The 57,671-nt window shown below is 40.9% G+C and carries 61 protein-coding genes and 1 tRNA gene (1 of these 62 only partly in view); 25 read left to right on the top strand and 37 right to left on the bottom strand.

Annotation, left to right across the window (positions count from 1 at the left end; all coding sequences use genetic code 11):
* The 8 genes from B6K83_RS05480 to B6K83_RS05515 form a co-directional block, all read left to right on the top strand.
* A protein-coding gene (locus tag B6K83_RS05480; protein ID WP_085283965.1) for a glycosyltransferase family 4 protein crosses the window boundary here: on the top strand, positions 1-1,035 show its 3' portion. Its footprint begins 69 nt before the window's first position; 1,035 of the gene's 1,104 nt are visible here — the last part of the coding sequence; its start codon lies beyond the left edge, outside the window; it ends in the stop codon at positions 1,033-1,035.
* A 31-nt stretch (positions 1,036-1,066) separates the two neighbouring features.
* Positions 1,067-2,062: a glycosyltransferase family 2 protein gene (locus B6K83_RS05485; protein ID WP_085283966.1), complete on the top strand. Its 996-nt coding sequence runs from the start codon at positions 1,067-1,069 to the stop codon at positions 2,060-2,062.
* A gap of 94 nt (positions 2,063-2,156) precedes the next feature.
* The gene (locus tag B6K83_RS05490; protein ID WP_085283967.1) at positions 2,157-3,185 is read left to right on the top strand and encodes an acyltransferase family protein; all 1,029 of its coding nucleotides are present in this window, start codon (positions 2,157-2,159) and stop codon (positions 3,183-3,185) included.
* A gap of 273 nt (positions 3,186-3,458) precedes the next feature.
* Positions 3,459-4,271: a GNAT family N-acetyltransferase gene (locus tag B6K83_RS05495; RefSeq protein WP_158088321.1), complete on the top strand. Its 813-nt coding sequence runs from the start codon at positions 3,459-3,461 to the stop codon at positions 4,269-4,271.
* 87 nt (positions 4,272-4,358) lie between these two features.
* The gene (locus B6K83_RS05500) at positions 4,359-5,693 is read left to right on the top strand and encodes an O-antigen ligase family protein (RefSeq protein WP_085283969.1); all 1,335 of its coding nucleotides are present in this window, start codon (positions 4,359-4,361) and stop codon (positions 5,691-5,693) included.
* 24 nt (positions 5,694-5,717) lie between these two features.
* Complete coding sequence (locus B6K83_RS05505) at positions 5,718-6,137, top strand: adenylyltransferase/cytidyltransferase family protein (protein WP_085283970.1); 420 nt, start codon at positions 5,718-5,720, stop codon at positions 6,135-6,137.
* Positions 6,138-6,173: 36 nt separating this feature from the next.
* Positions 6,174-8,093 carry an asparagine synthase (glutamine-hydrolyzing) gene (gene asnB / locus B6K83_RS05510; RefSeq protein WP_085283971.1) on the top strand — a complete coding sequence of 640 codons (1,920 nt, stop codon included), beginning with the start codon at positions 6,174-6,176 and terminating at the stop codon, positions 8,091-8,093.
* A gap of 21 nt (positions 8,094-8,114) precedes the next feature.
* A complete protein-coding gene (locus B6K83_RS05515; protein WP_085283972.1) occupies positions 8,115-9,224 on the top strand; it encodes an acyltransferase family protein in 1,110 nt (369 codons plus the stop codon).
* Positions 9,225-9,270: 46 nt separating this feature from the next.
* Here the strand turns inward: B6K83_RS05515 and B6K83_RS05520 are convergent, their stop codons facing one another.
* Genes B6K83_RS05520 through B6K83_RS05530 form a run of 3 tightly spaced genes read right to left on the bottom strand, consistent with a single transcriptional unit; the run spans position 9,271 to position 12,860 of the window.
* Positions 9,271-10,455 carry a CDP-glycerol glycerophosphotransferase family protein gene (locus B6K83_RS05520; protein WP_085283973.1) on the bottom strand — a complete coding sequence of 395 codons (1,185 nt, stop codon included), beginning with the start codon at positions 10,453-10,455 and terminating at the stop codon, positions 9,271-9,273.
* Positions 10,448-11,905 (bottom strand): lipopolysaccharide biosynthesis protein, encoded by a 1,458-nt coding sequence (locus B6K83_RS05525; protein WP_085283974.1) that lies wholly within the window; start codon positions 11,903-11,905, stop codon positions 10,448-10,450. The genes B6K83_RS05520 and B6K83_RS05525 overlap by 8 nt, the downstream gene beginning before the upstream one ends.
* A gap of 22 nt (positions 11,906-11,927) precedes the next feature.
* Entirely contained in the window at positions 11,928-12,860 is a 933-nt protein-coding gene (locus B6K83_RS05530) for a glycosyltransferase family 2 protein (RefSeq protein WP_158088322.1), read from the bottom strand.
* A gap of 201 nt (positions 12,861-13,061) precedes the next feature.
* Between B6K83_RS05530 and B6K83_RS05535 the strand changes: the two genes are divergently transcribed.
* From B6K83_RS05535 to B6K83_RS05570, 8 genes are read left to right on the top strand one after another with little or no spacing between them, the layout of a single operon-like run.
* Positions 13,062-14,402, top strand: coding sequence for a phenylacetate--CoA ligase family protein (locus B6K83_RS05535; RefSeq protein ID WP_085284140.1), 1,341 nt, complete (start codon positions 13,062-13,064; stop codon positions 14,400-14,402).
* Positions 14,392-15,549, top strand: a complete 1,158-nt coding sequence (locus tag B6K83_RS05540; protein ID WP_085283976.1) for a glycosyltransferase — start codon at positions 14,392-14,394, stop codon at positions 15,547-15,549. The genes B6K83_RS05535 and B6K83_RS05540 overlap by 11 nt, the downstream gene beginning before the upstream one ends.
* A 49-nt stretch (positions 15,550-15,598) precedes the next feature.
* The gene (locus B6K83_RS05545) at positions 15,599-16,240 is read left to right on the top strand and encodes a polysaccharide deacetylase family protein (protein ID WP_085283977.1); all 642 of its coding nucleotides are present in this window, start codon (positions 15,599-15,601) and stop codon (positions 16,238-16,240) included.
* Positions 16,237-17,427 carry a glycosyltransferase family 4 protein gene (locus B6K83_RS05550; protein ID WP_085283978.1) on the top strand — a complete coding sequence of 397 codons (1,191 nt, stop codon included), beginning with the start codon at positions 16,237-16,239 and terminating at the stop codon, positions 17,425-17,427. The genes B6K83_RS05545 and B6K83_RS05550 overlap by 4 nt, the downstream gene beginning before the upstream one ends.
* Before the next feature lie 2 nt (positions 17,428-17,429).
* Positions 17,430-17,954: a serine O-acetyltransferase gene (locus tag B6K83_RS05555; protein WP_085283979.1), complete on the top strand. Its 525-nt coding sequence runs from the start codon at positions 17,430-17,432 to the stop codon at positions 17,952-17,954.
* Positions 17,954-19,126, top strand: coding sequence for a glycosyltransferase family 2 protein (locus tag B6K83_RS05560; protein ID WP_085283980.1), 1,173 nt, complete (start codon positions 17,954-17,956; stop codon positions 19,124-19,126). Before B6K83_RS05555 ends, B6K83_RS05560 begins: the two co-directional genes overlap by 1 nt.
* Entirely contained in the window at positions 19,126-20,286 is a 1,161-nt protein-coding gene (locus B6K83_RS05565) for a hypothetical protein (protein ID WP_233143804.1), read from the top strand. The genes B6K83_RS05560 and B6K83_RS05565 overlap by 1 nt, the downstream gene beginning before the upstream one ends.
* Positions 20,287-20,289: 3 nt before the next feature.
* On the top strand, positions 20,290-21,276 hold the full coding sequence (locus tag B6K83_RS05570; protein ID WP_085283982.1) for a polysaccharide deacetylase family protein: 987 nt from the start codon (positions 20,290-20,292) through the stop codon (positions 21,274-21,276).
* A gap of 140 nt (positions 21,277-21,416) precedes the next feature.
* On the opposite strand, the gene B6K83_RS05575 is transcribed toward B6K83_RS05570, so the two are convergent.
* The gene (locus B6K83_RS05575) at positions 21,417-22,826 is read right to left on the bottom strand and encodes a TIGR03013 family XrtA/PEP-CTERM system glycosyltransferase (RefSeq protein WP_085283983.1); all 1,410 of its coding nucleotides are present in this window, start codon (positions 22,824-22,826) and stop codon (positions 21,417-21,419) included.
* A gap of 226 nt (positions 22,827-23,052) precedes the next feature.
* Here B6K83_RS05575 and B6K83_RS05580 point away from each other — a divergent pair, with 226 nt between their 5' ends.
* From B6K83_RS05580 to B6K83_RS05600, 5 genes are read left to right on the top strand one after another with little or no spacing between them, the layout of a single operon-like run.
* Positions 23,053-23,688: an XrtA/PEP-CTERM system exopolysaccharide export protein gene (locus B6K83_RS05580; protein ID WP_085283984.1), complete on the top strand. Its 636-nt coding sequence runs from the start codon at positions 23,053-23,055 to the stop codon at positions 23,686-23,688.
* A gap of 37 nt (positions 23,689-23,725) precedes the next feature.
* Positions 23,726-25,318, top strand: coding sequence for an XrtA system polysaccharide chain length determinant (locus B6K83_RS05585; protein ID WP_085283985.1), 1,593 nt, complete (start codon positions 23,726-23,728; stop codon positions 25,316-25,318).
* Positions 25,319-25,321: 3 nt separating this feature from the next.
* A complete protein-coding gene (locus B6K83_RS05590; protein WP_085283986.1) occupies positions 25,322-26,185 on the top strand; it encodes an XrtA-associated tyrosine autokinase in 864 nt (287 codons plus the stop codon).
* A complete protein-coding gene (locus B6K83_RS05595) occupies positions 26,148-27,770 on the top strand; it encodes a TIGR03016 family PEP-CTERM system-associated outer membrane protein (protein WP_085283987.1) in 1,623 nt (540 codons plus the stop codon). The genes B6K83_RS05590 and B6K83_RS05595 overlap by 38 nt, the downstream gene beginning before the upstream one ends.
* 4 nt (positions 27,771-27,774) lie before the next feature.
* Positions 27,775-28,809, top strand: a complete 1,035-nt coding sequence (locus B6K83_RS05600; RefSeq protein ID WP_085283988.1) for an XrtA/PEP-CTERM system-associated ATPase — start codon at positions 27,775-27,777, stop codon at positions 28,807-28,809.
* Between the two features lie 124 nt (positions 28,810-28,933).
* On the opposite strand, the gene prsR is transcribed toward B6K83_RS05600, so the two are convergent.
* From prsR to B6K83_RS05620, 4 genes are read right to left on the bottom strand one after another with little or no spacing between them, the layout of a single operon-like run.
* Positions 28,934-30,283: a PEP-CTERM-box response regulator transcription factor gene (gene prsR / locus B6K83_RS05605; protein ID WP_085283989.1), complete on the bottom strand. Its 1,350-nt coding sequence runs from the start codon at positions 30,281-30,283 to the stop codon at positions 28,934-28,936.
* A gap of 13 nt (positions 30,284-30,296) precedes the next feature.
* On the bottom strand, positions 30,297-32,354 hold the full coding sequence (prsK, locus tag B6K83_RS05610) for an XrtA/PEP-CTERM system histidine kinase PrsK (RefSeq protein WP_085283990.1): 2,058 nt from the start codon (positions 32,352-32,354) through the stop codon (positions 30,297-30,299).
* A 5-nt stretch (positions 32,355-32,359) separates the two neighbouring features.
* Positions 32,360-35,404, bottom strand: a complete 3,045-nt coding sequence (locus B6K83_RS05615; RefSeq protein ID WP_085283991.1) for an efflux RND transporter permease subunit — start codon at positions 35,402-35,404, stop codon at positions 32,360-32,362.
* Positions 35,405-35,409: 5 nt separating this feature from the next.
* A complete protein-coding gene (locus tag B6K83_RS05620) occupies positions 35,410-36,399 on the bottom strand; it encodes an efflux RND transporter periplasmic adaptor subunit (protein WP_085283992.1) in 990 nt (329 codons plus the stop codon).
* A gap of 419 nt (positions 36,400-36,818) precedes the next feature.
* Here B6K83_RS05620 and B6K83_RS05625 point away from each other — a divergent pair.
* Positions 36,819-36,895: transfer RNA gene (locus B6K83_RS05625), tRNA-Arg, on the top strand.
* A gap of 157 nt (positions 36,896-37,052) precedes the next feature.
* A complete protein-coding gene (locus B6K83_RS05630) occupies positions 37,053-37,463 on the top strand; it encodes an OsmC family protein (RefSeq protein WP_085283993.1) in 411 nt (136 codons plus the stop codon).
* A 79-nt stretch (positions 37,464-37,542) separates the two neighbouring features.
* Here the strand turns inward: B6K83_RS05630 and B6K83_RS05635 are convergent, their stop codons facing one another.
* The 29 genes from B6K83_RS05635 to rpsJ all read right to left on the bottom strand — a co-directional run bounded on the left by B6K83_RS05635 (position 37,543) and on the right by rpsJ (position 52,571).
* Positions 37,543-38,442 carry a phosphoribulokinase gene (locus B6K83_RS05635; protein WP_085283994.1) on the bottom strand — a complete coding sequence of 300 codons (900 nt, stop codon included), beginning with the start codon at positions 38,440-38,442 and terminating at the stop codon, positions 37,543-37,545.
* Between the two features lie 152 nt (positions 38,443-38,594).
* The gene (rplQ, locus tag B6K83_RS05640) at positions 38,595-39,002 is read right to left on the bottom strand and encodes a 50S ribosomal protein L17 (protein ID WP_085283995.1); all 408 of its coding nucleotides are present in this window, start codon (positions 39,000-39,002) and stop codon (positions 38,595-38,597) included.
* Between the two features lie 41 nt (positions 39,003-39,043).
* Complete coding sequence (locus tag B6K83_RS05645; RefSeq protein ID WP_085283996.1) at positions 39,044-40,033, bottom strand: DNA-directed RNA polymerase subunit alpha; 990 nt, start codon at positions 40,031-40,033, stop codon at positions 39,044-39,046.
* A 24-nt stretch (positions 40,034-40,057) separates the two neighbouring features.
* Positions 40,058-40,678, bottom strand: a complete 621-nt coding sequence (gene rpsD / locus B6K83_RS05650; RefSeq protein ID WP_085283997.1) for a 30S ribosomal protein S4 — start codon at positions 40,676-40,678, stop codon at positions 40,058-40,060.
* A 32-nt stretch (positions 40,679-40,710) separates the two neighbouring features.
* Positions 40,711-41,100, bottom strand: coding sequence for a 30S ribosomal protein S11 (rpsK, locus tag B6K83_RS05655; protein ID WP_076420861.1), 390 nt, complete (start codon positions 41,098-41,100; stop codon positions 40,711-40,713).
* A 13-nt stretch (positions 41,101-41,113) separates the two neighbouring features.
* The gene (rpsM, locus tag B6K83_RS05660; RefSeq protein ID WP_085283998.1) at positions 41,114-41,470 is read right to left on the bottom strand and encodes a 30S ribosomal protein S13; all 357 of its coding nucleotides are present in this window, start codon (positions 41,468-41,470) and stop codon (positions 41,114-41,116) included.
* 132 nt (positions 41,471-41,602) lie between these two features.
* Positions 41,603-41,716, bottom strand: a complete 114-nt coding sequence (gene rpmJ / locus B6K83_RS05665) for a 50S ribosomal protein L36 (RefSeq protein WP_077287462.1) — start codon at positions 41,714-41,716, stop codon at positions 41,603-41,605.
* 28 nt (positions 41,717-41,744) lie between these two features.
* Positions 41,745-43,070, bottom strand: a complete 1,326-nt coding sequence (gene secY, locus B6K83_RS05670; protein WP_085283999.1) for a preprotein translocase subunit SecY — start codon at positions 43,068-43,070, stop codon at positions 41,745-41,747.
* 6 nt (positions 43,071-43,076) lie between these two features.
* Positions 43,077-43,511 carry a 50S ribosomal protein L15 gene (gene rplO, locus B6K83_RS05675; RefSeq protein ID WP_085284000.1) on the bottom strand — a complete coding sequence of 145 codons (435 nt, stop codon included), beginning with the start codon at positions 43,509-43,511 and terminating at the stop codon, positions 43,077-43,079.
* Between the two features lie 2 nt (positions 43,512-43,513).
* On the bottom strand, positions 43,514-43,693 hold the full coding sequence (gene rpmD, locus B6K83_RS05680) for a 50S ribosomal protein L30 (RefSeq protein ID WP_081151057.1): 180 nt from the start codon (positions 43,691-43,693) through the stop codon (positions 43,514-43,516).
* 6 nt (positions 43,694-43,699) lie between these two features.
* Complete coding sequence (gene rpsE / locus B6K83_RS05685; protein ID WP_085284001.1) at positions 43,700-44,209, bottom strand: 30S ribosomal protein S5; 510 nt, start codon at positions 44,207-44,209, stop codon at positions 43,700-43,702.
* 9 nt (positions 44,210-44,218) lie between these two features.
* Positions 44,219-44,572 (bottom strand): 50S ribosomal protein L18, encoded by a 354-nt coding sequence (rplR, locus tag B6K83_RS05690; protein ID WP_085284002.1) that lies wholly within the window; start codon positions 44,570-44,572, stop codon positions 44,219-44,221.
* A 9-nt stretch (positions 44,573-44,581) separates the two neighbouring features.
* Complete coding sequence (gene rplF / locus B6K83_RS05695) at positions 44,582-45,115, bottom strand: 50S ribosomal protein L6 (protein WP_085284003.1); 534 nt, start codon at positions 45,113-45,115, stop codon at positions 44,582-44,584.
* A gap of 12 nt (positions 45,116-45,127) precedes the next feature.
* Positions 45,128-45,517 (bottom strand): 30S ribosomal protein S8, encoded by a 390-nt coding sequence (gene rpsH / locus B6K83_RS05700; RefSeq protein ID WP_092251449.1) that lies wholly within the window; start codon positions 45,515-45,517, stop codon positions 45,128-45,130.
* 19 nt (positions 45,518-45,536) lie between these two features.
* Entirely contained in the window at positions 45,537-45,842 is a 306-nt protein-coding gene (gene rpsN / locus B6K83_RS05705; protein WP_085284005.1) for a 30S ribosomal protein S14, read from the bottom strand.
* 4 nt (positions 45,843-45,846) lie between these two features.
* Complete coding sequence (rplE, locus tag B6K83_RS05710) at positions 45,847-46,392, bottom strand: 50S ribosomal protein L5 (protein ID WP_085284006.1); 546 nt, start codon at positions 46,390-46,392, stop codon at positions 45,847-45,849.
* 12 nt (positions 46,393-46,404) lie between these two features.
* Complete coding sequence (gene rplX / locus B6K83_RS05715) at positions 46,405-46,719, bottom strand: 50S ribosomal protein L24 (protein WP_085284007.1); 315 nt, start codon at positions 46,717-46,719, stop codon at positions 46,405-46,407.
* 12 nt (positions 46,720-46,731) lie between these two features.
* Positions 46,732-47,100, bottom strand: a complete 369-nt coding sequence (rplN, locus tag B6K83_RS05720; RefSeq protein ID WP_070375069.1) for a 50S ribosomal protein L14 — start codon at positions 47,098-47,100, stop codon at positions 46,732-46,734.
* A 528-nt stretch (positions 47,101-47,628) separates the two neighbouring features.
* Entirely contained in the window at positions 47,629-47,880 is a 252-nt protein-coding gene (gene rpsQ, locus B6K83_RS05725) for a 30S ribosomal protein S17 (RefSeq protein WP_085284008.1), read from the bottom strand.
* Positions 47,880-48,071, bottom strand: coding sequence for a 50S ribosomal protein L29 (gene rpmC / locus B6K83_RS05730; protein WP_085284009.1), 192 nt, complete (start codon positions 48,069-48,071; stop codon positions 47,880-47,882). Before rpmC ends, rpsQ begins: the two co-directional genes overlap by 1 nt.
* Positions 48,071-48,484 carry a 50S ribosomal protein L16 gene (gene rplP, locus B6K83_RS05735; protein WP_085284010.1) on the bottom strand — a complete coding sequence of 138 codons (414 nt, stop codon included), beginning with the start codon at positions 48,482-48,484 and terminating at the stop codon, positions 48,071-48,073. The genes rpmC and rplP overlap by 1 nt, the downstream gene beginning before the upstream one ends.
* 11 nt (positions 48,485-48,495) lie before the next feature.
* Positions 48,496-49,194, bottom strand: coding sequence for a 30S ribosomal protein S3 (gene rpsC / locus B6K83_RS05740; protein WP_085284011.1), 699 nt, complete (start codon positions 49,192-49,194; stop codon positions 48,496-48,498).
* 11 nt (positions 49,195-49,205) lie between these two features.
* Positions 49,206-49,538 carry a 50S ribosomal protein L22 gene (rplV, locus tag B6K83_RS05745; RefSeq protein ID WP_085284012.1) on the bottom strand — a complete coding sequence of 111 codons (333 nt, stop codon included), beginning with the start codon at positions 49,536-49,538 and terminating at the stop codon, positions 49,206-49,208.
* 10 nt (positions 49,539-49,548) lie between these two features.
* The gene (rpsS, locus tag B6K83_RS05750; protein ID WP_077287496.1) at positions 49,549-49,824 is read right to left on the bottom strand and encodes a 30S ribosomal protein S19; all 276 of its coding nucleotides are present in this window, start codon (positions 49,822-49,824) and stop codon (positions 49,549-49,551) included.
* 25 nt (positions 49,825-49,849) lie between these two features.
* Positions 49,850-50,674, bottom strand: coding sequence for a 50S ribosomal protein L2 (gene rplB / locus B6K83_RS05755; protein WP_085284013.1), 825 nt, complete (start codon positions 50,672-50,674; stop codon positions 49,850-49,852).
* Positions 50,675-50,686: 12 nt separating this feature from the next.
* On the bottom strand, positions 50,687-50,989 hold the full coding sequence (rplW, locus tag B6K83_RS05760; protein WP_085284014.1) for a 50S ribosomal protein L23: 303 nt from the start codon (positions 50,987-50,989) through the stop codon (positions 50,687-50,689).
* Positions 50,986-51,591 carry a 50S ribosomal protein L4 gene (rplD, locus tag B6K83_RS05765; protein ID WP_085284015.1) on the bottom strand — a complete coding sequence of 202 codons (606 nt, stop codon included), beginning with the start codon at positions 51,589-51,591 and terminating at the stop codon, positions 50,986-50,988. The genes rplW and rplD overlap by 4 nt, the downstream gene beginning before the upstream one ends.
* Before the next feature lie 16 nt (positions 51,592-51,607).
* Complete coding sequence (rplC, locus tag B6K83_RS05770) at positions 51,608-52,246, bottom strand: 50S ribosomal protein L3 (protein WP_085284016.1); 639 nt, start codon at positions 52,244-52,246, stop codon at positions 51,608-51,610.
* 13 nt (positions 52,247-52,259) lie between these two features.
* A complete protein-coding gene (gene rpsJ, locus B6K83_RS05775) occupies positions 52,260-52,571 on the bottom strand; it encodes a 30S ribosomal protein S10 (RefSeq protein WP_070375080.1) in 312 nt (103 codons plus the stop codon).
* A 766-nt stretch (positions 52,572-53,337) separates the two neighbouring features.
* Between rpsJ and fusA the strand changes: the two genes are divergently transcribed.
* Both fusA and B6K83_RS05785 read left to right on the top strand, forming a co-directional pair.
* Entirely contained in the window at positions 53,338-55,431 is a 2,094-nt protein-coding gene (gene fusA, locus B6K83_RS05780) for an elongation factor G (protein ID WP_085284017.1), read from the top strand.
* Positions 55,432-55,649: 218 nt separating this feature from the next.
* The gene (locus tag B6K83_RS05785; protein ID WP_085284018.1) at positions 55,650-57,653 is read left to right on the top strand and encodes a methyl-accepting chemotaxis protein; all 2,004 of its coding nucleotides are present in this window, start codon (positions 55,650-55,652) and stop codon (positions 57,651-57,653) included.
* Positions 57,654-57,671: the final 18 nt, after the last annotated feature.

Raw genomic sequence — 57,671 nt, forward strand, 5'->3', positions numbered from 1 at the left:
CGATTCACAGCTACAGTTGCTGGATTGCGGCAAAATAACCATTGCGTTACAGCTGCGTGCTTATCTTGCCCTGAGCCTTGGGTAAAGATACCTAATTTAGAAGTTATAGATGGTGAAAGTACCTCCCGCTGGCAGCTCATTAGCCAATTAAGACGCGTCATTATTAGGGATGACATCCAAGTGATTCATGCTCACTGCGAGCTTAGTCAACTCTACGCCGGCATCGCTGGCTTTACCTGTGGTGTGCCCACAATTGGTACCTTTCACCGTTCAGATTTAAAAAAATATCAACCAAGTAAAGTCAACACCTTAATCAAGTGGCTACTATCACATTACATTGCGGTATCACATGATAGACTATCTTTATTAACGCACAACTTAGCGCTACCGAGTAAAAAATGTCACGTTGTACATGGCGGCGCAATAGTTAAAAAGCCGCCAACTAAAGCCACGGCTGCCAAGGCCAGAGACAATTTAAATATTCCAAATCAACAACTCGTGTTATTAAGTGTTGGGCACTTAGGCACAATAAAAGGTCATCAAGACACTATTGCTGCACTTGTACCCTTAACTAAAGAATATAAAAATTTACACTTATATATTGCCGGCGACGGTAGTAGTATGGAAAAAAAAACCTTAAACACACTAGTTAAAAAGTTAACACTTGAGCAGCATGTAACTTTTCTCGGGCAAATCAATAACGTTGAACAATGGTTTGAGGCCTGCGATATTTTTGTGCAACCACCGATAGAAGAAGCCTTTGGTTTAGTGTTTGCTGAAGCCGGCGCAAAAGCCAAGCCTGTTGTCGCCACCAACGTAGGTGGCATAAAAGAAATCATTATTGATGGAGAAACTGGGCTATTAGTCGCGCCAGCAGCACCAGAAGAATTAAGCCTAGCGCTGAGAAAACTAGCGTCGTCTGCCGATGAAAGAAAACGTTTGGGTGAAAATGGCTATCAACGCATATCAACTCAATTCTCAATTAATAGCATGATTAATAAGTATCTCACTATTTTTAACACAGTTATTAATTAACTTTTATTTACATAGAGCAATGGGTAACACAATGGATGAAGTTAAACTTACGGTCGTTATTACACCACGCGATAGATATTCTGGCGTTATAGAGTGTATAGAGAATTTATATCAGCTAACACCACAGCCTTTTTATTTAAAAGTATTAGATCTTGCTTACCCCAAGGCTATCAAAAAACAGCTTGAGTCTCTCATTGCCAGTAAAGATAACGCTGAAATAATCGAAATGGGCTTAATTATTCCCATGGAAGCTATGCGCAAAGTTCGCGATAAAATTACCACACCATACACCATGTTTTTAGATAACGACTCCAATGTTACAGAAAACTGGGCTGAGCCTTTACTTGCCGTGGCAGAAAAAGAGCAGGCCGCCATAGTTAACCCATTAACCCTAGAAAAAGAGGGGGTTGATAAAGGTGCTGAACTTAGAAACCACCTTTATACCAATGAAATACGCATAGTAGACGTCAACGGCACCGACTACTTGATAGAAGACAAGCATTATCGACGCGCCCTACCCCAAGAAATTCCACAAGAAGTACGTGCTTCTGAAATGTTTGAGCTACATGGTGTGTTGTTTGAAACCAAATTTTTGCAGAAAATTGAAATACCACAAATGGTAATTCGCGAACATATAGACATTGCTATGCAAGCAAAAAAAATGGCGAGAAAAATTCTCACTCAACCAAAATCGGTCGTGGTATTTGATAATTTAGGCACCCGAATGGAGTTAGACGATATGAGGTTTTTCTTTTACCGTTGGAGAAAAAAGCTCACTTGGCAGTCATCTCGCTTATTTGAGCAACGATGGGGTTATAACTTTTATGCTGAACAAGCCATGTATCACTGGGTATTTCGCCGCCGTATATTCTTATTCTGTCGTTGGTTACATTTACCCATCAGCGTTTCCAATAATATCACGCGTATTATTGCTAAAATCAAAACAACCTTTAAGCCGGTTTGGGATCCATTAAAAGACCCAATAGGCGAATCTGAGAATTTTTATATTAATAAAAACTTTGGTTAATTATATGGTGACTTAGCATCAAATTAACCACTAAAACGTGCTTATTAAATTACGCCATTCACATAATAGCTATATAGCTGAGGGGTAAATACTTTTGTTCGGATTATTAAGAACAATTTGGGCTGCTATGGTTGTAGTAGGACATATATTTTGGCTCAGTGATTTTGGGCGCTTTGCTGTGTTTGGTTTTTATATATTAAGTGGCTATTTAATGACCTACATTATGCATACCAGTTACGGCTACTCTTCATTAGGTCGAAAAAAATTTGCGACTAATCGCTTTTTGAGGCTATACCCTGCATTTTGGGCGGCTATTCTGTGCAGTATCGTTATTACGCTTTTCTGGGGCTCTAGTAGCAATGGCTTTATATTACCCACAAATTTAGCCGCAATAATTGGCAATACCACCATGATATTTCCTCATTGGATGCCCAGCCAAATTGAACCTCGCTTATCCCCAGCAACTTGGGCGCTTACTGTTGAGTTGTTTTTTTATGTCGCCATTGCATTAGGGATTTCAAAAACCTTAAAACGAACATACATTTGGATAAGCTTGTCGGTAGTCTTTATAGTGTTATCATATGTAATGAATCTCTATTGGCACGCTAGGTATTTTTCAATTCCGGCTGGTTCACTGCCCTTTTCATTAGGTGCGTTAATTTTCTTTTTGTCAAAGCAAAAATCTGTCCGTTATATACCTGAAGCTATACTGGCCTCACCAATAAAGTTATTCTTTACATCGTTTTGCATAGCCATAGTGACATCAATAGCTATTTCTCAATCTTTATCATTTTGGTTGATGGAAATTATTTTTTATTTTTGTATGGCTATTAACTTTTTGCTCGTTTTATCGCTAGCTAAACAAAATACTTTCGTCAATGGTTTATCAACAAAATTAGATAAAAAAATAGGTGATTTTTCCTACCCTTTTTACCTTTTGCATTACCAAGCGGCAGCCATTGCTAGCGTCATTAGCCTTGGTAAAGTAGCTTCGCTTAAAGAGAATTTCTCCCTTATTTCATGCATGTTAACTTTTTTAATTCTTTTTATTATGTCTTTATGTGTGATAAAACTAATTGATAAGCCGGTAGAAAAGCTTAGGCAAACCATAAAAGCAAAGTAATTAAGTTAAAAAACATGGTATTAATGGATGCATTGGCAGTTGATTACACAGTTAGCGGAGCTAAAAAAATACGACTCCTTATTAACTAAAACATTTTATACTCGCGACAATGTTTGCATAAGTAATACTATAAATTGGCTGCAATTATGGATTGAGCATTTTTGGCAACCAAACTGGCTGCTCCAAGTTTATATTTTATTCGACAAAAATACTCCTGTCGCCTTCTGCCCTTTTTATCTGCACAAGCCTAAAGGACTGATTAAACTAATTACTTTGTACCCAATAGGCCAAGGTGAACCTGAAGCAAGTGAAATAGCTTCTGAATACAATGATATATATATTTTAGTCGGCTACGAAAATGAAGTACTGCAACTACTTTCGAAAGAACTAAAAACACTTAAAATTGACCAAATAAAATGGCGAGCCACGTTACATAACAGCCATATCAATCGCTTATTAAAAACAACGTTTAATTATCAACCAGCAGCAACAAGTGCTCGCTATATAATAAAACGTGACTGTTGGTCATTTGAGCGTTTAAGTAAAAACACCCGCGATCGCTATAAGCGCTCAGTGAGACAACTCAATAAAGTCAACGCGACGTTTCAGTGGATTGCTGCAGCTGACTTTGAGCATTATGCTGGGCGCCTTGCTCAATTCCATCAAGCAAGGTGGAATAAAATAGGTCATGCCGGCGCATTTGCTGAAAGCGACTTTAACGCTTTCCATAAAAACTATAGAACTAACCATCCTAATCATATTAATATAAGTGCGATAGTGGTTGATAATCAGCCCATTGCGATTAATTATTACTTGGCAGACAAGACAACATTATATTTTTACCAATGTGGCTGGGACGAAAGTAACTATGCTAAATTCTCGCCAGGCTTTGCGCTCCATATCTGGAGCATAGAACACTGCAAGCTTGAGTATTATGACTTTATGATGGGCGGGCTAAATGATAGTTACAAAGCAAAGTTTGGTTGTAAAAAGATCCCCATGGCCAATAATCATGTCATTTTAACTAAATGGAAGTTTCACGTTAATCGACTAATCAATAAGATAACAAAATACTTAAAACCATAAGCAAACTAGCTGTGGCGTTTTTTCTGTACTGGTAAGCCGCTAACTCATTTTAAATTTCGGTAACAAGCGTTATAAAGGCACTAACATATGGCTCGTCATTTTCCAAAAGCTGAAGAGGGTAATTCAACACTCGCTTTCTTCTTTTTATTTTTGTATACCGCTTCAGTATTAATACGCCCTCACGAAATGTTTTTAGTCAGTGTTGAATGGATCATTATCAAGATTTTTATCATTATTGCTTTTATCGCGACGCTTGCAGCACAACGCCCTCTTGCCATGCTGCCACAACATTGGATGCTATTAGCCTTAGTACCGCTCATTATAATGTCTGGATTTTTAAATGGCTCTGGCATGATCGGAGTTGAACAGTCTGAACGTATTTTCATCAGCGCCTTATTTCCGCTATTTTTATATTCAAACTGTATAACGAGCATTAAACGACAACACGTACTGATGGCAGTATGCTTATTGGCCGCTTTACTAATGGTGCATAACGGTCATGTGCAACAAACCGCAATAGCGGGTGCTGGCTGGGCACTTGATACAAATTCTGTTGGCTACATCAACCTAGGTGAGCGACGCATTACCTATCTTGGATTTTTTAATGACCCCAATGATCTAGGCATGTTTTTTGTGATGAACATTCCGTTTGCTATTTATTTTTATAAAAAAGCGGCGGCTTTTAATAAAATAATTATGCTCGGTGTTTTAGCAGCACTTTTTTACGGTATTTATTTAACTGGTTCGCGCGGCACTATGCTAGGCGCTGGCGCATTGCTAGCAGTTTATTTTATTGTAATGAATGCAGGGCCAAAATTATTTATTACCATTGTTGCTCTTGCACCTATTGCTGCAACTGTCATTGCCTCATTACAAAGCAATATCGACGCATCTGCCGATGGCCGTTTAGAGGCTTGGTATGCAGGCGTGTTAATGCTTTTAGCCAATCCTGTGTTTGGCATTGGTATGGGGCAATTTTTAGAAGAACATGGACTTGTTGCGCACAATTCCTATATCCACGTTGCTGGCGAGCTTGGCGTGCCCGGTTATTCGCTTTGGGGGGGGGCGTTAGTGTTTACTGTATTAACCGGCTATTTAATTATTCGTGACCAAATTAACAATAACAAAAGTGACGAGTCTGAGAAAGTCGAGCGCAGCACAGAAGAAGCCAATGAACTTTTTCTTAATAAAACATTATTTTTCTCAATGATGGGTTTTATGATCACTGGTTTTTTCATTAGCCGAATGTTTACGCTACTTTTGTACATATACATGGGTATGACTCTCGCGTCTCACTTACGATTAATAAAAATCAATCCGGCATATGCGGCTCATTTTACTATGCAGATTGCGTTAAAATCGATGCTATATTGTTGGACAATTATTGTTGCGGTTTATATTGCGTTAAAGTTAGGCTTATAAAATTAAATTAAAAAGGAAGTTTAAATGATACTAGGTTACACCACAGGCGTATTTGATCTTTTCCATGTTGGCCATGTCAATTTATTGCGTAATGCCAAAGGCATGTGCGATAAGCTGGTGGTTGGCGTTACCACTGACGAATTAGTCAGCTACAAAAATAAAAAGTCGGTTATTTCATTTGAAGAACGCATGGAGGTGGTGCGCTCTTGCCGTTATGTTGACGCGGTTATTCCACAAGAAGATATGGATAAATATACCCAATGGCAGAAAGTAAAGTTTGATGTCATGTTTGTGGGTGACGATTGGTTTAAAACCGAAAAATGGCAGCAAATTGATGAAAAGTTCAAAGCCGAAGGCGTGCGCGTTGTTTACTTCCCTTATACCAAGGGTACGTCATCAACCTTGATCAATAATGTGTTATTGGATCTTCGTAACGACAAATAAACATGTAAGGCAATTCACAACACCATAGGGAATATTATGTGCGGCATTTTAGCAACGCTTGGCGATATAAATAATAGCATTAGCGATCAAGAGTTTCAGGCAGCCTTAGCGCTACTATCACACCGTGGGCCTAACGACAGTGGCTTTGACACGTTTCATGAGCAACGCCTTGGGCATACTCGACTAAGTATCATGGATTTGTCTGACTCTGGCCATCAACCCATGTATTCAGATTGTAAAAACGTTGCGTTAGTTTTTAATGGTGAAATTTATAACTTTAAGGAGATAAAAGCGCGCTTAGCAACCGAGGGGATGACATTTACCTCGCAGTCTGACAGCGAAGTGTTGCTCAACGCGTATTTACATTTTGGCATCGATTGTATTGAGCATTTTATCGGTATGTTTGCCTTTATTATTGTGGATAAAAGAGCGGGAAAGGATTGTACGTACGTGGTGCGAGACCGCTTAGGTATTAAGCCATTATTTTATTATCAAACAGAGCAAGGCTTTATATTTTCTTCTGAAGTTAAGTCCATTCTTGCGTTAGCAAAGCGCAAATTTTCTTTAAACAAGAAAACCGTCTCATCTTATTTCTCTTATCGTTATTCCATTCTCGATGAAACATTTTTTGAAGGTATTCAAAATTTAAGCCCTGGTAGCTATTTACACATTACCAAGCAGGGTACAACTGAGCATAAATATTGGCAGTTAGCTGATTTTGTTAACCAGTCTGAAGATAAAGGCGAGGCTTATTATCTACAACGCCTTGATGAACTATTACATTCGTCAATAAAATACCGGATGATATCAGACGTACCATTTGGCGCGTATTTATCGGGCGGTGTTGACTCTAGCTTAGTCACCGCTATTATGGCCAAATACAGCAAAGAGCCAATAAAAACTTATACCATAGGCTTTGCTGAAGCCGGCTATAACGAATTTAACTATGCTGATAAAGTTGCACAGCTTTATCAAACTGATCATAAAGCCATTAATATTGATGCCGCAGAATATTTTACCACCCTTAATACCCTGATTCGCTACAAAGATGCACCGCTTTCCGTACCCAATGAGGTGCCGTTATATTTAATGAGTAAAGCGCTGAAAAAAGATATAACTGTGGTACTGTCAGGTGAAGGGGCTGATGAAATTTTTGGCGGCTATGGCCGTATTTTTCGCTCAGCTGATGACTATACAAATCAAAAGTTACTGCGCGAATCACCAGCAAGCGCTGCGCTTTATGAAAAAAAATACGGACAGCGGCAGTTTGCTACTGATTTAGAGCATTTTATTTTTAATTACAGTTACACTAAGCCCGCATTAAAACATAGCCTTTTAGCCAAAAATATTGACTGGAATATAATAGAGTCAGAATTGAATCAAAGGTTTGAAAAAAGCTTTAATGAAGTAGCATCATCCGACTATCAAACAAAAATGATGTATACCTTTGAAACCGTACATTTACAGGGGTTACTCTCGCGAGTTGATACCACCACCATGGCAACCTCAGTTGAGGCGCGTGTACCTTTTGTTGACCATAGGTTAGTGGAGTTTGCTTTTAGTATTCCCAATAAATACAAATTAAAATGGAACTCGGAAAAAGATCAAGAGTTAGCAAAAAACAAAATGGCGGATGATAATTCAGAAAACCATGATACCCCTAAGTATATTCTGAAAAAAGTCGGTGAGAAATATTTGCCTGACGAGGTGCTTTACCGTAAAAAAATGGGGTTTCCAGTTCCGTTGGATAAATGGCTAGGCGGAAGCTTTTCTGAACAAGCAAAACAAATTTTGGTTGATAAAAACAATAGCGCCAATCAAGTAATTGACACTGAGTTTGTTTTGTCACTACTCGATGATAAAGAGCTAGCAAGCAATCATGCGCTAGCGATGAAAGTATGGATGGTGCTAAATTTATTTGCTTTTTGCGATACTTATCAAAATTATTTAAAGTAGTATTGAAGAAAAAAGGCCAATATGTATTTATCAAATGTAATCAACTCTAAAGATAATAACTTTAACTTAATGAGAATGTTAGCTGCTTTTGCAGTGTTGTTTAGTCATAGCTATGCTTTAGCAACAGGGGATGCGGAAAATGAGCCATTAAGAACAATTATAGGTATTACACCTGGGCATATTGCCGTTGATATTTTTTTTATTACCAGCGGTTTATTAGTCACACGTAGTTTATTTTATCGGCGTAACTTAATTGAATTTGCAGTCGCACGAGTTTTACGTATTTATCCTGGCCTTATTGTCGCCGTTATTACTTGTATATTGATAGGAGCATTGGTTTCAAGCCTTACTATAAACGAGTACTTTACTTCTAAACATACTTTTATATTCTTATTCAAAAACTCATTCATGCTTTTAGGTGATGTCCAAGAGCTACCTGGGGTATTTTTAAATGCCCCTTTTGATAATAGCGTCAATGGCTCTTTGTGGACCTTGCCTTGGGAGCTAAAAATGTACGCTATGCTTGGCTTATTTGGCTTTATTACACTACTTTTTAACTTTATTTATAAAACCAATTGGTTAACTTTTTTTATACTAGCCTTTTTTGTTTTTTCACTCGTTAACTATTTTGAATATCATTTTTTTACCGATATTAGAGGTCAGAAATATAAGCTTTTTCGGTTTGGCACGTTATTTTTTTATGGCGCACTTATGTACTTAGCTCGTCGGAAAATTCAGCTTAATAAAAATATTTTTTGGCTATCCTTGGTTATATTGGCTTTTAGTTCATTTAGTCACGGTCTTTTTTTAATCCTTTATACGCTAATACTTCCGTATATCATACTTTACCTTGCCTATGTACCTGCAGGTAGAGTGCGAAATTATAACCGTTTTGGAGATTATTCTTACGGCATCTATATTTACGCTTGGCCTGTGCAACAATTAATTGCGACAAGTATTGCAAATGTATCTTCTACTGCAATGATCATTTTATCAGCTATCATGACATTTTTTCTCGCTTACGCTTCTTGGCACCTTATCGAGTCTAAGGCAGTAAAACTTAAAAAATATGTAAAGCACTACCCTATCTTTAACATAGATAATAAGCCATTACCCGTTAAATTAAAGTAATGTTAATCTGAAAGCGCCCCAACTTTTGGCTATGTTATGATTACTGCTATAATTGAGAAACTTGGTTATATAAATTTTCAGAGTAGCTTCTTACTGTCCTTGCTAAAGGCTGATGAAACTTGCTTTGCAAGCATTGATACGCTTGGTGAAAAGTGGTTGAAGAGTCCTCTTGTTTAACCATTATTAGGTTTTCAATCAGCTCTGGCCAGCTATACGCATACGGCGCTAATGTTACTTCTTCGTAAGAGTAATATAAGTCGCGTTCTTGTTGCTTATATTTTTCTAGATCAAATGGTGCAAATAAGATGGGGCGACCTGTTAATAAAAAATCAAAATACGCGCCTGAATAATCCGTGATCATACAATCATAGTGTGCGATTGAGTCAAAAATATCGGCTGAGCTATCTATAGTAATGGCTTTTGAGGCTTTAATTTCTTCAATAAGATATGGTGGCGGCTTATTAACAGGGTGCATGCGTAGCACCAACTCGATATTGTTTTTTAATAACTCATGATCAATGACTTGCACATTAAAGCCATATTGGGCAAATAAATCACACTCGCTACCTATACCGCCTCTAAAAGTGGGCATATAAATACATTTAAAGGCACTCTTTGTTGCCTTTACATAGGGCTTTAAAAACACATCGTTTCGAGGAAAGCCAGTAATTAAGGTGCGCTCTTTTGGCAACCGAAACGCGTTAGCCAGTGTATTTTGCGTTTCAACGCTGGTCGCCAATAAATAGTCATTTCTTATTTGGTTATAAGGTGACAGTTTATCAACCAGCTTACCGACAACATTTTTATGAACTACTTTATCGCCAAACACGTCATACATTATTTTTTTTAATGGTAAGCCATGCCATAAATTAACCACCTTGGTACGCTTACCAATACAGGGAGCAAAAATATCGTCATGTAGTGACTGACAAACAAAAGCAAACTCGGCCCTAAGTTGATAATAAATGCCGCTTAAACTTTTTTCATGATGCGCTTGAAAGCCGAGTGCTCTTATTTGCTTAATAAGCTGTGGGTTTTTAGCTATCCATACCGCCTTGATACTTGGCTGTTCTTTGTTGATATATTCAAAAAAAGCTTTGGGGTTATCGCTGTAACGCTCACCAAACCAACCTCCAAAGACCCAAAGCTTGGGTTTTTTAGCAACACATTGTGCTAACAGGTACAAGTTTAAGTTTATCAGCACATTGATCATTAATTTCAATTTAATCATGGCGCTTTGGGCTCCGTTTAAAAATACTTATCAGCTCAACTATCAACTTTTTATCAAACAAATATAACGCGCTAATAAAAGCAACACCGCCAGCGGCTATTTGTATCAGCAAATTTAACACCGCAATTTCGCCAGTGTATTGTTTAAGGGTAAATACAACTATTAGCATAATAATGCCCGCCGCAACCGGCGCAAGAAAAAGCTTGGCGATATTGCGGTATTTAATATTCAGCAAATTAGCATTTCTGCAGGCAACAACACCATATGCAATAGGAAATCCACAAGCCCATGCTGCTGCAAGCCCTACTGCGCCATAAGGCGCGGCTAGCACGATACTGATCAGCATTACGACACTCATAATGCTAACATTATGTAGCATATGCTTTACTTTACGTTGGCTTTTTAGTGCTGGATTAAACAGCTCTTCACTAAAGCGTAATGGCATCACAAATAAAATGATCATGGTGGGATAAATTGCCTCTAACCACTTATCACCGAGTATAATCGGGATAATTTGATCAATCACGCTAGCAAGCCCCCAAAATATGGGGATTGTGAGCAAAATACTCATTTTTTGTGCTTTTAATATATAAGCATTGATGCGCTGCGGTTGATCTTGAATTTTAGAGAAGGCAGGAAACGCCACTTCTTTTAACAGCGGCAATATTTTTTTCTGTGGCATTAAGGCAAATTGCAGAGCAATGGCAAATACGCCTATTTCTGTTACTGACATTAATCGCCCAGCAATTGCCACATCCATATGAAGAAACACATAAAATACAATCGAGTGCAACATGATCAAGCCGCCAAACTTCAAATGTGGCTTAACTTGGGTAAATTTAAATTCGGGCAAGAACGTAATTGGCTGTACCGCTAGTGTCAGTACCGCACGTAATGTCACGGCAATAATTTCACCGATGATAATCGCCCAAAAACCAAACTGTAAATAAGCTAACACTAATGTTGTTACTGCCGCCGTAATATTAGCGACCGAGGAAATTATAGAAACATGCTTAAACGCCATATTTCGCGCCAGCAATGAGGTTGGAATGATCGCTATGGCTTTGACAATAAACAAGCATGCCGTTACTTTTAAAATACTGGTAACATGCTCTGATTGGTAAAAGTTACCTACCACGCTGGCGAGGTTATATTGCACCAAAAACATAGTGCTATAAACAACAATAATTAAACCAAACATTTGTTTGAGCATGGTTTGCGACAGCTCTTTAGTTTGGATTATTGCCGGCGCAAATAAGCCACCAATAAATAGTGCTAAAAAGCCCGCAAACATATCAGCCATGGCAACTACACCATAATCCTCGGGCAGTAATAAACGTATCACCCAAAAGGTCATCGCCCAGCGAATAATTTGCGTCAGCACTTTACCTAATGCTACCCACTTTAATGAATGCAGTACTTGAGACTTTAGTTGATTTGAGTTTGTCATTAAGAGACCAGAGGCTGTGGCATTACGAGCGAGCAAACTTGCGTTTGGTTTTTTGCATTAACTGCCAGGCAAGGTTAGGAATAAGTTTTAACAACCAACCTTTTAAACGGTATGACATATTTTTTTCAGTGCGATGTGCCCGCAGGTAAGTATCCCCCGCTAAGCTATATAAACCTGAAAAAATATACGACTTTGCATACCGAACATGCAACTGTTGTTTGATAAGCGGCCAATTTGCAGTTTTTCCGTGAGATGTGGCAATATCAGCAATTTTGTCTAAACACACAATTTCCGCTTCATGCATTTTTTGATCATTTAAGGAGTAGTTATCGCCATGAAATACATGAATGGCTAAATGTTCTGCGACAAAGTCAAATTCACACACCAGCGACAATTTTAACCATAAATGCCAATCATCAACGCCCATAAGCGCAAGATCATCATCAAAACCACCGACGTGCTCTATCACACTTTTTCTTGCCATGGCGGTGCAACAGGTAAACATATTTTGCTGAATTAACTGCGCAAAGACATCACCGCGATGTTTATGCTCAAAGCTCGGTTTTGATTGCTTATTGTACAAAACATAATCTGCAATAGCGCCGGTGTAAACTAAGCCCACTTTGTCATTGGCAAATAAGGGTAATTGCTTGGAGAGCTTGCTAGGTAGCCATAAATCATCTTGATCACAAAAAGCAATAAAATCACCTTGAGCTTTTTTAATACCATAGTTGCGCGCATTGGCAACACCGCCATTGGCTTTGCTGTAGGCTTTTACTCTAGGGTCTTGGGCGGCTAAAGATTCGATTAATGCTTGAGAGTGATCGCTGGAGCCATCATTAATTAACAATAACTCTAACGCTTGGTGGTCTTGCGCTAATATAGATTCAACGGTTTTTGATAAATATTTAGCACCGTTATATACAGGTACCACAACTGAAATTAGCTCAGACACAAAAATCCTTTAATATGCAGACAAATGTTGATATTTGACGTTTATTATCGCGCCTCACACAAAAATAACAACGACTTAATTAACATAATAGAAACAATTTAATATCTTATTGACAAATTTCTTACCTTAACAAGTTAAATTTGTTAAATTCTTGAGGACTGCTCGCCCTAACTTAATCAATAAATGGAGTTATTAAACTTAATGTACGCTCAATTATTGCGACAGGTACTGATGCCCTTATATGAAACCATTAAAGGCAAAAACCTATTGCAAAACATTAATCAATATCAAGCACATTTAACTTGGACTCCCGAGCAATTACGCGCGCATCAATGGCGCGAACTTAAAAAGCTGCTACAACATGCTTTTGATAACACAACATTTTACCCTGAAATTTGGGCGCAAGTGGGTGTGCATTCAGTTGATGACATTCAATCCATGCAAGACTTTGCAAAGCTACCTTTAGTGACCAAAGACGATATTGCCCATCATTATCAATCGCTCGTTGCTAAAAATTATTCTAATAACATTAAAAAAGCGACGGGGGGTTCAACGGGGCAACCTTTTCGCTTTGAGCTAAATGTTGACAGTAACACGCGCAGAGAAGCTGTAATGTGGCGTGGCTATGGTTGGTTAGGCGCCGGCTTAGGTGAAAAAACACTGTATTTGTGGGGGGCTGATATTGGTCAGCCAACAAAGCTAAAAGCGCTAAAAAACAACTTGTATCATGCTTTTTATCATCGAAAAATGATGAATTCATTTGCCATGAATTCAAATAACATGCAGGAATATATAGACGAAATTAACCGTTACCGTCCAAAAGCTTTGGTCTCGTATGTGAATCCGTTATATGAGTTAGCTCGCTATATTATTGCGAACAAACTAACTGTATTTGCGCCTAACTCTATCCTAACCGGCGCAGAGCCTTTGCATGACTTTCAGCGTAAGATCATAGAACAAGCGTTTAATTGCCCGGTATATAATACCTTTGGTTGTCGTGAATTTATGTTGATGGCCGCTGAGTGCCAAAACCATAAACAATTGCATATTAATAGTGACCACCTCGTAGTAGAGACTGTTAATGAAGAAGGCCAAGCCATCACAGCCGAGTCGGGTGATTTAGTAGTCACGGATTTATATAACTATGGCATGCCACTTATTCGCTATGTCAATGGTGATAAAGCAACATTAATTAATGAGCCTTGCGGATGCAGCAATCCGTTACCTATTATGGGCAGCATTGATGGTCGCAAGCTCGATATCATTAAAACGGCATCGGGTAAAGCTATCCCTGGCGAGTTGTTTCCACACTTATTTAAAGAATTTATCGGCATAGATAAATTTCAAGTTAAACAAACTGATATCTCGTCGTTACAAATATTGTTACTGACTAATGCGCACTTTGTTGAACAGAACAAAGCGGATATTGCAAAAGAGATTAATAAATATGCGGACAATGAATTAACATTAATTTTTCAGCTGGTTGATGATATTCCGCTAACCGCCAGTGGTAAACACAGGGTAACAATTTGTGAAATCTAGCGAACAAAAATCAAGTTTGGTGATAATAACAAATCTTTATCCGCTGCCTTGGCAGCCAAACCGTGCAACCTTTAACCGCCAGCAATTTGCCCAGCTTGATGACAGCTTTGACACCAGTGTTTTGGTGCCGGTGGCATTTGCCGAGTGGTTTAAATACCGAAAGCAAATAAAACAAAGCCAACACTTACGTTATTTACCTTATTTTTATATCCCGAAAATAGGTCGGCGATTCTATAGCCTGAGCATGTTGTTCTCGATTATTTTTCACTCCGGGTTTTGGCTGTGGCGTAAAAAGCCAAATAAGTTACTCGCCAGCTGGGCGTTTCCTGAAGCCGTTGCCACAAGCTGGTTAAGTCGGTTATTGCGCTGTGATTTCTATTTTAAAGTGCATGGTAGTGACATTAATTTACATGGCAAAGTACCCGCTCGCGCTAAACAAATTGTTAACGCCAGCAAAAAAGCCAAGGGTATCTTGTCGGTGTCACAAGCTCTGGCTGACGAAATGATCGCCATGGGCATTGCTAAAGAAAAAATTCAGGTGATTTATAACGGCGTCGATCACGAAAAATTTAAAGTGAATAAAATAACTTTTGACAAAAACACACCTGATTATGTTTTATACGTGGGTAATTTAAAAAAAGAAAAAGGTGTTATCGAGCTACTTGAGGGTTTTGCTGCCATTGCCAAACAATACCCATTATTGCAATTACACTATGCCGGCGCAGGCAGTATGAGTACCGCAATTACCACCTTGGCGAAAACAATGGCCATAAGTGATAGGGTTATTTTACATGGCAGTGTTGACCATGAACGTTTACCTGCCCTGATTAGCCAAGCCCGCATTCTGGCACTACCTAGCTACAACGAAGGTGTGCCTAATGTGGTGTTAGAAGCAATGGCCTGTGGTACGCCGGTATTGGTCAGTAATGTGGGTGGCATACCCGAAGTCGTGGATGAGGCTATTTGCGGTAAAGTTATAGCCGCGAAAAGTGTAGATGCGGTAACGCAAGGCTTAGAGTATATGCTTACTACACAGTGGCATAGTGAGAAAATACAACAACATAGCCAGCAATTTACATGGCAAAACAATAAGCAACAACTGTTGCATTTATTAAACAACGTTAACAGCCTAGGGTATAAATCTTAATGGTTACTGTTACAATAGCTTTTTTTCTGAATAACGGAATGTTCAACTCATGCTGCGTCAATTAAAGCAATTTTATAGATCGGTAATTTTGCCTGATCGATTATTTTTATTGCGCAAAGCAAAGCAAGAAAAAATCTTGTATCTCACCTTTGATGATGGCCCTGTAGCTGGCGTTATTGAGCCATTACTTGCACTTTTAGATAAACATCAAATTAAAGCAACTTTTTTTGTTCTCGGCAGTCGCGCCGCTAAGCACCCAGAGCTGATGTCAGCAATACATAGCTGCGGCCATACCATAGCTAACCATTCTTACAGTCACCCTGCTTTTAACAAAATATCTCACGCGGATAAATTAAAGCAAGTTGTGCAAGCCAATGATATTATCCAACAAACTACGGGCCAAGCTTGTCGCTTATTTCGCGCACCACAGGGCCGCTGGGATTTACGGTTGCTATTGGCGCTAGGCCGAAAAAAAATAACCGCGGTACACTGGAGTCGCGACTCGATGGATTTTTTAAAAGAGCCTGCCGAGAATATTGCCGCCCGCTTTAATCAACAGCCCGTGCAAGCGGGGGATATTATTTTGTTTCATGACGACGATATACGCTGCGTTGAGGCACTTGAGCTTTTGCTGCCTCTATGGCTTAAACAGGGATATCGCTTTGATGCTTTGGAGAACAACCTCAAATGAACATATTATTTCATCATAGAACCCGAGGCCGCGGCGCGGAAGGTGTTCATATTCGTGGCGTAGTTAAGGGTTTAACGCAACTGGGGCATACTGTTAGCATTTTATCTTTGCCAGGCGCCGAGCCAGAAGCAGAAGAGCAACCAACGCAGGCTAACAATAACAACAAAACCGAGAAAAAAAGTGGTTTTTCGTTACTGTCCGAAATTACGAAACATGTGCCAGAGTTTGTCTTTGAAATGTTCGAGCTTGCTTATAATCTATTAGCGGTATTTCGCTTAAAAAAAGCAGTACAAGAGAAAAACATCAAACTTATTTATGAGCGTTACTCATTATTTATGTTCGCCGGTGTTTGGTGGGCCAAGCGTAACAATGTTGACATTATTTTAGAAATTAACGACTCGTGTCAGGTTCATCGAGTGAGAGCATTAACGTTTAAAAAACTAGCCGCGAAAATAGAACGTTGGGTGTTTAAAAATGCCACCGGCTTAGTGTTTATCTCAAGTCGCTTTCAAGCGGTCGCACGCCAGGCCTATGGCGATATTGCGCCAAGCGTAGTTTCACCAAATGCCGCCGATTTAGATAAATTTATTATAGATAAACCGGCAGGAACAGCCTTGCGTAAAGCGCTAGGTATCAACGATAAACTAGTTTTAGGCTATGTGGGGGCCTTCGTGCATTGGCACGGCATCGACTGGTTTGTCGAAATGATTTGTCCGCACTTGTCGAAGCACCCTAACTTAGTATTACTATTAGTGGGTGACGGTGTTGCCTATGAGCCCATCAAAGCCCACATAGCGCAAGCTGGGGTTGGCTCGCAAGTGATATTAACCGGTAAAGTTGAGCATCAAAAAGTAGCCAGTTACTTGTCAGCGATGGACTTTGGTATTTTACCCGACTCCAACGACTATGGCTCACCGATGAAATTATTTGAGTTTATGGCGATGGGTAAAGGTATGGTGGCACCCGATTTTTCGCCGATTGCAGAAGTGGTAACAGACCATAAAACCAGTTGGTTATTTCCCGCTGGCGATCGTCAAGCCTGCATTGAAAAAGTACTCGATATTGCACGAGATCCGTTGCAACATAGCCAAGTTGGCAACTTAGCACGACGTTATATTGAAGAAGAAAGGCAATGGCGACATAACGCCGAACAATTGCTGTCATTGCTAAAGCCCGAGGTAAATTAGCGATGCAAACATTAAAAGCGGATTTAAAGCGCAAGCAAGAAATTTTTGCCGAAGACGGCGCGCATGTCAGCATGCTGAGAATTTGCATGGCAGATGGCACTAGTGCTAATGTGCTTTATCGCTGTATGCGCTGGTGTGCAAATAAAAATTTAGGTCTGCTCGCATATGGCTTTCAATGGCTCAATAAATTTTTCAATGGCTGTGTCATTGGTAGCGGCGCTGATTTTGCTGCTGGCTTTGTTATTATGCACCCCGTCGGTATTGTTATTAACTCTAAGGTCAAAGGCGGCAATAATATTACTTTAGAAAGCGGCGTGGTCATTGGTGACGAAAAGGGTCAGTCGCCTCGCTTAGCCAACAATATTTTTGTTGGTGCTGGCGCTAAAATCATTGGCGCCTTAACAGTGGCCGATAACGTAAAAATTGGTGCTAATGCGGTGCTTACAAAAGACGCTAATCAAGGCGAAACTATGCTCGGCATACCGGCAAAAGCCTACAAAAAAAAGACGGATGAGACGAGTAATTAATGACAGCTTTATTTTGGGCCAGCATCGCCGTAATTGTTTACAGTTACTTTATCTACCCACTTATTTTGTTCATTTTTAGTGGTATTAAACAAGCAAGTAGCGATACTAAATACTTATGGCGAAGACACCAAAGGCGTACCTTGGATAATCAATCATTGCCGCCGGTATCAATTATTATTGCTGCTTATAACGAAGAAACTTGTATTAAAGCCCGTGTAGAAAACCTGCTTGCATTGGACTACCCTCAAGATAAGCTGACCTTTTTAATTGGCTCTGATGGCAGCTCAGATGCTACCGCAGAAATACTAACAGCGTTTGCCGTTGAAAATCTGCAGGTTCATATTTTTAATGAAAACCGCGGCAAAATGAGTGTCTTAAATGACTTAGTAAATTTAGCGCAAGACGACATCCTTATTTTTTCTGACGCTAACACACACTTTCAAACCGATACCATTTCAAAGTTAACGCGACACTTTGATAATCACAAGATAGGTGCAGTTTGCGGCGAATTGCATTTAGTCGATAGCGATTCAGGCGACAATAAAGACAATGTTTATTGGCGCTACGAACAGGTATTAAAGTTTCATGAGTCACGACTTAATGCACTGCAAGGTGCTAACGGCGCCATTTATGCTATTCGTAAAGCGCTTTTTATGCCCTTGCCTGCAAATACCATAGTAGATGATTTTCAAATTGCGATGAATGTTGCTAAGCAAGGCTTAACATTACGCTATGACCCAGAAGCGATCGCCATTGAGGAGATTGCCCCTAACCTTGCCGAAGAAGAAGGCCGACGCGTGCGTATTGGTTTAGGAAATTATCAAGCTTTTTTTAATATGCCTTGGGCATTAAATCCGCTACTCGGTTGGCGTTTTATTGCCTATATTAGTCATAAGGTTTGTCGTTGGTTTGTACCGCATTTTATGCTACTCGCCTTTGTTGCAAACTGTTTTTTACTCGATACGGGTTTTTATCAACTAACATTAATGGCCCAACTATTTTTTTACGCTCTTGCTTTTTATGGTATCAAACGACAATCAGCCGGTAAAAAATCGGCTACATTTATTGCGCTGTTAGCATTTTTTGTCGCTATGAACCTAGCATTAATGCGGGGATTTATTAAATATTTCAGTTCCAACGTGCAAGGAACTTGGCAAAGGACGACGCGCTAGTGATCATTTTAATTTTATTTCTCATCGCTTTATACCTTTTTATTTGGGTATTAAAAAAGAAAAACATGCAGCATTGGTTGCCACAATACATCAAGCAAGGTTTCAATCAACCTAAAGCTGATGCCGGCAAAACCAAGCATGTTATTTTTTCCTTTGTCGATCATTATGAACCGCAATGGGGCAAGCCAAACAGTATTGATGTCGAGCGAAGCCGAGTAGACCGCTGGTGTGCAGATTACCCTGCCATGGCCAGTAAGCATGTTGATGCCAATGGTATACACCCACAACACACCTTCTTTTACCCCGAAGAAGAGTATCGTTTCGAACACTTAGACAAAATTGCCGCATTATGTCGTGATGGCTTTGGCGAAATTGAAGTGCATTTACATCATGACGACGATACTTCTGACAACTTGAGAGCGTCAATCACACAGTTTTGCCATGTGTTACATAATGATCATGGCGCTTTATCTCACCACCCAGAAACTGGGCAGTTAATGTATGGCTTTATTCATGGTAACTGGACCTTAGATAATTCAGGCCCCGATGGTAAATTATGTGGTGTTAATGATGAATTAATTGTTTTGAGAGAAACCGGTTGCTACGCTGACTTTACCTACCCCTCTGCACCACACAGCACTCAGCCAAAAACCATCAACAGTATTTATTATGCCAAGGATGACCCCGAACAACCAAAATCACATGATACTGGCGTAGACGTACGTGTTGGCGGCAAAGCATGGGGGGACTTGATGATAGTGAACGGTCCGTTGATGCTAAATTGGAAAAAACTGAAAAAAGGAATTTTTCCACAAATTGAGAACTCAGACATTCGTAAAGGCATGGAGCCAACACCTGATCGGGTCGATTTATGGGTAAAAGCTAACGTGCATGTCAAAGGGCAACCTGATTGGATATTTATCAAAGTCCACACCCATGGTACCCAAGAGCGAGATATGGATGTGTTACTGGGTAAGCCGGTGGATGATATGTTTTCTTATTTAGAGTCCACGTATAACGACGGCGAGCAGTATCAATTACACTACGTCAATAGCAGGGAAATGTATAATATGATTAAAGCAGCGGAAGCGAATAAAACCGGTAGTCCTCATCAATACCGTGATTATATTTTGCCTAAACCCACTTTTATTGCGAAGTAGCTGATGTTAGTTAATAAAATTAAAACCCGCATCATGCGTCATTTAGGCATGACCACAACCTTATGGAACCATCGTCAGAACGGTGTTTATTGTTTTAATTTTCACCGTATTGGCGACGCGACTCAATGCAAATATGATCCTCATGTATTTTCTTGTACTGCGGATGACTTTAAAAAGCACTTAGCGTTTATTCAAAATAACTTTGAAATTATCGATCAAACTCGCTTTATTGAACTTATCGTTAGCAACCGGGTTGTGGATAAAAAGCTCGCCTATATTACCTTCGATGATGGCTATTTAGATAATTATGAGTTAGCGTTTCCGATATTAACGGCTAGGAATATCCCTGCGACATTTTTTGTTGCCACGGCATTAATTGAATCACAAGTTATTCCTTGGTGGGATGAAATCGCATGGCATATCAAGCATTGTGATTTAGCAGAGCTGCAACTGAGCTTTTGGTCTGAGCCCATTAATTTATCCAAGGCGACTAGTAATCGAAATATTCAACAGGTATTAAGTAAAATTAAAGCTGAACCTGCCCATATCGATGCACAGCTTAAAGAGTTGCGCCAATTAACGGGGCTCGAATTAAACGATTACCGCAGCGAGTTTATGACTTGGTCTCAGCTGCGTGAAATGGAGTCGGCGGGTATGACCATAGGCGCACATTCGCACTCTCATCGTATTTTTTCCAGTTTAAACGCTGAAGATCTTTCGCATGAACTTTCGCATGCCAAACAGCTTTTAGAAGCGCAATTAAGCCAAAAAGTGCAGTCAATTTCTTACCCTGTGGGTAATGCATCTACCTATAATAAAGACATGTTTGATGAAATCGCCCGCCAAGGGTATCAACTCGCCTTTACCTTTCGTTATTTTATCAACCAAGAGCTAAATACTAATAAGTTCCAATTGGGGCGGTTTTCTATATCTGAGCCCTTTGAGCCAGTGAGGTTTATGGAGCTGTGCTTAAATGCACCTACCCTATAGCTGCCATAATTAGCCGTTAACCTTCTCGTTAAGAGTTTAACGCAAGCCAATAGTGCTAGGCTTAAGGGATGCAGGGCGTTACTGCTTGTCAGCGCCAGAGGCTTAAAGGCTTACATAGAAAGCACTAACTCACGCCAATATTAGCGGCCTTTACCAAATAGAACGATTTCAACAGTACGAATTAAAATCAGCAAATCGAGCATAAAGCTACGATGTTTGATGTAATACAAGTCGTATTTAAGCTTTTCTAATGAGTCAGCTTCGGTAGCGCCATACGGGTATTTAAGTTGTGCCCAACCCGTTAAGCCAGGCTTAACGTTATGACGCTCATTATAATAGGGGATGTTTTTTATCAGTTGCTGAACAAATTCAGGACGCTCAGGACGCGGCCCTACAAAGCCCATATCGCCACGCATAACGTTATAAATTTGCGGCAATTCGTCAATGCGATATTTGCGTAACGCTTTACCTATGCGCGTTATGCGGTTGTCATTTTCGCTGGCCATTTGTGCGCCGTTTTTTTCCGCATCTAATCGCATGCTTCTAAACTTCATGATGCTAAACGCTTCGCCGTCTAATCCTACCCGTTCTTGACAATAAAACACTGGGGCTTTTATGCCATCTTCTAATTTAATAAGTAACGCTGTAACAAGCATGACGGGCCAAGTAAGCAGAAATAAGAAAAAACCCATAGTGGCGTTAAACACCCAATCAAGCGTGTTGCGCAAGTGATTAGCAGACGCAAAGCCGTTAGAATAAATAACCCAACTGGGGTAAATTAAATTAACCGCAACTTGCCCGGTTTCTCGCTCAATAAAGTCTAAAATTTCAGTGACTTCAATGCCGCGTATTTTACAGGCAAATAATTCATCAACGGGTAAATTTTCACGCCTTTCGTCATTGGCAACAACAATTTCATCAATTTGTTGCTCTAAGGCATAATTGACTAATGAACTATCTAGCTTAATGATATTCTCGTTAACTATGCCATTTTCAGCATCACCGTTCATGACCACAAAACCATGCATAAAAAAGCCTTGGCGGTCAACATCTCGGCGCATGCGCTTCTCAATTATTGAGGCACGTTCACCGGCGCCAAGCACCAGTACATTGCGTTTATTAAAACCAAAGAAATCAATTTGCAGGGTAAAATAGCGCACCACGCTGGCTAATAACACACTGATGAGTGATGCCATGGCGAGCAGCTCAATAGCGATAGATCCTGTGCCATACAATGGATTAATCAAAGAGACAATAAAGAAGCTAACCGCTACTGATACTAACAACCGACGGAACACACCTCGCAAGTTTTCACGCAGCTTTGAGTTATATAAGCCCATAGCTAATGAAGCTAACTGCACAACTAAGGCAAAAACAATGGCATGAATAAATAGTACATTGGTTGCTATACTTTGTATGTCAAAAGCCACAAAGTGCAAGTAATCGTTAAGGTATATGCTGAGCAATAACGCACTGGCAAAACACACAAACTCGATTAGCACTAAAGACTTGCTACCCGCTGACAAATCGCGAAAATTAGGGCTAGACATAGGGAGAGAAGATTCCTTTTCATTAAGAAAAATAAATCAGCGCACAGCGCTTTTACTTTTTTACCTCTATATTAGAAAGGATTCATAGGCAAATGTAAACATAGCATAATTAAAATACTAGATTTACAATTTGTTTACGATATTAAAAAATGTGCATCATAGATAAAAATCAAATACAATCGATTAGCTTATATAAAAAACAGTTTTAAATAAGAAGGTTAATACCATGGAAAAACGCATCACCCAAAGAATAAAAGCGATTTTATTTATCACTCTGGCTTACTTAGTGGCTGGTTGTAGTTCACCCACACTGCCTCCTGCTAAGCTTCATCAGTCAAATACCGTAGACGTTGACTCATATAAGTACCTTATTGGTGCGGGTGATGTGCTCAATATTTTTGTTTGGCGTAACCCTGAAGTGTCGGGTACATTTATTGTCCGCCCAGACGGCATGATCACAACGTCCTTGGTGGAAGATATTCCAGTTTCTGGCAAAACGCCAACCGAGCTTGCCCGTTCAATAGAAGAAATTCTCGCCACTTATTTGCGTGAACCTGTGGTGACAGTAACGGTTAATAACTTTGTGGGCCCGTTTAGCGAACAAATTCGAATAATTGGTGAGGCTGCACAACCCCAAGCTATTAATTATACCCAGCACATGACGTTATTAGATGTCATGATCCGAGTTGGCGGTTTAACTGAATTTGCTAATGGTAATGGTGCCGTACTCGTGAGAATAGAAAATGGCCAACAAAAACAATACGATATTTTCATTGAAGATTTGCTTAAAAATGGTGAAATATCGGCCAATGTTGATGTCTTACCAGGTGATATTATTGTGATACCTGAAACATGGTTTTAAAAGCGATAGACTTATTTACCTGTTTTAGAGGTCAGGAATGCAAGAAATAATAGAACAAGTTATAGATTACCTAAAAGGTATTTGGCTAAAGCGTCGCTTTATAATCGTGTCGACTTGGTTAATCTGCCCACTGGCATGGCTTTATGTGGCACAACTCGATAATGTTTATGAGTCTGAGGCGCGCGTTTACGCCGATACACAATCCATTTTGGGACCGTTATTAAAAGGCCTGACGGTCAAAACAGATCCAGATGTGCAAATTAGGCTCATGATTAAAACGCTGTTAAGTCGTCCTAACTTAGAGCGTATTACCCGCATGACAGATTTAGACGTGCAAGCCAATACGCCAGCAGCCTATGAAGCGTTGATTGACCGATTAAAGTCCAATATCAATATTCGCAAAACCGGTGGTCGTAAAGAGAACATTTTTACCATTACTTACCAAGATAGTGATCCTGAGATGGCAAAAAATGTCGTAAATTCAGCACTAACTGTCTTTATTGAAAATACCTTAGGAGAAAATCGTAGCGACTCAACTTCTGCACAAAAGTTTTTAGATAGCCAAATTAAAGATTATGAAAATCGGCTTTTAGCGGCTGAGTCTCGTTTAACCGATTTCAAACAAAAATATAGCGGTGTTTTGCCCGATCAATACGGTGGCTACTACCAAAAGCTCAATGTAGTCAAAGAGCAACTTAAAATAACTGAGTTAACATTACTTGAACAAGAGACACAGTTAAAATCGGCTAAAGCACAATTAACTGCCTCGCCGGTTAATAATGAAAGCCCGCAAAACAACATCAAAAACTCTAATAGCATTCAAACCACCTATGATGGACGCATTGCTGAATTAGAAGCGACATTAGACTCATTACAGTTGCGTTATACTGAGATGCACCCGGATGTTAAAGAAGTTAAGCGCCGGCTTGAACACCTAACTAACCAACGTAGTAAAGAAATAGAAGAGTACCTCAGTGCTACCGGCAGTGGTGATAGTAGTAAATTATCAACCAGTCAAAACCCGGTTATTCAGCAATTACAAATACAAGTAAACCAATTAGAAAATCAAGTAGCATCGACGCGAGTTCGTGCTAATGATTATCGTCAGCAGGTGAAAGATCTGGAAAGTAAAATTCATATTCTGCCGGAGATAGAGGCTGAGTTAACTTCACTTAATCGCGGCTATCAAATCACCAAAAGCAAGTATGAAGAATTACTGAACCGAAAAGAAACCGCACAACTGGCGCAGCAAGCGGATGAAAACACTAACCCGATTCGATTTAGAGTAATAGACCCGCCTCGAGCACCAACTGAACCTGCCGGACCTAAACGCATATTATTTCTAATTATTGTTACTGTTTTAGGTTTTGGTGTTGGTGTTGGTCTGTCGTTATTATTTAGTCAAATTAACCCTGTGGTGACTTCTAGCAGCCAAGTAGCAAAGCTTACCGGCATTCCGGTATTTGGCGTGGTTTCTGCGACTGAAAACCTAGGTTTACAGCGTTGGCACAAAAGAAAAACATTGATATTTATTATTTCTAACTGCGTGTTACTGATCATGCTAGCTGGTTTTATTGCTTATGCAATTGCACCAAATGCCGTACTAGCGCCGATCAGAGGAGTTCTCTAACTTATGAGCATTATAGAAAAAGCGCTAGCTAAACAACAGCAGTCTAGTACGAGCAAGTCGCAGCAGACGCAAACTAATGCTGAGCCTGAAACATCAACAACGCCTAATACAAAGGCTGTAACAGATGACAAAGCAACCTTAATTATTGATAAAGCAAGCCTTGAAGAGCGCGGCTACCTCATTGATAACGGCACGCGAAAAAGCATTAAAGACGAGTTTCGGCAAATAAAACGTAAGTTGCTGAACAATGCCTTTGGTAACGTGTCGAAAACGCTACATCATAGCAACTTGATTATGGTCAGTAGTGCCAAGCCAAATGAAGGTAAAACGTTTGTTGCGATAAACTTAGCGCTAAGTATTGCTCTGGAGCAAGATAAAACCGTGCTTTTAATCGATGCCGATGTGCTAAGACCGAGTGTTTCGCGCGAGTTAGGTATTAATGAAAATCCAGGTATTATCGATTATTTATCTGGGCAATCCGAGCAAGTTAGCAATATTATTTATAATACGGATATTGATAAATTAAAGTTAATACCGGCGGGCAAACCGCATCACCTTTCAAACGAGTTACTCGCCAGTGAAAAAATGGCAAATTTTGCTAATGAACTAGCAAATCGCTACCCCGACCGTATCGTTATTTTTGATTGCCCGCCGCTAATAGGTGTGACTGAGACACTGGTATTAGCGAATTTAATGGGACAAGCACTCATTGTTGTTGAAGAGTCAAAAAGCTCAATTGCTGATATTAAAGCGGCAACTGAACATCTTAATGAAGATTTAGCGTTGGGGCTGGTGCTTAATAAAGCAATAAGATCTCATAAGGACTTGTATGGTTACTATGGCTATGGGTATGGCACAAAAGACTAGGTTAAGTGCAATTATTTGCACATTATTCTGCTCGTCTACCGTTTTTGCAGGTAGTTGGCAGTTTGAGCCTAGCATTGTGATTAATGAAACTTATTCTGACAATGCCCGGTTAACGCAAAATAATGAAAAATCGACCGTGGTAAGTCAAACGAGCTTAAAGTTAAAATCTTCGTACGAAGCGCAACATGCGGTGTTTAACTTCTCATCTGAAAGTACTTATGCTTTATATAGCCATAACCATGATCTTGATAAAGACTTTCATACCTTAGCCAGTGATTTACGATTACAGCTTTGGCCAAACGGCATTATATTAGTGGGTGGTGCTAGCGTTAGTAACCAACCCAGAAACAGCGGCAATAATGCGCTAGCTGACATTATTACCGCGGATACCGTAGAAGTTATCAACTATAACGCCGGTTTAGAATACAATATCAACAACAGTGCTTATATTATTAACTCAGGTGTAGGGTTTCGCAAAAGAACATCTGAAGACAATTTAGGCGAACGTCACGGTATTGTCGCGCAAATTAGCAGTAGTAATGGCACGAGTGCTCGTCATGTCTTTTGGCAGTTTGAACATAATTACCAAGAGTTAAAGAATAACGAGCAAAATGGCAAGCTCAGTGAAAGTGAAGTTAAACTTGGTTTTATCACCGGCTTTAACCTAAACCCTTTTCTGCGCTATTACAATGAAGATAATAGCGGCGATGTACGGCAACCAAACCGTAGTTTTGAGTCAAATTCGTATGGTATAGGGTTGCGCTGGTTAGTTACACCGCGCTTGTTTATTGATGCCTCGTATAATAAGCCCATCGGCAGTAAATTAAACCTTGATGGCGAAGAACAACAAGAATACGTCAATGCGGCTATCAACTGGCAGCCAACAATACGCACTAAACTAACCGCCAACTTTTCCGAGCGTTTCTACGGTGACAGCTATGGATTAGATTTAAGCCATAAAAATAGACGTTTAACCAATAGCATAAGTTATAAAGAAGAAGTGCAAACCTTAACGCGAAACAATTTTGTCGCTAACTTACTAGGCTTGTATTTTTGTCCAACGGGTAACGTAGATTCGCTTGATGAATGTTTAATCGCTGACGATTCAACATTGTTTCCAGACAACCCTAATCAACCGGATAATCCTGGCTTACAGTTGGTGGCTATTCAAGACTTTACCTTAGTAGAAGACAATGTTTTTTCGTTAAACAAAGTGTTAGCCTGGCGCTCAGTGTTAGCCTTGCCACGCACCACAATAAGTTTTGCTGCCGATAAACAAACTCGCGATAACCTAGAAACCCGTATTGAAAGCCAAACTCAAAAAGCGAGCTTAAACATTAGCCGCAAAATCAGTGGTCGCTCTAATGTAAGTTTCAACGTCTCTTATACTGAGTCAAACTTCCAAATAGATACTGAGTTTGAGCGTCTTGACCGTTACCGTCGCTATCAGCTTGGCTATGATAAATCCTTAAATAGCGCCTTGTCGTTTGATATTAGCGTAAGTTATCTAAACAGGCATTCAAGTAATGTATTGTTCAATTACCAAGAAAGTCGCATAAGCGCCAAAATCACCAAAGGCTTCTAGCAGTATGTATGAAAGTTATTATGGTTTTAAAGAACGACCTTTTCAGTTAAGTCCAGATCCAAAATTCTTTTTTGCGTCTAGTCATCACCAACGCGCCTTATCTTATTTGCAATACGGTTTAGATCAAGGAGAGGGCTTTATTGTTGTTACTGGGCCAATTGGTACTGGAAAAACGACCATTGCCCGCAATTTATTATCCAATTTAGGTGATAGCAGTATTGTTGCCGCGCAACTTGTTACCACAAAATTAAGCCCACATGAATTGCTTGAATTGGTAGTGTCTGAGTTTAATATTAGCGTTACTGGTGCGAGCAAAGCAGACTTACTACAAGGCATTGAACAGTTTCTTATTCAATTACACCAACAAGGCAAGCGAGCGTTGCTGATAGTTGATGAGGCGCAAAATCTGCCCAGTGAAACCGTCGAAGAACTGCGCATGCTGTCCAACTTTCAGTTAGACAATAAGCCGTTGATCCAAAGCTTTTTACTCGGCCAAGAAGAACTCAAAGCGATAATTCAGGCACCCAATATGGAGCAGTTTCGCCAACGCATTATTGCTTCTGCCCACTTAAAGCCATTATCTAAAGCGGATGTGCAAAAGTATATTAACCACAGATTACAGCAAGCTGGCTGTAATAGAGAGTCATTATTTTCAGAAGCAGGTTTTGACCTGATCCACGAAAAGACGCTCGGTGTGCCCCGAAAAATTAATATTTTTGTCGACCGTTTATTGTTATTTGGCTTTCTGGAAGAGTTAGACAGCATTGATTCTGCGGCAATCAATGAAGTAGCACAAGAGATGGAAGTTGAGTTAACAGGCTCACTTAACGTTGCCGAGCTTGCGAGCAATGAACCGAGCCAAGTGGTGGTAAACTCAACTGAAAAAGTTGAAAGCATAAAAGAGATATTGCGTGAAGTAGAAGAAATCCTCGACACCAATATCAAGCAAAAAATCAAAATGGCGCGCTATGTTGATAAAATGCTAAAGCACAAAAGCCGTATATATACCAACACCAGCAGCACCAGTGAAGATAACTAAAGATACGACTAAGCGCAGCCCTATTTCAGCTTAGCCCTATAAAAGAATAAAACCGCTAATATAGCGGTTTTATTCTTTATTGTATTAGGTAGTCTTTGTTAGCGCGATAACACCCATTTATCTGCTAACTATTTATCGCAATTTGGTATTTTTCGATTAACGAGTATAAGGTGGGCCGAGTCACACCCAGCAATTCTGCGGCTTTCGAAATATTGCCATCCGCTAAAGCATAGGCTTTTTGAATCGCCGTAGATTCTGCTTGCTCACGCACTACCCTTAAGTTAAGTGATAACTCAAAGTTTTGATCTTGCTGGTCGAAAAAGCCTAAATCTATCGCCGTTACTTGGGTACCTGTGGTCATAATAACCGAGCTTTTAACTTTATTTTGTAACTCGCGAATATTACCCGGCCACTTATGACTTTTTATTGCCGCTAATGCATCTTCTGCAAAGCTTTTAACATTACGTTTATACTCGGTGGCAAAATGCTGCAAAAAGTATTGTGCAAGAATGATAACGTCTTCTTCTCTGTCCCTCAGTGGCGGAATGTTTATGGTGATCTCACTGACACGATAAAACAAATCTTCTCGAAAGGTTTTTTCTTGTACCATTTGCTCAAGATTTTGATTTGTCGCACAAACAACCCTGACATCAACAGCAATTTCTTGGCGGCCGCCTAGTCGCTCAATACACTTTTCTTGTAAAAAACGCAGTAATTTAGCTTGCAAACTAAAAGGCATATCACCTATTTCGTCTAAAAATAGTGTGCCCCCTTCTGCACATTCTATTTTGCCTTTGGTGGTGCGATGTGCGCCGGTAAATGCACCTTTTTCAAAACCAAACAACTCGCTTTCTAATAAATTTTCAGGAATTGAGGCACAATTGATGGCGACAAACGGTTTATTTTTACGTTCGCTAGCAAGGTGAACAGCTTTGGCGGTGACCTCTTTACCCGTACCACTTTCACCTAATAGCAAAGCGGTAATGCTTGTAGGCGCGATGCGCTTTACCATAGTGCGTAAACGCTCAATACTGGTGCTATTGCCGATGATACCAATGTCGCTGCCCGCAACCGCCCGCATTTGGCGGTTTTCTTCTTCGATTGCTGCCACACTAAATGCGCGTGCAACGATAACATTTATTACGTCATTTTCGATCGGCTTTTGATAGAAGTCGTAGGCACCAGCAGCAATGGCGGCTAGGGCATTAGCGCGATCATCATTACCTGTGATGACAATAACTTTGCAATGTGGCGCTATGGTCAAGATTTCTTGCAACGCTGCTAAGCCTTCTGACGCATTTGCAGCATCAGGCGGCAAGCCTAAGTCTAAGGTGATGACTTTTGGCTCATGTCGGCGCACCGCCGCGATCGCACTTTCTCTATCGTCTGCTAACACAGCGTCATAGTCTGATAGGCTCCATTTTAGTTGCTTTTGGATACCCTTATCATCATCGACGATTAACAACTTTTCCATCGTGCTACTATCCTTATGGTAAATCTTCACTACTGATAATATTGGTTAAATTTAATGGTAAATCAATGGTAAACACTGTGCCTTCGTTCGGGGTACTCGTGACCGCAATAGTACCTGCCATACCTTCAAAAAACTGTTTAGCCTCAAATACCCCTATACCCATGCCCGCATTGCCTTTGGTGGTGTCAAATGGCTTAAATAAGCGTTCATTAATAAAACTTGCGCTCATACCACAACCATTGTCCGCGATAGTAATACGAATTTTTCGCTTCAATGCTGCAATAGTGACCTTAACCCAACCGGTATCTTTTGTTGCCTCTTGTGCATTTTGAATTAAGTGATGCATGACGGACTGAAACGACTCAGGGTTGATAAACGTGTGGCAATCACCCTGGGCATTAAATTCAACCTTTGGCTCACTTATATTACACTGTGCCACAACGTTTGTAATAATTTTCGCGAGATCAACTTTACGGTATGTCGATTGCTCGACTTGCTTTTTTCGTAATTGTGATAGCACTTTCGTGAGTCGCTCTGTTGCCGACTCAACAGTTTCAAACACATCATCAATAAACGCCGGATTATCGCGATGCTTTTCGGCGTTGGTAGTTATCAAGGCTAGTTGTGCTTGCACATTTTTAAGGTCATGAACTAAGAACGCCGACATACGATTAAATGCGTCAAACTGCTTTGACTCACTCAGCTTATCAGTTGCCTCATACAGGGAAATAAAGTTACCCAGTTGCTTAGATACCGCAAATAATAGGTCTCGATCTTCCCAGTTTAATTGCTTTATTTTTTGCTCGTTTGCCAATAAAAATAACCCATAAAAGGCTTTACCAATAAAAATAGGCACGATGATCTGAATATTTTGACTTCGGCATAAGGCAAGATTTAAATCTAGACTAGGATAAACTTGTGGTCGCTCTTGATATTCGTTGACATCAACAATCCAGCCTTGTTGTTGACAAAAAACACCTACGGATAGCAAGTGCTCTTCAAGCACGTCATCGATTATAATGCCCTGTTGATACTTGGTTTGGTAATGCTGTTTTGAGACTTTTTTAACAATGGCGCCGCAATGTGCTTCTACTTTTGCCATCATAATTTGTGTCGCCATTTGATAGTGACTAGCACCACTTGAGGTTTCTATTTTTTCAATCAAGTTAAGCCATTCATCGCGATATTCATATTTATTAGCAAAAAAGTTTTTGGCAATAAAAACTTTAACCCGACGCCGCAACGACTCAGTAATCAGCAATGCCACTAGCACCATAATACTCAGCGCTAAAAAGCCGATGCTGACAAAGTCTCCCCACTGGCCGCCAATATAGTTGATGATATAACCTGCAAAGGCCATTAGCAGTAAGTAAGCGCCCGCTATCATTAACATGGAGCTGTAAAAAACCACGTTTCTAGAAACAAAAATCCGCACTTCGCCATTTTTTATCCGCCGCGTGCTCACTAATAGCAGTGGCATAACCAAAAGTGTTAAATAGCCACGACTAAACCAAAAATCAAAGTCGATACCGTCTACCATTGTTGCTTGCGCAAAGAGCACAAAATCAAAAATTGCAACGCTGGCTAGCGCAACTACTAACGGCCAAATAGCCCAACGCACCTGTAAGTTAGCATTACGATACAGTTGCTCTAGTAACACTAACAGCCATAAATTGAGGATAATAAACAATAAGAACAAATACTCATAAGCGTAATTCAGCCAATAACTGGCTAACCAACAACCTAGCATTAAGAGTGTCCATACCGCTAAGTATTGACGAACATAATAATTACTGACCAAAGCACTAAAACTTCGGTGCTCGGTATTAAATAAGATTAACAACAAAGACCAACAGGCTATTTTCACGCCATCAGCGAGCATAACCCATTGCAAACTATAGGAAAACTTTATTTGCAAGGCCGCGACAAAGCTACTCGCTAAGGTAAATAAGGTGCAAATAAGTAACCAACGTGCAAGCAAGCTTTGATTACGAGCAGCAATGATCAACAGTGCAAACAGCAGGTAGGCAACACTTGCCATTGAAAAACCGATTAGGCCGATAAAATCCATGTTTTTTAATCTTTTGTTTGTTGTGGAGCCTCTATTCGGGTGAATAGCTCCGTGAGAATGGGTACAATAATAAAACTGGCAATGGCAGATACACACAGGCCAGCAATAATCACTACTCCTAATGGCTTCCACATACTACCGCCAAATAGTGTCAGCGGTAATAAACCACCTATGGTGGTGAGCGTAGTTAATAATATTGGGGTAAAACGAGTTGCACTGGCGGATAAAATAGCCGGTTTTTTATCTCCACAAATGGCGATATTGCGATTAGCCGTATCAATGAGAATGATGGCATTATTAACCACAATACCAAATAAGCTGATCAAGCCAATAAAAGCCATCATAGAGAATGACAGCTGAGTTAAGTATAACCCCAAGATTGCGCCAGCCATGGCAAAGGGTATTGAAGTAAAGATAACTAACGGTTGCAAGAAGGATTTAAATTGCAATACCAATACCGCAAAAATACCGATTGCGGTGATCAACATAATTTGTGATAAACCGGCAAAGGACTCTTGTCGCGACTCCTCTTCTCCACCTAACAGATAGTACATACCCGGTGGTAAAGCATAGTCATTTAAGTATTGAGTGATTTTATCGGTTACCTGCTGCACTGAGTAACCTTGATCAACATCAGCTGACACCTTGGCCATACGTAACTTTTGGTAATGAAAAAAATCGGTTCGGCCTTTATGCAGTTTAGTCTCAACAAATTGGCCAATCGGCACGTTTTCGCCAGCGTTATTGACTATGGTAATATCTGCAAGACTTGCTAAGTCTCTAGTAGCTCGACGTACCAGTATCGGATAATTTTCGCCGTTTTCATCGTTAAATTGACCGACAATACTCCCTGATAATGCCGTTTGTATGGTGTGCTCTAAACTGGCAATATCAACGCCAGACAAGCCAGCTTTATCATAGTCAATATCCAGCACAAGCTCTGTATTGGCTACGCCGATGGGGTTATTCAAATTAATCGCGCCGGGTAGGCTTGCCATTTTCTTGTACAGATCTTTCGCAACGCGCTCTAAGTCAGTTAAAGACTCACTGATCAGTCTAATGGTAACAGGTTGGTCAGTCACGGGCCCTTGGGTAAACTCTTTAATGGTAATATTAGCTTGTTGCCACTGGCCAAACTCTTGACGTAATGTACTGATCAGTTCGCTAATTTTATGTTCGTCATAAGCATCTAACACCAAGAGCATTTGCCCATAGGTAACAACCCCGCGCTTGGGTATTTCATTGTAATAAATTCTGGGATTAGAGTTACCTACATTTAAAGCAATTTTTTTAACATAGGGTTGTTGCTCAGCAAATTTTGCCATCTGCGACATTACGGTGTTGGTATAGTCTAATGACGAATTAGCCGGTGTTTCTACATCCACTAACAACATGGCTTTTTCTGCTTTTGGAAATAAACTTAAGCCCACTTGGCTAAACAATAACAGCATGGCAAACATCGCGATAAAAGCCGTTAATAATACCACTAACTTGGCATTCATTAAGCGGTTCAACCATTTCACATACACTCGTAAGGCAAAGGTATTTGCGTAGTGCTGTAAGCTTTTAAATTTAGTGCTTTTTTGGCTCAGCAACTTACTTGACAGCAAAGGTGTGAGCGTCAAAGCAATCAATAACGAAGCAAGCAAGACGAGAACCACGGTTACTGGCATCGAGCGAATAAAGTCACCGGTATCGCTGGCAAGCATTAACATAGGTAAAAAAGCCAGCATAGTGGTTAACGTACCACTGGTTATGGCCCAACCCACACGACTCGTGCCAATAACCGCGGCAGTGGTCATAGAGGTGCTCTCTCTTTTCTCTCGGTGGATGCTTTCGGTCACCACAATGGCATTATCCACTAATAAACCTAACGCGATGATCAAACCCACTATCGACATTTGTTGTAAACCAAAGCCGATAAAATCAAGCCAACCTATAGCGATTAGAAACGAGAGCGGAATGGCAATAATAACCACTATAGCTTCGCGTCTGCCGAGAAAAATCAACGATAAAAAACCCACCAATAACAACCCTTGCCACAAGCTATTGAAAAAGCCGTTAACGCGATTTTCAACACTGTCAGCTTGTTTAAAAATGGTGTTTACATGCAAGGTGTCAGGCATCGTGGCAGCAAATTGTGCAATTGCTTGTTCCACCTGTTCGGTTAAGGCAAATATATTGGTGTTTTTTCGTTGCTCAACCGTTAAAAAAATAACTGGCTTATTATCAAAATAAGCTAAATATGTCGGGCTGCGGCTGGCAAAGCTAACCTGAGCCACATCTTGTAAACGGATCACGGCATTATCGTTTGCAAATACTATGGTACTTTTCAGTTGCTCTATGTCTTGATAGTTGCCACTGGTTTTGACATTAAAGCGCCTAATTTGCGCATCAACAAAGCCAGGCGTAATATTGCGCGCCCGTTGTGCTAAGGCAGTGTTAATAGCGCTAACACTAACACCATAATGCTTAAGCAGGGCTAAATTTAAGTCAACTGCGACAACTTGGTTTGGGTAGCCCCAAATATCAGCTTTTTTCACCGCCTGAATAGCCTCTAGCCTTTTTTCAAGCTGTTTAGCGTAAAACTCCATCGTTTTGTAATCAGTTGGCTCACTCCATAGCGCCAATTGAATAATGGCGACACTGGTTGGTGTTGCCTTGATTACTAAAACATCTTGCACACCTGACGGTAGATTAGGTTTTACCGCAGACACTGCTTGTTTAACTTCATTGTAGGCGTCATTGGCATCGCTTTGATGAAGAAAGGTAACTTCTAATCGCGCTCCACCGTTTTTGATCTGCGACTCGATTTTCTTTATGCCTTCAATATTGGCAAACTCTTCTTCTAATGGGTCAACGACTAGGCTTTCAATATCGGTTGGTGAGGCGCCGGGGTAGATCACTTCAACCAAGGTGATGGGAATATCAAATTGCGGATCTTCTGAGCGCGGCATTTTTAAATATGACACTATCCCCACTAATACCATGAGCAGCGCTATGGTTAAGGTAAACTGGGTATTGGTGATTGCTGCCCGAGGTAAACGCATGGTAATTATTGCTCAGCCACTGGGAATTGCTGCCAACCTTGGGTAATGATTTTGATGGGCTTATCTTGTTGGCTTGCCTTGAGGTAAACATAATCATTACTTAGCTGAGATATATCAAAGCTAAGCTTAGAGAGTTTGGCATCCTGCTCTGCTTGTGCGACAACAATTGCTTTACCAACGTCATCAATTGCCACGAGCGCCGCAATGGGTAAACGATAAACAAAGCTATTACTGTCAAAAGGGATACTAACTGCCGCTAGCTGACCAGCAATGATGCCGTTACTGGCTTGCAGCTTAGGCAAGGAAACTTCAATGGTAAATAAGTTATTGTTAGTCGCAATTGCCGGAATTTTACTTATGTAACCTGTGACTTTGCCAATGCGGTGTAATGTCACCTCAACCACTTGATTAAGCTGGACCTGACTCACTTCCTGCCCAGTTAACGCCACTTTTATAATCCATTCTTGCTTGGCAACTGTTAATGCGATTTGACCTGGAGCTTGTAACTCACCCAGCTCGGTATGACGAGCTAAAACCACCCCCGAAAAAGGCGCGTATAATTGTGCTTTTTCCAAGTTATAATAAGCAACCTGATACGCAGCGCGTATGGTTTCAACCTGAGTTTTTGCTTGATCTAAATCTCGCTCGGACGCTAGGTTATTAGCGAGCAGTTGGCTAATGCGCGTGACTTCACGCTTGGCTTGCATCAATTGTGCATAATGAGAGTTTTTTTCTTGCTTTAATTCAGTAATATCAAGCGACGCAAGCAATTGCCCTTTTGCAAACTGCTCTCCCTCATCAATAGTCAGCAAGGTTAAATAACCTCGAGTTTTGAAAGACAAATTTAAGCGACGTTTATAATCAAGCTTACCGGTTCGCTCTATTTTGCCACTGTAAAGCTCGGCGCGAATAACTTCCGTATGATATTGCTGTGCTGACACCACAAAGATCGCCAGTTGAGATAACAATATAATTACAAGCGAAAAAAATTTCATAGCTAAGTCATTACTTATAGGGTATTGAGATAAATGATATTATAGTTCTACTTTAGGCATCTTCAGCCTGAATGTACATCTTTTTCCCTTAATCTATTAACATTTTATTAAACTCAGACTTTAGCCAGCACATGCGTAACAGCTTGCTTTTCTTTAAGCATTTCTGTTTGCAACACGCGCACTAACTTATGAGGTTTTAGCGGAGAATTTCATGATAAATTACAGATTCTTGCTAGACATAATCATCGATAAACTATAATATCTGCCGCGCTTAACGCTTTTAGCTTATCTTGAGCTCTATTGATGAATAAAGTGAAAGTATAAAGTTAAGTAATGTTATACTGGTGCTCAATCGCAACTTATCAGCGACATTTAATAACAAGGCTGTTATTTGGTGATCACCAACAACGTCTTTTACACCACCCGTAGCTCAGCTGGATAGAGTACACGCCTCCGAAGCGTGCGGTCACAGGTTCAATTCCTGTCGGGTGGGCCACTTTCAATTCATACATACGCCACTTCACTTAATAAATATCTCTATAGGCACTCGTGGAGACGACATTGCGTAACCATGCAAGCGACATATATCAGCACTAGGCAAACTATAGTAAACTTCACGTTTGACGTTATTTAACCCGTATTAGGAATAAATCATGAAAGCAGAAGTAAAATGGATTGGCGACGAACTGTTTATGGCAACATCTGAGAGTGGCCATAGCCTAGTTTTAGACGCCAATGCTGGTGCCTTAGCCCCTAGCCCTCTAGAAAATGTATTATTATCCTTAGGTGGCTGTTCTTCAGTTGATGTGGTCAGTATTTTGCAAAAAGCACGGCAAAACATTTCTGGTTGTAAGGTAGAGATTGCAGCGAAGCGCCTCGATACTGTGCCGCGGCTATTTTCTGACATTCACTTGCATTTTGTTATCCAAGGCCGCGATGTTAATGCAAAGCATGTTGAGCGGGCGGTGAGTTTATCAGCGGACAAATATTGCTCTGTTGCATTGATGCTAAATAAAGCCGTTAATATTAGCCACGATTTTCAGATCATCAACGACGAAAAATAAAGCCACTGTGCTACCAACGCCTACGAGCTGGTTACAAAATAGTCAGTAATACGCTATCGAGCATAGCGTATTATTTTTTTTATAAGTCACTCATCCAATCAAGTTGCTTGTTTGCTTCATTTTTTTTAAACAGCAAGTCTTTAATTAATGGCGTTAAAATTAACTCCATCGCTAAACCCATTTTGCCGCCGGGTACCACTAAGGTGTTCACTCTCGACATAAATGAGCCGTCGATCATGCTTAAGTAATAAGGAAAGTCGACATTGGTGGAATCTCGAAAGCGAATAACCACAAAGCTTTCATCAAGTGTTGGGATCGCTTTCGCACTAAAGGGGTTTGAGGTATCTACCGTGGGTACCCGTTGAAAATTAACATGGGTGCGAGAAAACTGCGGCGTAATAAATGAAATATAGTCTTCCATACTGCGAACTATACTGGCCGTCACAGATTCACGAGTATGGCCACGCTTATTGGTATCGCGGATGATTTTTTGAATCCACTCTAAATTGACAATCGGCACCATGCCAATTAGCAAGTCAACATGCTTAGCAACATCGTTTTTTTCGGTTACCACTCCACCGTGTAGGCCTTCATAATAAAGTAAATCTGTACCCTCGCCTAACGCTTCCCAAGGAGTAAACGTACCTGGCATTTGATTATAGGGCACGGCTTCATCAAAGGTATGCAGATAACGACGCACTTTACCTTTGCCGGTTTCTGAGTAGTCTTTAAAGAGCTTTTCTAAGGCATCAAAGTCATTAGCGGCATCGCCAAAATAGCTAATTTTCATTTGCTGCTCTTTTGCTTTACGCTTCGCCATATCCATTTCTTGGCGCGAATAGCGATGAAAACTGTCACCCTCAACAGTTGCAGGCTTAATACCTAAGGTGCGAAAGATATGCTCAAACGATTCTGTCGTTGTCGAGGTACCTGCGCCAGAGGAGCCAGTAACAGCAATGATGGGGTTTCGTGACGACATGATAATTAAGCCTTATTTTATTCGGACAATTGTTATACGAAGAATTGATTGGCGGGTCAAGCTTTTAGCCAAAGTAGTTAAATTTTAGGCAGAAAAAAGCGGAGCCTAGGCTCCGCTTTTTAAATTGCTTGGAATAACTTAGTAAAACTAAATTATGCTTCTGCGTTAACTTCTTCAACTACTTCAGCGGCTTCTTCTACTGCTGGGCGGTCAACAAGTTCAACATAAGCCATAGGCGCTTTATCACCAGTACGGTAACCACATTTTAAAATGCGAGTATAACCACCTGGACGTTCTTGGTAACGAGCACCAAGTTCGTTAAATAAAATACCAACTGCTTCTTTATCTTGTGTGCGAGCAAATGCTAAACGACGATTTGCTACACTGTCGGTTTTGGCCATTGTAATTAATGGCTCAACAACGCGACGTAACTCTTTAGCTTTAGCAACAGTCGTTTTGATAACGCCGTGTTTTACTAAAGAACTTGCCATATTGCGGAACATCGCCTGGCGATGACTGCTATTACGGTTTAACTGGCGACCGCTTTTACGATGACGCATAAGTTAATCCTTATCTCAACTATTAAAAAACGATGATCGACTTAGTCGTTATCAGCTATGCTTTCTGGTGGCCAATTTTCTAGGCGCATGCCCAGAGATAAGCCACGAGACGCCAAAACGTCTTTGATTTCAGTTAAAGACTTCTTACCTAAATTAGGTGTTTTAAGAAGCTCAACCTCAGCACGCTGTACTAAATCGCCAATATATTGAATTGCTTCTGCTTTCAAACAGTTTGCACTGCGAACAGTTAATTCAAGGTCATCAACAGGACGAAGCAAAATCGGATCAAACAGTGGTTTTTCCTCTTTTGGTTCGACTTCAGTTACATCTCGAAGCTCAACAAACGCATCTAGCTGTTCAGCTAAAATTGTTGAAGCGCGACGAATTGCTTCTTCTGGATCTAACGTGCCGTTAGTTTCCATGTCTAAGACCAATTTGTCTAAATCTGTGCGTTGTTCTACACGCGCAGAGTCAACATCATAGGCAATTCTTACAACGGGACTGAATGAAGCATCAACTAACAAACGTCCGATTGCACGATCTTCTTCCTCGGCATCGCGTCGAGCTGAAGCAGGAACATAACCGCGTCCCATTTCAACCTTAATACGCATACTGATAGAGCCATCACCTGTCAAATGACAGATTACATGATCTGGGTTTGCAATTTCTACATCACCATCATGTTGGATATCGCCTGCCGTTACAGGGCCTTCACCGGACTTAGTTAAGCTAAGAACAGCTTCATTTTTGCCTTCTAAACTTATAGCAAGTCCCTTAAGGTTTAACAGTATTTCAATGATGTCTTCTTGCACACCTTCTTTACTGCTGTATTCATGAAGTACACCGTCAATTTCAACTTCAGTTACAGCACAACCTGGCATTGAAGATAAAAGAATGCGGCGTAACGCATTACCTAAAGTGTGACCAAAACCACGTTCTAATGGCTCTAAAGTTACTTTAGCACGCGTGGTGCTAACAGTTTCGATATCAACCAATCGTGGTCTAAGGAATTCGGTTACTGACCCCTGCATTATGTCCTCTCTTAAAGTGCAACTTTACTTAGAGTAAAGTTCAACAATCAACTGTTCATTAATTTCGGCAGACAAGTCAGAACGATCAGGCACGCGTTTGAAAACGCCTTCAAGTTTTTTGTTATCTACTTCAACCCAAACTGGCTTCTCACGTTGCTCAGCTAACTCTAAAGCAGCGACGATGCGCGCTTGAGTTTTAGACTTTTCACGTACAGAAACAACATCTTCGGCTTTAACAGTGAAAGATGGAATATTAACAACAACACCGTTCACTACGATAGCTTTGTGGCTAACGAGTTGACGAGCTTCAGCGCGAGTGCTGGCATAGCCCATACGGTATACTACGTTATCAAGGCGCTTTTCTAAAAGTTGTAATAAGTTTTCACCAGTATTACCTTTTAGACGAGCCGCTTCTTTATAGTAGTTGCGGAATTGTTTTTCTAGGACGCCATATATACGACGAACTTTTTGTTTTTCACGAAGCTGAATACCGTAATCAGATAAACGACCGCGACGGGCGCCGTGCTGACCTGGTATTGTTTCGATTTTACATTTAGTGTCAATTGCTCGAACACCGCTTTTAAGGAACAAATCTGTACCTTCGCGGCGGCTAAGCTTTAACTTAGGACCTAAATATCTAGCCATTTTCTTTCTCCAACTATCCTAAAAAAGTACGATTAAACGCGACGCTTCTTAGGAGGACGACAACCATTATGAGGAATCGGTGTTACGTCTGTAATGTTGGTGATTTTAAAACCAGCAGCATTTAAAGCACGGATTGCAGATTCACGACCTGGACCCGGACCTTTAACGAACACTTCAATATTCTTCAAGCCAAACTCTTGTGCTGCTTTACCAGCACGATCTGCCGCTACTTGCGCAGCAAATGGCGTAGATTTACGTGAACCACGGAAACCTGAACCACCAGCAGTCGCCCAAGATAAGGCGTTACCTTGACGATCGGTAAGAGTTACGATTGTGTTGTTGAAAGAAGCATGGATATGAGCCATGCCATCAGCAACTTGTTTTTTTACGCGTTTACGCGTACGTACAGGTGTTTTAGCCATTGTCTAGTTCCTCTTACTTCTTAATTGGCTTACGAGGACCTTTACGGGTACGCGCATTTGTTTTAGTGCGTTGACCACGTAGAGGAAGACTGCGACGGTGACGAATGCCACGGAAACAACCTAAATCCATAAGACGTTTAATGTTCATTGAAACTTCACGGCGTAAATCACCTTCTACGGTGTATTTATCCACTTCTGCACGAAGCAAATCAATTTGTGCTTCGTCCAATTCACTGATCTTAGTTGACTCTGCAATACCAGTTGCTGCACAGATTGCTTTCGCACGTGTTGCACCGATACCGAAGATCGCAGTAATGGCGATTACTGCATGCTTACGATCAGGGATGTTAATGCCAGCGATACGGGCCACTAACACATCTCCTATTCTTAATTTAAAATTTGCCGGTTGAAAAGCCCGTTAGGATACTCAACCAGCCGCTTTTTTTTGCAAATCGAAGCGGCATTATACAGAGTTATCTGCATAATGCTACTGCTTAAAGATTTAGCCTTGACGTTGTTTATGCTTTGGCTCTTCGCAAATTACACGAACAACACCAGCACGCTTAACAACTTTACAGTTACGACAAATCTTTTTTACGGATGCACGTACTTTCATTTTATACTCCGTTACCTAATGGCTCAGCCTAGCGGCCGTAACCCTTAAGGTTTGCTTTTTTAAGTACATTGTCATATTGATGAGACATCAAATGCGTTTGTACTTGTGCCATAAAATCCATTATCACAACTACAATAATAAGTAGTGATGTACCGCCAAAGTAAAAATTGACGTCCCATGCCATGATAATAAATTGAGGAACTAAACAGATAAAGGTGATGTACATCGCACCAGCTAAGGTTAAGCGAGTCATTACTTTATCGATATATTTAGACGTTTGCTCACCAGGACGAATCCCAGGAATAAACGCACCAGATTTTTTTAGGTTATCTGCTGTTTCACGCGGATTGAAAACAAGAGCCGTGTAAAAGAAACAGAAAAATATTATTGCCGCAGCAAGTAACATCACATATAGCGGTTGACCTGGAGAAATAGCAATAGATACTTCTTGTAGGAAATCAGCCACCATACCGTCACCTTGTCCAAACCAGCTCGCAAGCGTGCCAGGGAACAAGATAATACTTGAGGCGAAAATTGGTGGAATAACACCTGCCATGTTTACTTTTAAGGGTAAATGCGTACTTTGCGCGGCAAACACCTTACGGCCTTGCTGACGCTTAGCGTAGTTAACAACGATACGTCGTTGTCCACGCTCGACAAACACCACAAAGAAAGTCGTAGCAAATATAATCACGCCAATTAGCAATAATACTAATAAGTGCAATTCACCTTGACGCGCCGCTTCTGCTGTTTGACCAACAGCTGACGGCATACCAGCAACAATACCTGCAAATATTAAGATAGAAATACCATTACCTATGCCGCGTTCAGTAATTTGTTCACCTAACCACATTAAAAACATGGTACCGGTAACTAAACTTACCACTGCCGCAAAGTAGAAACCAAAACCTGCGTCCATCACTAGACCCGGCATCATTCCTGGTAAACTTCTTGCAATTGCAATTGATTGTACTGTCGCTAGTACTAACGTACCGTAGCGAGTATATTGACTGATCTTACGACGTCCTGCTTCACCTTCTTTTTTCAATTCCGCCATTGCTGGGTGCATGACCGTAAGCAATTGCATTATGATTGAAGCTGAAATGTACGGCATAATACCTAGCGCCAACACAGAGGCTCGCTCAAGCGCACCACCGGAGAACATGTTAAACATTTCTACAATGGTGCCCTTTTGTTGTTCAAACAACTGAGCTAATACAGCGGCGTCAATACCAGGGATTGGCACAAATGTTCCCAAACGAAGCACAACTAACGCTCCGAATACAAACCATAACCTTTGTTTAAGCTCAGACAGTCCGCCTTGCGCTTTATTATCCATTCCTGGTGTAGCCATTGTGTACTATTCCTCGATTTTTCCGCCAGCAGCTTCAATAGCCGCACGTGCACCTTTAGTAACACCTAAACCACGTACTGTAATTGGACGAGTAATTTCACCAGAAAGCATGACTTTTACCGACACTATGTTACGTGTAATTAAGTTTGCATCTTTAAGGGCAAAGATATCGACAACATCACCAGTGATGTTGTTTAGTTCACTTAAACGTACTTCAGCGCGAACTAAAGATTTACGTGAAGTGAAACCAAACTTAGGTAAACGTTGTTTCAATGGCATTTGACCGCCTTCGAAACCTGGACGTACACTACCGCCAGAACGAGACTTCTGACCTTTGTGACCACGACCACCTGTTTTACCTATGCCAGAACCAATACCACGACCACAGCGTTTCTTGGCTTTCTTAGCACCTGGTGCAGGAGATAAAGTATTTAAATGCATAATTAATCCTCCACCTTAATCATATAAGATACTTGATTGATCATACCGCGTACAGATGGAGTATCTTCTAACTCTACTGTATGACGAATACGACGTAAACCAAGGCCTTTTAAAGTAGCTCTATGCTTCGGTAAACGACCAATAGAACTTTTTAACTGAGTTATTTTAACTGTTTTAGCCATGCTCAATTACCCCAAAATATCTGAAACGCTTTTGCCACGTTTAGCTGCAACAGCTTCTGGCGAATGCATATTCGCTAAAGCTGAAACAGTAGCGCGAACTACGTTTATTGGGTTAGTAGAACCGTATGCTTTTGACAATACGTTCTGAACGCCTGCCACTTCAAGTACGGCACGCATTGCACCACCGGCAATAATACCTGTACCTTCAGAAGCTGGTTGCATGAAAACTTTAGAACCAGAGTGCTTGCCTTTGATAGCATGCTGAAGAGTCGTACCCTTCAAATCTACGGTTACTAAGTTACGACGCGCTTTTTCCATTGCTTTTTGGATTGCAGCAGGCACTTCACGTGCTTTACCGTAACCAAAACCAACGCGGCCAGCACCATCACCAACGACGGTTAATGCTGTAAAACTGAAAATACGACCACCTTTAACCACTTTTGAAACACGGTTAACTGCGATTAGCTTTTCAGCCATATCACTTTGTTGTGAGTTTTCTTGATTATGATTAGCCATTATCAACCCCTAAAACTGAAGACCAGCTTCACGAGCTGCATCTGCTAACGCTTTCACGCGACCATGGTAACGGAAACCTGAACGGTCAAAAGCAACACTAGTGATGCCTTTCGCCACTGCACGTTCTGCAATCGCTTTACCTACAGCCGTAGCTGCTTCAACGTTACCTGTTTTTTCTAACTGAGCACGAACTTCTTTGTCTAAAGTAGACGCAGTTGCGATCACTTCAGAACCTGTTGGTGCAATCAATTGCGCGTAAATATGACGAGGAGTACGGAATACAACTAAACGATTCGCACCCAACTCGCTGATTTTTGCACGAGCGCGTTTAGCGCGGCGCAAACGAGATGTTTTCTTATCCATAGTATTACCCTACTTCTTCTTAGCTTCTTTACGACGGATATTCTCATCGCTATAACGAATACCTTTACCTTTATAAGGCTCTGGCTTACGGTAAGCGCGAATATTCGCAGCAGTTTGACCGACCAAATGTTTATCAGTACCTTTCAGTACGATTTCAGTTTGGCTAGGAGTTTCAACAGTAATTCCTTCAGGAATTGCGTGGTCTACCGGATGTGAAAAGCCTAAAGATAAGTTTAAGTTCTTACCTGCAGCTTTAGCACGGTAACCAACACCGTTTAACAATAATTTCTTTTCAAAACCTTTACTAACACCTTCAACCATATTATTGATCAAAGCACGTGCAGTACCGGCTTGAGCCCATGCGCCTTTTGCGCCTTCTACGATATTAGTGATGATGTTGTTTTCTTCTTGAGAAACAACCACATCGCTATGAATCGTACGAGACAACTCGCCTAATGGACCTTTAACTTTAATGTCTTGACCTGATAACGTAATAGTAACGCCAGCAGGGATTGCGACAGGTGCTTTTGCAACACGAGACATAATTCTGCTCCCTTACTCTACGAAACCAAGAACTTCACCGCCAAGACCCGCATTGCGAGCGGCGCGATCAGTCATTAGACCTTTTGAGGTAGAAATAATAGCAATACCCATACCTGCTAATACTTTAGGAAGCTCTTGAGCACCTTTGTATACGCGAAGACCTGGACGTGAAACACGTTTGATTGTTTCGATTACTTCTTTACCTTCGAAATATTTCAATTCCACAGTTAAAACTGGCTTAGCGCCTTCTGCAACTGAGAAATCTGAAATGTAACCTTCTTCTTTAAGCAAGTTGGCAATTGCAACTTTTACCTTCGAAGATGGCATTTGTACTGCAGTCTTTGCTGCAGTTTGACCGTTGCGGATGCGTGTAAACATGTCCGCGATAGGATCAGTCATCATAACCATTTACTCCCGTGAATTACCAACTAGCTTTCTTAAGACCTGGAACTTCACCACGCATAGTTGCTTCACGCAACTTGATTCGGCTTAAACCGAATTTACGTAAGAATCCATGCGGACGGCCAGTAATGTTACAACGGTTACGTTGACGACTACGACTCGAATCACGAGGTAAACTTTGAAGTTTCAATACTGCATCCCAACGTTCTTCATCTGAAGAATCTACACCTGAGATGATAGCTTTTAGTGCACGGCGTTTTTCTGCATATTGTGCAACTAATTTGGTTCTTTTTGCTTCACGAGCTTTCATTGACGATTTAGCCATAACTCTACACCTTCTTCTTAAATGGGAAGTTAAAGGCAGTCAACAACGCGTGACCTTCTTCATTATTCTTCGCACTAGTAGTGATAGTGATATCCATGCCACGAATTTTATCGATTTTATCGTAATCGATTTCCGGGAAGATGATTTGCTCACGTACGCCCATGCTGTAGTTACCACGACCATCGAATGACTTAGGATTCAAGCCACGGAAATCGCGGATACGTGGAATTGAAATAGAGATTAAACGCTCTAAAAATTCCCACATACGTTCGCCACGTAGAGTTACCTTTGTGCCTATAGGATAGCCTTCACGAATTTTGAAGCCCGCAACTGATTTGCGTGCAACTGTCGTGACCGGCTTTTGACCTGAGATTGCAGTAAGATCATTTGTGGCGTGTTCTAATACTTTTTTATCAGCAATAGCTTCACCAACACCCATGTTAAGGGTGATCTTTTCAATCCGAGGGACTTGCATGACACTTTTGTATTCAAACTTCTTTTGAAGTTCTGCAACAATTGTATCTTTGTAAAAATCATGCAGTTTCGCCATCGTTTACTCCAATTAAATTAATTCGTTATTAGATTTGAAAAAACGTACTTTTTTGCCGTCTTCAATTCTAAAACCAACACGATCTGCTTTACCCGTAGCAGGGTTAACAATCGCAACGTTGGATACATTTAAAGGCGCTTCTTTCTCAACAATGCCACCAGGCTGCTGTAACTGAGGTACAGGCTTAGTGTGCTTTTTGATCAAGTTGATACCTTCAACAAATACTTTGCTTTCTTCAACAAGCACTTTGGTTACTTTACCAGTTTTGCCCTTGTCTTTGCCCGCAAGTATAATTACTTCATCATCACGACGAATCTTAGATGCCATTATCGTGACTCCTTATAGTACTTCTGGCGCAAGTGATACGATTTTCATAAATTTCTCATTACGAAGTTCGCGAGTCACAGGACCGAAAATACGAGTACCAATTGGTTGTAAGTTAGCATTTAACATTACAGCCGCGTTTTCATCGAAACGGATAGTAGAACCATCTGAACGACGAACACCTTTCTTAGTGCGCACCACTACTGCAGTAAGAACATCACCTTTTTTAACCTTGCCGCGAGGATTTGATTCCTTTACTGCAATTTTAATGATGTCACCAATGCGTGCGTAGCGACGGTGCGAACCACCAAGAACCTTTATACATTGTACACGTCGAGCGCCGCTGTTATCAGCTACGTTCAATTGTGATTGCATTTGGATCATTAAATATGTCTCCGCTAAATTATCTTTATAAAAGATTAAATTCAAGGCCAGAAATTTGACCCGTCACTGCCTTTTAAATCCCGCTCACAACGAACGGGCGCGAGATTATAACACCAGTGAAATAAAAGTGATACTTTATTTAGCTAAAAAATAACCAGTGTTTAAAATTAACTCGGTTAGCTTGCTAGAACACTCAAAAAACACGCTGGGTGAACGAAGACACAGAGTATAGATTGGGCCGGATTATTTAATATCAAGCGCAAGCAATGTTTCACCGTGCAGACAAAGGTTTATATACGATGTTATTGGGATATTGCCGATAAAGGCTATTTAAAGCTTCTAAATTAAGGCTGCTATAGCTTTTGATTACTTATCCCATGGTACGCAATACAAGTTGCTGATAGCACTCGCGATAATTAAAAATAGCTGTGCCAGCAGCGATAAACACGCTACTGATTTACACCTATAAAAAAGGCCCTGCTAATGCAGGGCCTTTTCAATGTATAGATTGTGAATTAGATTCAGCGCTTACGCTTTCTCTAATACGCTTACCAAGGTCCAAGATTTAGACTTAGAAATTGGTGCACATTCACGAATAGATACAAAATCACCTGTGTTGCACTGGTTAGTTTCATCATGCGCTTTCAACTTAGTTGAGCGCGTCATGTACTTACCGTACATTGGGTGCTTAACACGACGTTCGATCAGGACAGTGATAGACTTATCCATTTTGTCACTGACGACACGACCTTGTAGTGTACGAATTTTTGCTTCGCTCATTACTTACCTGCCTTTTCAGTTATGATAGTCTTCACACGCGCGATATTACGGCGTACTTGTTTTAGCAAATGAGTTTGTGCTAATTGGCCTGTGCTTGCTTGCATGCGATAGTTAAACTGTTCGCGTAACAACTCAAGCAATTCAGCGTTTAGCTCTTCAATGCTTTTTTCTTTCAATTCGCTTGCTTTCATTACATCACCGTTCTAGTTACGAAAGTGGTTTTGAAAGGAAGTTTTGCTGCTGCTAAAGCAAATGCTTCACGAGCAATCTCTTCCGAAACACCTTCCATTTCATAAAGAACACGACCAGGTAGAATTTGACATACCCAATATTCCACTGAACCTTTACCTTTACCCATACGAACCTCAAGAGGTTTCTTAGTAATTGGCTTATCAGGGAATACACGGATCCAGATTTTACCTTGACGCTTCACGTGACGAGTCATTGCTCGACGAGCCGCTTCAATTTGACGCGCAGTCATACGACCACGTTCCATTGATTTTAACCCGAAAGTACCGAAGCTAACGGCGCTACCAGTGTGTGCAAGACCACGGTTACGCAGTTTAAATTGCTTACGGAATTTAGTACGTTTTGGTTGTAACATAACTTATTCCTCTACTTACTGGTCTTGCGGTTAGATTTTCTTTTCGGCTTAGCTGCTGGTTGCTCAGCTTGTAATGGCATGTTGCCAATTACTTCACCTTTAAAGATCCACACTTTGATACCGATAACACCGTAAGTGGTATCAGCACGCGCAATTGAGTAATCAATATCAGCACGTAAAGTGTGTAATGGAACACGACCTTCACGGTACCATTCAGAACGTGCAATATCTGCACCGCCTAAACGACCACTCACTTCAACTTTAATACCTTTAGCACCTAAACGCATGGCGTTTTGAACAGCACGCTTCATGGCACGACGGAACATTACGCGACGCTCTAATTGGCTAGCAATGCTGTCAGCAACAAGCTGCGAATCCATTTCTGGCTTACGTACTTCAGCGATGTTGATTTGAGCAGGAACACCAGCAATTTTTGAAACCGCTAAACGTAACTTTTCTACGTCTTCGCCTTTCTTACCGATAACTACACCCGGACGAGCCGTGTGGATAGTTACGCGGATAGATTTAGCTGGACGCTCAATTACGATTTTTGATAATGATGCACGCTTAAGCTTTTCAGATAAGTATTCACGAACCAAATGGTCACCGTGTAAGTTATCTGCGAAATCTTTGCTACTTGCAAACCAAGTAGACGCGAAAGGTTTCGTGATACCTAAGCGAATACCATTTGGATGGACTTTTTGACCCATTCTAATATCTCCTAGCTATCAGATACAATCACAGTAATGTGACTTGTACGCTTAAGGATACGATCCGCGCGACCTTTCGCACGAGGCTTAATACGTTTCATTGTTGGACCATCGTCAACCATAACAGTTTTAACGATTAGTTCATCAATGTCTGCGCCTTCGTTATGCTCAGCATTCGCAATAGCTGAATCAAGTACTTTTTTAACTAAAACTGCAGCAGATTTGTTGCTGAAAGTTAAAATCTCAAGCGCTTTTTCAACGTGCAAGCCGCGGATTTGATCCACAACTAGGCGAGCTTTTTGAGCAGAACCGCGGGCAAATTTATGTTTAGCAATAGCTTCCATTTAATTTCCCCTATCTTTTCGCTTTCTTATCCGCGACATGGCCACGGTAAGTGCGAGTTGGTGCAAATTCACCTAGTTTGTGACCGATCATTTCATCAGTTACAAATACAGGTACGTGTTGACGGCCATTATGGACCGCAATGGTCAATCCGATCATATTAGGTATGATCATTGAACGACGAGACCAAGTTTTAATTGGCTTTTTATTCCCGCTTTCCACCGCTGTCTCTACCTTCGTCAACAAGTGTAGGTCAATAAATGGACCTTTCTTGAGAGAACGTGGCATGGTGATTCCTCTTTAATTAGATGTACTATTTAGTACGACGACGTACGATAAACTTATCGGTACGCTTGTTCTTACGAGTCTTGTAACCCTTAGTTGGTACACCCCAAGGTGATACCGGGTGACGACCGCCTGATGTTTTACCTTCACCACCACCGTGTGGGTGATCAACTGGGTTCATAGCAACACCACGAACAGTTGGGCGAACACCGCGCCAGCGTGAAGCACCTGCTTTACCTAAAGAGCGAAGCATGTGTTCAGCATTGCCGATTTCACCTAAAGTAGCACGACAATCTGACTCAATTTTACGCATTTCACCAGAGCGAAGACGTAAAGTGACATAAGCACCGTCTTTTGCTACTAGCTGAGCATAAGTACCAGCAGCACGTGCAATTTGTGCACCTTTACCTGGCTTAAGTTCGATTGCGTGTACAACACTACCTAGTGGTGTGTTGCGTAGTGGTAAAGTGTTACCCGCTTTAATAGGAGCATCTACACCAGACTGGATAGAATCACCAGCTTTTAAGCCTTTAGGGGCTAAGATGTAACGACGTTCACCATCTGCATAAAGTACAAGTGCAATGTTTGCACTGCGGTTTGGATCATACTCCAAACGCTCAACTTTTGCAGGGATACCATCTTTAGTACGTTTAAAGTCGATCATGCGGTAGTGGTGCTTGTGACCACCGCCTACGTGACGAACTGTAATACGACCAGTATTGTTACGACCACCAGACTTAGACTTAGTGTCTAATAATGGTGCGTAAGGCTTACCTTTATGCAACTCCGCGTTAACCACTTTAACAACGTGGCGACGACCCGGAGAAGTAGGTTTACATTTAACAATAGCCATTTTCGTAAACTCCTATGATTCCGCGCCGACGAAGTCGATGTCGCTGCCTTCAGCAAGAGTAACGTATGCTTTTTTCCAATCGCTTCTGCGACCAAAACGAGCACCAGTACGTTTTGTCTTACCTTTAACATTTAATGTGCGAACACCTTCAACTGAAACTTCGAAAAGTTTCTCAACAGCAGCTTTGATTTCAGCTTTAGTAGCAGTAGTAGCAACTTTGAAAACAACTGTGTTGTTTGCTTCAGCAGCCATAGTGCTTTTCTCAGAAATGTTTGGTGCTAAAAGCACTTTCAGTAAACGTTCTTCGTTTATCATCCTAACATCTCCTCAAGTTGTTTAACTGCAGTTGCAGTCATCAAAACTTTTTCGAAACCAACCAAGCTAACTGGGTCAATACCGTCTACATCACGAACGTCAACTTTGTATAAGTTGCGCGCTGATAAGAATAAATTCTCATCAACTTCTGGAGTGACGATTAATACGTCTTTTAACTCCAAGCCGTTTAGCTTAGCTACTAACTCTTTAGTTTTTGGTGTTTCAACTGCAAAATTTTCTACCACAACTAAGCGCTCTTGACGAACTAACTCAGAAAGGATGCTTTTAATGGCACCACGGTACATTTTACGGTTAACTTTTTGGCTGTGATCTTGTGGCTTAGCAGCGAATGTTACGCCACCTGTACGCCAGATTGGACCACGAGTTGTACCAGCACGTGCACGGCCAGTACCTTTTTGACGCCATGGCTTGGCGCCACCGCCGCTAACTTCTGAACGAGTTTTTTGAGCACGAGTACCAGCGCGAGCACCAGCTGCATAAGCAACTACTACTTGGTGTACTAAAGCTTCATTAAACTCACGTCCAAAGGTTGCTTCGGAAACTTCAAGAGCGCCTGAAGCGTCTTTTAATGCTAATTCCATCACAAATCTCCTTGGACTAGGCTTTAACAGCTGGCTTGATGATTACGTTGCCATTGATTGCACCCGGAACTGCACCTTTAATAAGAAGCAAGTTACGTTCTGCATCGACACGAACCAATTCAAGGTTTTGCGTAGTTACTTTCGCAGCACCCATGTGACCAGACATTTTTTTACCTTTGAAAACACGACCTGGTGTTTGACACATACCTATCGAACCGTTTGAACGGTGAGATAGTGAGTTACCATGTGTTGCATCTTGCATTGAAAAGTTCCAACGCTTAATACCACCTTGGAAACCTTTACCTTTTGAGGTGCCAGTTACATCCACTAATTTCGTGTCATTGAATAGCTCAACAGTGATTTCACTGCCAGCTTCAAGACCTTCGCCTTCATTTTCATTTAAACGGAATTCCCACAGGCCACGACCTGCTTCGATACCAGCTTTAGCAAAATGTCCGGCTGTTGGTTTGTTAATACGATTAGCTTTTTTGCTACCCGTAGTAATTTGAAGCGCTGAATAACCATCATTGTCAACAGTTTTAACCTGAGCAATACGGTTCGCTTCAACTTCTAGGACGGTTACAGGAGTAGATACACCATCTTCAGAGAAGATGCGAGTCATACCCACTTTACGTCCAACTAGACCTATAGTCATGTTAAAACTCCTATTAACCCAAGCTAATTTGAACGTCAACACCAGCTGCAAGATCTAAGCGCATTAATGCGTCGACAGTCTTTTCAGTTGGTTCTACGATATCAATCATGCGCTTGTGAGTACGGATTTCGTACTGATCACGTGCATCTTTGTTAACGTGTGGTGAAGTCAAGATAGTGAAACGTTCCTTGCGAGTCGGAAGTGGAATTGGACCACGAACCTGTGCGCCAGTACGTTTAGCAGTATCAACGATTTCAGCTGTTGATTGATCAATCAAGCGATGATCGAACGCTTTCAAACGAATGCGAATTCTTTGATTTGACATTAATCAAATCCCCATTTTAAAGAACAACAAAATACTGCCCATCACCTTTTCTTTGTAAAAGGGGGGAGTATCGCTATAACATTCAACTCCCAATCGGAGTTGCTGTGTGTTAACTATTATATGTACAAAACTAATACGTTAACGATAATACACGCAGAGAGTTCCTCGACGTGGAGGCGTATTATACAGAGGCCAGTGATAATTTCAACTAATAATAACCTGAATCTTTTAAAGCTTTGTCGATAGTCGTTAATGGCTTTTCTAGCCATCGCCATTACTTGCGTGAGAGCCGACTTTTGCTTTTACCGCCTACTGTGCTGTTATCTAACATCTGTGCCTTGACAGTCAAGCCACAAGCAAGCCCAATGACAGCGTAACTATCACTTTCGCCAAAGCAGAACGTATTTAGCCTTGATTGACACTACCTGCCTTGATAGCGGTATATGGCTTAAATTTGGGTATAGGAATAGCGGCTAAAATGGCTGCGCAGTACGGTTTTCATCTGTTTTCTCATCTTTTTATTGGCGACTATATGAGTTACCTATATATAAGCAGAGCAAAGCAGTAAACACGCGACACTTTTTTATATTCCGCAATTTTTTAGATTCTTGCTGAACGCGCTAAAGGCGGTATTTTTTTCAATAAGCGAGGATAATTTAGCAACTTCAATAATTTTTTATGTCGATTTTCCTTAAGTAATGATATACTCGCGCGCAAATTTTCAACAATTCCACTTTTTAGTGATTCAATAAAATAGAGTAAAGTAATGGCAGATTTAGCTAAATACAGAAATATTGGTATCTTCGCTCACGTTGATGCTGGTAAAACAACCACAACTGAACGTATCCTTAAATTAACCGGTAAAATACATAAAGCTGGTGAAACACATGACGGTGAATCAACCACTGACTTCATGGAACAAGAAGCTGAGCGCGGTATTACTATCCAGTCTGCTGCTGTTACTTGTGAGTGGAAAAAGCACCGTTTTAACGTAATCGACACCCCTGGTCACGTAGACTTTACTGTTGAGGTTTACCGCTCACTTAAAGTACTTGATGGTGGTATCGGTGTATTCTGTGGTAGTGGCGGTGTTGAGCCACAATCAGAAACAAACTGGCGCTATGCCAACGACTCTAAAGTTGCGCGTTTAATTTTCGTAAACAAATTAGACCGTTTAGGTGCTAACTTTTTCCGTGTTACCGATCAAGTTAAAAAAGTTCTTGGTGCTAACCCACTAGTAATGACTTTGCCTATTGGTGAAGAAGATAACTTTGTTGGTGTTGTTGACGTATTAAGCCAAAAAGCTTACGTTTGGGACGACACAGGTATTCCAGAAAACTACGAAATTACCGATATTCCTGCTGATATGGCTGACGATGCTGCCATCTATCGTGAGCAGTTAATCGAAACTGCCTTAGAAGCAGATGAAGATTTATTAATGGAATACTTAGAAGGTGAAGTAACACCGACTGAAGAGCAAATTAAAGCTTGTATCCGTAAAGGTACTCGTGAGTTATTATTCTTCCCGACTTACTGTGGTTCTGCGTTTAAAAACAAAGGTATGCAGCTAGTACTAGACGCTGTTGTTGATTACTTACCTTCTCCTACTGAAGTTAACCCACAACCATTAACCGATGAAGAAGGCGAGCCAACAGGTCGTTACGCTTTAGTTGATACAAACGAAACTTTTAAAGCGTTAGCCTTTAAGATAATGGATGACCGTTTCGGTGCTTTAACCTTTATTCGTATTTACTCAGGTAAACTGAAAAAAGGCGATACTGTTCTTAACTCATTTACGGGTAAAACTGAGCGTATTGGCCGTATGGTTGAAATGCAAGCCGATGATCGTACAGAGCTTACTGAAGCACAAGCCGGTGATATTTTAGCTATCGTTGGCATGAAAAACGTACAAACGGGTCACACTTTATGTGATGTTAAAGATCCATGTACATTAGAAGCTATGGTTTTCCCTGAGCCAGTAATTTCTATCTCAGTAACACCAAAAGATAAAGGTGGCTCTGAGAAAATGGGTATCGCCATTGGTAAAATGGTTGCTGAAGATCCAACCTTCCAAGTAGAAACAGACGTAGATTCTGGTGAAACTATCCTAAAAGGTATGGGTGAACTTCACTTAGATATCAAAGTTGATATCCTTAAGCGTACCTACGGTGTTGACTTAACCGTCGGCAAGCCACAAGTAGCTTACCGTGAAACTATTACGCAAGAAGTTGAAGATAGCTACACGCACAAGAAACAATCAGGTGGTTCAGGCCAATTCGGTAAAATTGATTACCGCATTCGTCCAGGCGAGCCAAACTCAGGCTTTACATTTAAGTCAACCGTTGTTGGTGGTAATGTACCGAAAGAATTCTTCCCTGCTGTTGAGAAAGGCTTCAAGAGCATGATGGATAACGGTGTACTAGCGGGCTTCCCAGTACTTGACGTTGAAGTTGAATTATTCGACGGTGGTTTCCACGCAGTCGATTCATCTGCAGTTGCGTTTGAAATCGCCGCAAAAGGTGCTTTCCGTCAATCAATTCCAAAAGCGGGTGCGCAATTAATCGAACCTATCATGAAAGTTGATGTATTTACGCCAGAAGATCACGTGGGTGATGTTATTGGTGACTTAAACCGTCGTCGTGGCATGATTAAAGATCAAGAGCCTTCTTCTACAGGTGTGCGTATTAAAGCAGACGTACCACTTTCAGAAATGTTCGGCTACATTGGTTCGCTTCGTACAATGACATCAGGTCGTGGTCAATTCTCTATGGAATTCTCACACTACATGCCTTGTCCAAACAATGTTGCTGAAGCGGTTATTGCTGAAGTTAAAGAGCGCGAAGCAGCTAACAAAAAATAGTCGCTTTCAAAGCAAAGCTTGCTATTAACACTAAAAAGGATGCCTCGGCATCCTTTTTTTATGCTCTAACGCGAATATTCGTACGCTTGCCAAACACCTAGCCAATAGTAAAAGTGCATGATAAGGTTTACTTAATACGCTGTCATGCAATGACTTTTCACTCATGTAAGTATGCTTAACTATCAATAAAAACAATAATTTAGTAGGTAACACTCAATATGAATCGTTTTCTTAGTCCTTCTATCATGCGCCAATTGGTCGTCACCATATCAAGCGCAGTTGCGATACTCCTGATTGTCACGTCTTTGTTCGTTTTATCTCACCTTGGTGAAAATAACCGCTCAAAAATAATTACTGATATCGACAATATTGTCACCTTGCAAGCAACTAAGGTGCGAGATTTCTTTATCGCCAAAGGTCAGATTAACCACGCCATCTTCGCTAACCCACTGGTTATTGATTGGTTTAGTTCATATGATCAACGCTTAAGTAATATTAGCGATAATAAGTCATACCAAGATGTTACTCGCTACTTCAATTATTTTTCTCGCCACGACCCCGCAATTAAAAGTGTCTTTTTTGGTAGTGCTAATACGTTTGAGTATTTCGACTTAAACGGTCGTTATGACGATGCCAGCTATTTCACCAATAAAAGGCCATGGTGGGGAGAAGGTCTAGCGCAAGGTAAAATGCATGTTACAGACCCTGCAGTAGATAATAATGACGGCTCGGTTTCAGCGACAATAACGTCACCTTATTATTTGCCTAATGGCAAACTACTGGGTATTGGTGGTATGGATATCTTAATTACCACCATAGGGAAAAATTTACTGGCACCAATAAAATATCAGAACCAAGGTGAGGCATTCTTAATGACAGACACTGGCAAACTGGTGTTTTTCCCTGGCTTTAGCGATAGCTTTCAGCCTGGCGATAGTATGGCCACAGTTGACCAACACTTTTTAGATACCTCAGGCTTTGAGCAGCTACAAGCAACGATAACCAACAATACCGACGGCATCGCACAAGTTTACTGGCGCGGTGTAAACTATCAGGTAATATTTAAACAAGTTAAAAGTGACTATCCATTCATGAGTTGGAAACTCGGCTTCTTAGTCCCCGAAACGCTTATCACTGAGCCTGTTGAAGCCGCTTTTCGTTATTCAATCGCCATTGTTATTGCGATTATCGTTTTGATCGCACTGGTAGTATGGCTAACGATATTACCCTTTATCAAACGCATCGCAAGCCTCAAGCATGCTATGCACAATATTGCACAAGGCAATGGCGATTTGACGCAACGAATCGCCCCTGTAAAGCAAGATGAAATTGGCCAACTCGTTGATGAGTTCAACGTCTTCATAGCCTCGATCCAACAGCTCGTGAAACAGAGTATTACGATTACAAAAGACGTCGCCAACTCAAGTGCTGTCCTCGACAGCATAGGCAAAGAAACCACCAGAAATATTGAAGCACAAAAACATGAGATTGATTCAGTCGCAACCGCGGCGACCGAACTCGCGCAAACAAGTCACGATATCGCCAATAACACTAATCAATCTAAAGCACTAGTCACCGATGCCGAAGCTAAGGTCGCCACCGGCTCAGATGTTGTGAATCAGGCCACAGTCGGAATGCAACAATTGTCAAATAATGTTGATGAAGCCTCGAAAGTAGTGCAACACCTAAAATCTGGCACGCAAAGCATAGGCGACGTAGTTACAGTTATTCGTAGCATAGCCGAGCAAACAAACCTGTTAGCACTCAATGCCGCCATCGAAGCCGCCAGAGCCGGTGAACAAGGTCGTGGCTTTGCTGTTGTAGCTGATGAAGTTCGCACGCTTGCATCGCGTACACAAGACTCTACGGCAAACATAGAACGTATTATCGAAGAGCTACAAATTACCGCAGTTAATGCCGTCGAGGTAATGGAGTCGAGCTGTGCCGAGGCCGAAACCAGCGTGTCATTAACCGAGCAAGTTCAACAAGTATTAGCGGATATCTCCTCAGTGATCAGTCAATTTCAAAGTCAAACATTTGAAATTGCTAATGCCGTCGATCAACAAGCTAATGTTGCTGAAGATGTATCAAAAAATATAGAAAACGTAAGAAGCTTAACCGATGATACGGTTGCGGTATCTAACAATATGAAGTCAAGTTTAACAACCTTATCTGAACATGCCATGTCACTTTCAAAAGTGATTAATCAGTTTCAGGTTTAATCTCGCTTCTCCTGCGCA

The sequence above is a fragment of the Colwellia chukchiensis genome, assembly GCF_002104455.1.
In the GTDB taxonomy this organism is placed as follows: Bacteria; Pseudomonadota; Gammaproteobacteria; order Enterobacterales; family Alteromonadaceae; genus Cognaticolwellia; species Cognaticolwellia chukchiensis.

Bases quoted from the DNA above. Each gene is read 5' to 3' on its own strand.
- B6K83_RS05595 (WP_085283987.1), top strand. From the start codon at position 26,148: ATGGTTACTATGGCTATGGGTATGGCACAAAAGACTAGGTTAAGTGCA.
- rpsH (WP_092251449.1), bottom strand. From the start codon at position 45,517: ATGATGACTGATCCTATCGCGGACATGTTTACACGCATCCGCAACGGT.
- B6K83_RS05575 (WP_085283983.1), bottom strand. From the start codon at position 22,826: ATGTCTAGCCCTAATTTTCGCGATTTGTCAGCGGGTAGCAAGTCTTTA.
- rpsQ (WP_085284008.1), bottom strand. From the start codon at position 47,880: ATGAGCGAAGCAAAAATTCGTACACTACAAGGTCGTGTCGTCAGTGAC.
- B6K83_RS05590 (WP_085283986.1), top strand. From the start codon at position 25,322: ATGAGCATTATAGAAAAAGCGCTAGCTAAACAACAGCAGTCTAGTACG.
- B6K83_RS05545 (WP_085283977.1), top strand. From the start codon at position 15,599: ATGCTGCGTCAATTAAAGCAATTTTATAGATCGGTAATTTTGCCTGAT.
- B6K83_RS05585 (WP_085283985.1), top strand. From the start codon at position 23,726: ATGCAAGAAATAATAGAACAAGTTATAGATTACCTAAAAGGTATTTGG.
- B6K83_RS05580 (WP_085283984.1), top strand. From the start codon at position 23,053: ATGGAAAAACGCATCACCCAAAGAATAAAAGCGATTTTATTTATCACT.
- rpmD (WP_081151057.1), bottom strand. From the start codon at position 43,693: ATGGCTAAAACAGTTAAAATAACTCAGTTAAAAAGTTCTATTGGTCGT.
- B6K83_RS05620 (WP_085283992.1), bottom strand. From the start codon at position 36,399: ATGAAATTTTTTTCGCTTGTAATTATATTGTTATCTCAACTGGCGATC.
- B6K83_RS05525 (WP_085283974.1), bottom strand. From the start codon at position 11,905: ATGACAAACTCAAATCAACTAAAGTCTCAAGTACTGCATTCATTAAAG.
- rpmC (WP_085284009.1), bottom strand. From the start codon at position 48,071: ATGAAAGCAAGCGAATTGAAAGAAAAAAGCATTGAAGAGCTAAACGCT.
- prsK (WP_085283990.1), bottom strand. From the start codon at position 32,354: ATGGATTTTATCGGCCTAATCGGTTTTTCAATGGCAAGTGTTGCCTAC.
- B6K83_RS05555 (WP_085283979.1), top strand. From the start codon at position 17,430: ATGCAAACATTAAAAGCGGATTTAAAGCGCAAGCAAGAAATTTTTGCC.
- rplF (WP_085284003.1), bottom strand. From the start codon at position 45,115: ATGTCTCGTGTTGCAAAAGCACCTGTCGCAATCCCTGCTGGCGTTACT.
- B6K83_RS05505 (WP_085283970.1), top strand. From the start codon at position 5,718: ATGATACTAGGTTACACCACAGGCGTATTTGATCTTTTCCATGTTGGC.
- rpsD (WP_085283997.1), bottom strand. From the start codon at position 40,678: ATGGCTAGATATTTAGGTCCTAAGTTAAAGCTTAGCCGCCGCGAAGGT.
- rpsJ (WP_070375080.1), bottom strand. From the start codon at position 52,571: ATGTCAAATCAAAGAATTCGCATTCGTTTGAAAGCGTTCGATCATCGC.
- rpsC (WP_085284011.1), bottom strand. From the start codon at position 49,194: ATGGGTCAAAAAGTCCATCCAAATGGTATTCGCTTAGGTATCACGAAA.
- rplW (WP_085284014.1), bottom strand. From the start codon at position 50,989: ATGATAAACGAAGAACGTTTACTGAAAGTGCTTTTAGCACCAAACATT.
- B6K83_RS05535 (WP_085284140.1), top strand. From the start codon at position 13,062: ATGTACGCTCAATTATTGCGACAGGTACTGATGCCCTTATATGAAACC.
- B6K83_RS05520 (WP_085283973.1), bottom strand. From the start codon at position 10,455: ATGATTAAATTGAAATTAATGATCAATGTGCTGATAAACTTAAACTTG.
- B6K83_RS05645 (WP_085283996.1), bottom strand. From the start codon at position 40,033: ATGCAGGGGTCAGTAACCGAATTCCTTAGACCACGATTGGTTGATATC.
- rpsN (WP_085284005.1), bottom strand. From the start codon at position 45,842: ATGGCTAAATCGTCAATGAAAGCTCGTGAAGCAAAAAGAACCAAATTA.
- B6K83_RS05500 (WP_085283969.1), top strand. From the start codon at position 4,359: ATGGCTCGTCATTTTCCAAAAGCTGAAGAGGGTAATTCAACACTCGCT.
- secY (WP_085283999.1), bottom strand. From the start codon at position 43,070: ATGGCTACACCAGGAATGGATAATAAAGCGCAAGGCGGACTGTCTGAG.
- asnB (WP_085283971.1), top strand. From the start codon at position 6,174: ATGTGCGGCATTTTAGCAACGCTTGGCGATATAAATAATAGCATTAGC.
- rplV (WP_085284012.1), bottom strand. From the start codon at position 49,538: ATGGAAGCTATTGCTAAACATAAATTTGCCCGCGGTTCTGCTCAAAAA.
- B6K83_RS05550 (WP_085283978.1), top strand. From the start codon at position 16,237: ATGAACATATTATTTCATCATAGAACCCGAGGCCGCGGCGCGGAAGGT.
- B6K83_RS05785 (WP_085284018.1), top strand. From the start codon at position 55,650: ATGAATCGTTTTCTTAGTCCTTCTATCATGCGCCAATTGGTCGTCACC.
- B6K83_RS05630 (WP_085283993.1), top strand. From the start codon at position 37,053: ATGAAAGCAGAAGTAAAATGGATTGGCGACGAACTGTTTATGGCAACA.
- rplX (WP_085284007.1), bottom strand. From the start codon at position 46,719: ATGGCATCTAAGATTCGTCGTGATGATGAAGTAATTATACTTGCGGGC.
- rpsS (WP_077287496.1), bottom strand. From the start codon at position 49,824: ATGCCACGTTCTCTCAAGAAAGGTCCATTTATTGACCTACACTTGTTG.
- B6K83_RS05600 (WP_085283988.1), top strand. From the start codon at position 27,775: ATGTATGAAAGTTATTATGGTTTTAAAGAACGACCTTTTCAGTTAAGT.
- B6K83_RS05560 (WP_085283980.1), top strand. From the start codon at position 17,954: ATGACAGCTTTATTTTGGGCCAGCATCGCCGTAATTGTTTACAGTTAC.
- prsR (WP_085283989.1), bottom strand. From the start codon at position 30,283: ATGGAAAAGTTGTTAATCGTCGATGATGATAAGGGTATCCAAAAGCAA.
- rpsK (WP_076420861.1), bottom strand. From the start codon at position 41,100: ATGGCTAAAACACCTGTACGTACGCGTAAACGCGTAAAAAAACAAGTT.
- B6K83_RS05485 (WP_085283966.1), top strand. From the start codon at position 1,067: ATGGATGAAGTTAAACTTACGGTCGTTATTACACCACGCGATAGATAT.
- rplP (WP_085284010.1), bottom strand. From the start codon at position 48,484: ATGTTACAACCAAAACGTACTAAATTCCGTAAGCAATTTAAACTGCGT.
- fusA (WP_085284017.1), top strand. From the start codon at position 53,338: ATGGCAGATTTAGCTAAATACAGAAATATTGGTATCTTCGCTCACGTT.
- rplN (WP_070375069.1), bottom strand. From the start codon at position 47,100: ATGATCCAAATGCAATCACAATTGAACGTAGCTGATAACAGCGGCGCT.
- rpmJ (WP_077287462.1), bottom strand. From the start codon at position 41,716: ATGAAAGTACGTGCATCCGTAAAAAAGATTTGTCGTAACTGTAAAGTT.
- B6K83_RS05635 (WP_085283994.1), bottom strand. From the start codon at position 38,442: ATGTCGTCACGAAACCCCATCATTGCTGTTACTGGCTCCTCTGGCGCA.
- B6K83_RS05570 (WP_085283982.1), top strand. From the start codon at position 20,290: ATGTTAGTTAATAAAATTAAAACCCGCATCATGCGTCATTTAGGCATG.
- rplQ (WP_085283995.1), bottom strand. From the start codon at position 39,002: ATGCGTCATCGTAAAAGCGGTCGCCAGTTAAACCGTAATAGCAGTCAT.
- rpsE (WP_085284001.1), bottom strand. From the start codon at position 44,209: ATGGCTAATCATAATCAAGAAAACTCACAACAAAGTGATATGGCTGAA.
- rplE (WP_085284006.1), bottom strand. From the start codon at position 46,392: ATGGCGAAACTGCATGATTTTTACAAAGATACAATTGTTGCAGAACTT.
- rplR (WP_085284002.1), bottom strand. From the start codon at position 44,572: ATGGATAAGAAAACATCTCGTTTGCGCCGCGCTAAACGCGCTCGTGCA.
- B6K83_RS05515 (WP_085283972.1), top strand. From the start codon at position 8,115: ATGTATTTATCAAATGTAATCAACTCTAAAGATAATAACTTTAACTTA.
- rplO (WP_085284000.1), bottom strand. From the start codon at position 43,511: ATGCATTTAAATACTTTATCTCCTGCACCAGGTGCTAAGAAAGCCAAG.
- B6K83_RS05615 (WP_085283991.1), bottom strand. From the start codon at position 35,404: ATGCGTTTACCTCGGGCAGCAATCACCAATACCCAGTTTACCTTAACC.
- rplD (WP_085284015.1), bottom strand. From the start codon at position 51,591: ATGGAATTAGCATTAAAAGACGCTTCAGGCGCTCTTGAAGTTTCCGAA.
- rplC (WP_085284016.1), bottom strand. From the start codon at position 52,246: ATGACTATAGGTCTAGTTGGACGTAAAGTGGGTATGACTCGCATCTTC.
- rplB (WP_085284013.1), bottom strand. From the start codon at position 50,674: ATGGCTATTGTTAAATGTAAACCTACTTCTCCGGGTCGTCGCCACGTT.